General features: G+C 39.5%; 41 protein-coding genes and 1 pseudogene. 13 read left to right on the top strand and 29 right to left on the bottom strand.

The annotated features are described in order from the left end of the window. Window positions 1-134: 134 nt before the first annotated feature. A complete protein-coding gene (locus tag AC58DT_RS14885; RefSeq protein ID WP_497217602.1) occupies window positions 135-1,103 on the bottom strand; it encodes a tetratricopeptide repeat protein in 969 nt (322 codons plus the stop codon). A 173-nt stretch (window positions 1,104-1,276) separates the two neighbouring features. Next, entirely contained in the window at window positions 1,277-2,413 is a 1,137-nt protein-coding gene (locus AC58DT_RS14880; RefSeq protein WP_497217601.1) for a tyrosine-type recombinase/integrase, read from the bottom strand. Window positions 2,414-2,512: 99 nt separating this feature from the next. Here AC58DT_RS14880 and AC58DT_RS14875 point away from each other — a divergent pair, with 99 nt between their 5' ends. After that, window positions 2,513-2,899, top strand: coding sequence for a hypothetical protein (locus AC58DT_RS14875; protein ID WP_497217600.1), 387 nt, complete (start codon window positions 2,513-2,515; stop codon window positions 2,897-2,899). 206 nt (window positions 2,900-3,105) lie between these two features. Here the strand turns inward: AC58DT_RS14875 and AC58DT_RS14870 are convergent, their stop codons facing one another. From AC58DT_RS14870 to nhaA, 12 genes and pseudogenes are all read right to left on the bottom strand, one after another. Continuing rightward, window positions 3,106-3,756 (bottom strand): hypothetical protein, encoded by a 651-nt coding sequence (locus tag AC58DT_RS14870; RefSeq protein ID WP_497217599.1) that lies wholly within the window; start codon window positions 3,754-3,756, stop codon window positions 3,106-3,108. Window positions 3,757-3,951: 195 nt separating this feature from the next. Continuing rightward, a complete protein-coding gene (locus AC58DT_RS14865; RefSeq protein ID WP_045081076.1) occupies window positions 3,952-4,320 on the bottom strand; it encodes a hypothetical protein in 369 nt (122 codons plus the stop codon). Between the two features lie 27 nt (window positions 4,321-4,347). Next, complete coding sequence (gene arsB, locus AC58DT_RS14860) at window positions 4,348-5,409, bottom strand: ACR3 family arsenite efflux transporter (RefSeq protein WP_497217598.1); 1,062 nt, start codon at window positions 5,407-5,409, stop codon at window positions 4,348-4,350. A 3-nt stretch (window positions 5,410-5,412) separates the two neighbouring features. Further along, window positions 5,413-6,030: an arsenate-mycothiol transferase ArsC gene (locus tag AC58DT_RS14855; RefSeq protein WP_497217597.1), complete on the bottom strand. Its 618-nt coding sequence runs from the start codon at window positions 6,028-6,030 to the stop codon at window positions 5,413-5,415. 10 nt (window positions 6,031-6,040) lie between these two features. Next, window positions 6,041-6,529: a GNAT family N-acetyltransferase gene (locus AC58DT_RS14850; RefSeq protein ID WP_497217596.1), complete on the bottom strand. Its 489-nt coding sequence runs from the start codon at window positions 6,527-6,529 to the stop codon at window positions 6,041-6,043. A 1-nt stretch (window position 6,530) separates the two neighbouring features. Then, the gene (locus tag AC58DT_RS14845) at window positions 6,531-7,418 is read right to left on the bottom strand and encodes an arsenite methyltransferase (protein WP_497217595.1); all 888 of its coding nucleotides are present in this window, start codon (window positions 7,416-7,418) and stop codon (window positions 6,531-6,533) included. Between the two features lie 33 nt (window positions 7,419-7,451). Then, on the bottom strand, window positions 7,452-7,781 hold the full coding sequence (locus AC58DT_RS14840) for an ArsR/SmtB family transcription factor (RefSeq protein WP_497217594.1): 330 nt from the start codon (window positions 7,779-7,781) through the stop codon (window positions 7,452-7,454). Between the two features lie 82 nt (window positions 7,782-7,863). Continuing rightward, window positions 7,864-9,098 (bottom strand): annotated as a pseudogene (locus AC58DT_RS14835) (APC family permease). Between the two features lie 98 nt (window positions 9,099-9,196). Next, window positions 9,197-9,760 (bottom strand): hypothetical protein, encoded by a 564-nt coding sequence (locus AC58DT_RS14830; protein WP_497217593.1) that lies wholly within the window; start codon window positions 9,758-9,760, stop codon window positions 9,197-9,199. A gap of 4 nt (window positions 9,761-9,764) precedes the next feature. Further along, entirely contained in the window at window positions 9,765-10,223 is a 459-nt protein-coding gene (locus AC58DT_RS14825) for a GNAT family N-acetyltransferase (protein WP_497217592.1), read from the bottom strand. Window positions 10,224-10,328: 105 nt separating this feature from the next. Beyond that, the gene (locus AC58DT_RS14820) at window positions 10,329-12,071 is read right to left on the bottom strand and encodes an FG-GAP-like repeat-containing protein (protein ID WP_497217591.1); all 1,743 of its coding nucleotides are present in this window, start codon (window positions 12,069-12,071) and stop codon (window positions 10,329-10,331) included. A 380-nt stretch (window positions 12,072-12,451) separates the two neighbouring features. Next, complete coding sequence (nhaA, locus tag AC58DT_RS14815) at window positions 12,452-13,768, bottom strand: Na+/H+ antiporter NhaA (protein ID WP_497217590.1); 1,317 nt, start codon at window positions 13,766-13,768, stop codon at window positions 12,452-12,454. Between the two features lie 146 nt (window positions 13,769-13,914). Between nhaA and ffh the strand changes: the two genes are divergently transcribed. Together ffh and AC58DT_RS14805 are read left to right on the top strand one after the other, a co-directional pair. Next, window positions 13,915-15,243 carry a signal recognition particle protein gene (ffh, locus tag AC58DT_RS14810; RefSeq protein WP_497217589.1) on the top strand — a complete coding sequence of 443 codons (1,329 nt, stop codon included), beginning with the start codon at window positions 13,915-13,917 and terminating at the stop codon, window positions 15,241-15,243. Window positions 15,244-15,322: 79 nt separating this feature from the next. Next, window positions 15,323-16,201, top strand: a complete 879-nt coding sequence (locus tag AC58DT_RS14805) for a bifunctional 5,10-methylenetetrahydrofolate dehydrogenase/5,10-methenyltetrahydrofolate cyclohydrolase (RefSeq protein ID WP_497217588.1) — start codon at window positions 15,323-15,325, stop codon at window positions 16,199-16,201. Here the strand turns inward: AC58DT_RS14805 and AC58DT_RS14800 are convergent. The 8 genes from AC58DT_RS14800 to AC58DT_RS14765 form a co-directional block, all read right to left on the bottom strand. Continuing rightward, the gene (locus AC58DT_RS14800; RefSeq protein WP_497217587.1) at window positions 16,198-16,638 is read right to left on the bottom strand and encodes a YkvA family protein; all 441 of its coding nucleotides are present in this window, start codon (window positions 16,636-16,638) and stop codon (window positions 16,198-16,200) included. The genes AC58DT_RS14805 and AC58DT_RS14800 overlap by 4 nt on opposite strands. A 62-nt stretch (window positions 16,639-16,700) precedes the next feature. Next, entirely contained in the window at window positions 16,701-17,186 is a 486-nt protein-coding gene (locus tag AC58DT_RS14795) for a thiol-disulfide oxidoreductase DCC family protein (RefSeq protein ID WP_497217586.1), read from the bottom strand. 12 nt (window positions 17,187-17,198) lie between these two features. Next, window positions 17,199-18,239, bottom strand: coding sequence for an AI-2E family transporter (locus tag AC58DT_RS14790; RefSeq protein WP_497217585.1), 1,041 nt, complete (start codon window positions 18,237-18,239; stop codon window positions 17,199-17,201). Next, window positions 18,236-18,664: a VOC family protein gene (locus AC58DT_RS14785; RefSeq protein WP_497217584.1), complete on the bottom strand. Its 429-nt coding sequence runs from the start codon at window positions 18,662-18,664 to the stop codon at window positions 18,236-18,238. Before AC58DT_RS14785 ends, AC58DT_RS14790 begins: the two co-directional genes overlap by 4 nt. Next, window positions 18,664-18,903: a DUF7218 family protein gene (locus AC58DT_RS14780; RefSeq protein ID WP_497217583.1), complete on the bottom strand. Its 240-nt coding sequence runs from the start codon at window positions 18,901-18,903 to the stop codon at window positions 18,664-18,666. The genes AC58DT_RS14785 and AC58DT_RS14780 overlap by 1 nt, the downstream gene beginning before the upstream one ends. 58 nt (window positions 18,904-18,961) lie before the next feature. After that, window positions 18,962-19,147 (bottom strand): hypothetical protein, encoded by a 186-nt coding sequence (locus AC58DT_RS14775; protein WP_497217582.1) that lies wholly within the window; start codon window positions 19,145-19,147, stop codon window positions 18,962-18,964. Between the two features lie 91 nt (window positions 19,148-19,238). Continuing rightward, window positions 19,239-19,805 carry a hypothetical protein gene (locus AC58DT_RS14770; protein WP_497217581.1) on the bottom strand — a complete coding sequence of 189 codons (567 nt, stop codon included), beginning with the start codon at window positions 19,803-19,805 and terminating at the stop codon, window positions 19,239-19,241. 43 nt (window positions 19,806-19,848) lie between these two features. After that, on the bottom strand, window positions 19,849-21,378 hold the full coding sequence (locus AC58DT_RS14765; protein ID WP_497217580.1) for a helicase HerA-like domain-containing protein: 1,530 nt from the start codon (window positions 21,376-21,378) through the stop codon (window positions 19,849-19,851). Window positions 21,379-21,523: 145 nt separating this feature from the next. On the opposite strand from AC58DT_RS14765, the gene AC58DT_RS14760 reads away from it, so the two are divergent. After that, on the top strand, window positions 21,524-22,153 hold the full coding sequence (locus AC58DT_RS14760) for a 7-carboxy-7-deazaguanine synthase QueE (protein WP_497217579.1): 630 nt from the start codon (window positions 21,524-21,526) through the stop codon (window positions 22,151-22,153). 5 nt (window positions 22,154-22,158) lie between these two features. Here the strand turns inward: AC58DT_RS14760 and AC58DT_RS14755 are convergent, their stop codons facing one another. Beyond that, window positions 22,159-22,701 (bottom strand): DUF2911 domain-containing protein, encoded by a 543-nt coding sequence (locus tag AC58DT_RS14755; protein ID WP_497217578.1) that lies wholly within the window; start codon window positions 22,699-22,701, stop codon window positions 22,159-22,161. Window positions 22,702-22,990: 289 nt separating this feature from the next. On the opposite strand from AC58DT_RS14755, the gene gyrB reads away from it, so the two are divergent. Both gyrB and mdh read left to right on the top strand, forming a co-directional pair. Continuing rightward, a complete protein-coding gene (gene gyrB / locus AC58DT_RS14750; protein WP_497217577.1) occupies window positions 22,991-24,931 on the top strand; it encodes a DNA topoisomerase (ATP-hydrolyzing) subunit B in 1,941 nt (646 codons plus the stop codon). Window positions 24,932-25,129: 198 nt separating this feature from the next. Then, complete coding sequence (mdh, locus tag AC58DT_RS14745; RefSeq protein WP_497217576.1) at window positions 25,130-26,056, top strand: malate dehydrogenase; 927 nt, start codon at window positions 25,130-25,132, stop codon at window positions 26,054-26,056. Window positions 26,057-26,201: 145 nt separating this feature from the next. On the opposite strand, the gene AC58DT_RS14740 is transcribed toward mdh, so the two are convergent. Beyond that, window positions 26,202-28,754, bottom strand: a complete 2,553-nt coding sequence (locus tag AC58DT_RS14740) for an adenosylcobalamin-dependent ribonucleoside-diphosphate reductase (protein WP_497217575.1) — start codon at window positions 28,752-28,754, stop codon at window positions 26,202-26,204. Between the two features lie 292 nt (window positions 28,755-29,046). Here AC58DT_RS14740 and AC58DT_RS14735 point away from each other — a divergent pair, with 292 nt between their 5' ends. From AC58DT_RS14735 to secDF, 5 genes are all read left to right on the top strand, one after another. Further along, window positions 29,047-29,424 carry a hypothetical protein gene (locus AC58DT_RS14735; RefSeq protein ID WP_497217574.1) on the top strand — a complete coding sequence of 126 codons (378 nt, stop codon included), beginning with the start codon at window positions 29,047-29,049 and terminating at the stop codon, window positions 29,422-29,424. Between the two features lie 81 nt (window positions 29,425-29,505). Beyond that, window positions 29,506-31,545 carry a TonB-dependent receptor plug domain-containing protein gene (locus tag AC58DT_RS14730; RefSeq protein WP_497217573.1) on the top strand — a complete coding sequence of 680 codons (2,040 nt, stop codon included), beginning with the start codon at window positions 29,506-29,508 and terminating at the stop codon, window positions 31,543-31,545. 14 nt (window positions 31,546-31,559) lie between these two features. After that, window positions 31,560-32,414 (top strand): hypothetical protein, encoded by an 855-nt coding sequence (locus AC58DT_RS14725; RefSeq protein WP_497217572.1) that lies wholly within the window; start codon window positions 31,560-31,562, stop codon window positions 32,412-32,414. A gap of 128 nt (window positions 32,415-32,542) precedes the next feature. After that, window positions 32,543-33,094 (top strand): hypothetical protein, encoded by a 552-nt coding sequence (locus AC58DT_RS14720; protein WP_497217571.1) that lies wholly within the window; start codon window positions 32,543-32,545, stop codon window positions 33,092-33,094. Between the two features lie 179 nt (window positions 33,095-33,273). Beyond that, entirely contained in the window at window positions 33,274-36,312 is a 3,039-nt protein-coding gene (gene secDF, locus AC58DT_RS14715; RefSeq protein ID WP_497217570.1) for a protein translocase subunit SecDF, read from the top strand. A 110-nt stretch (window positions 36,313-36,422) separates the two neighbouring features. On the opposite strand, the gene AC58DT_RS14710 is transcribed toward secDF, so the two are convergent. From AC58DT_RS14710 to folE, 5 genes are all read right to left on the bottom strand, one after another. Beyond that, window positions 36,423-36,920: a DUF192 domain-containing protein gene (locus tag AC58DT_RS14710; RefSeq protein ID WP_497217569.1), complete on the bottom strand. Its 498-nt coding sequence runs from the start codon at window positions 36,918-36,920 to the stop codon at window positions 36,423-36,425. A 58-nt stretch (window positions 36,921-36,978) separates the two neighbouring features. Next, a complete protein-coding gene (gene lgt / locus AC58DT_RS14705) occupies window positions 36,979-37,914 on the bottom strand; it encodes a prolipoprotein diacylglyceryl transferase (RefSeq protein ID WP_497217568.1) in 936 nt (311 codons plus the stop codon). 63 nt (window positions 37,915-37,977) lie between these two features. Next, on the bottom strand, window positions 37,978-38,211 hold the full coding sequence (gene yidD, locus AC58DT_RS14700; protein WP_497217567.1) for a membrane protein insertion efficiency factor YidD: 234 nt from the start codon (window positions 38,209-38,211) through the stop codon (window positions 37,978-37,980). A 9-nt stretch (window positions 38,212-38,220) separates the two neighbouring features. Further along, complete coding sequence (gene cysS, locus AC58DT_RS14695; protein ID WP_497217566.1) at window positions 38,221-39,696, bottom strand: cysteine--tRNA ligase; 1,476 nt, start codon at window positions 39,694-39,696, stop codon at window positions 38,221-38,223. A gap of 44 nt (window positions 39,697-39,740) precedes the next feature. Beyond that, window positions 39,741-40,418, bottom strand: a complete 678-nt coding sequence (gene folE / locus AC58DT_RS14690; protein WP_062623080.1) for a GTP cyclohydrolase I FolE — start codon at window positions 40,416-40,418, stop codon at window positions 39,741-39,743. A 141-nt stretch (window positions 40,419-40,559) separates the two neighbouring features. Here folE and AC58DT_RS14685 point away from each other — a divergent pair, with 141 nt between their 5' ends. Both AC58DT_RS14685 and AC58DT_RS14680 read left to right on the top strand, forming a co-directional pair. After that, window positions 40,560-40,889, top strand: a complete 330-nt coding sequence (locus tag AC58DT_RS14685) for a hypothetical protein (protein WP_497217565.1) — start codon at window positions 40,560-40,562, stop codon at window positions 40,887-40,889. 34 nt (window positions 40,890-40,923) lie between these two features. Beyond that, window positions 40,924-42,599 (top strand): FIDD domain-containing protein (locus tag AC58DT_RS14680; protein WP_497217564.1); only part of this gene is annotated, 1,676 nt, incomplete at its 3' end.

Genomic DNA, 42,599 nt, shown 5'->3' with positions numbered 1-42,599 from the left:
TTTTTAAAAGCACCAAATTTGGTTCATTCTCAAGCTTGACCAAAAAAGCAAGGCCGCTTAAAACGGCTTAAACGGGGTCAGCTTTTACGGAATTAAGGGGTTGTGCAACGGTTACCATTGTTGTGTGCAGTTTTTTATTCGTTTAACTTTTTATAAAATTCCGATTCTTTTATTATTTTTTCTAATTCTGATTTAGTTTTTTCATTATCAGTTTCAAAACTTAAACTCCAACTTGGTATTTCAATTTCTGAATCAAAATATTTAATGTAATAATTAGTCCATTCGTTATCTCCGTTTTTTTCAACTTTAGAATAGATGTTTTTAGTTGAATTCTCAAAATCTGTTCTTAATTTTTCTTGAGAATAATTCTCTTTTAGAAAGTTTGTTGTTAACTCAACTAAACTTGAATTACTTGTCAATCCGTTATTGAATATATGTGGTAATAAATAGCTTAAAACTTTTTCTTTATCTCCAAGACCTATATAGATTTTCGCATATTGCTTTGCATTATAAATTTCGTCTGCAGCAAAAGCATTCCCACAAAAATGCTGTAAAGGATATTTTTCATTAAGCTTTTTATATTCTAAAGCAGTATTATATTCTCCTTTATTGAGATATATTTCAGTTAGCCTTTTGCTTGCGTCATTTTTAAAGTTTGCATATGGGTTAGACATTATCCCACTTCTGCCACTATTTTCTTTGTCGTTAGCATTGCCGTTTAAAATCATTTCAAGATATTTAATTTCATCTTCTTCATAGTCCAACAAAGAACTTATATGAGCAAGATTGTAAAGAGATTTATGATAAAGTTCAGAACTTGGATAGTCTTGTATTATTTGTCCAAATTGGTCAAGAGCTAATTCAAGAATTTCTTCTTTTTCGTTTTTCAAAATCTCATACTTGACTTTTTCATTTTGTTTTAAAGTATCAAGTCTTTGTAATTCCCAATCAATACTTAATTCATCGACCATTTCAAAAATAGTAACACCTTTATTAAATATAACTATGTCTAATTTTTCATTTTTGTTAGAAGTCTTGTTCTTCAATGATGAACAAGATGTTAAAATTAAAATAGTTAATATGTAGAAATAATATTTTTTCATTTTATGAGCTTGCTTATTTTCAAATCTATAAAGATGTTTTGAGTTTAAAAAATTGTAATGAGTAAAGCATACTTTTCAATTAGTTAACTTGGTTTTCTGACGAACTCTTAAATTGCACACAACATGTGTATATACGACATGCCTATTGCTGCTATACCGCACATGTGCGCATGTCATGTGTTCTGTGATTTATCAAATGTAACCGATTCATACAAAGTATCCAAAGGACTCTTCAAAGTTTTGTTGTTAATGCCTATAACCCTAGTATAAACCTCAGTCGTTTTTGTGCTGGCGTGGCCTAGGGCACTTTGTATGTAGCGTATGTTTACACCCCGCTCCATAAGGTGGGTGGCAAAACTGTGTCTAAGAGTGTGCGGCGTACTCCACGGATTTGTATTCGTGGCTTTTACCGCACTCCTAAAAATACACTGTATGCTCTTGGAAGAATACTGTCCACCATCCTGCCCTTCAAACAACCAGTAAGCGGGTTTAAATTGTTTGTAGTACTCCCGCAAAAGCGCCAAGAGCACAGGGCTCAATACCGTATGCCGGTCGCGCTTGCCTTTGCTGTCCTTTATAAAAATATAGCCATCATCACTTCGAATATCCTTTACCCGAAGCCTAAGGACCTCGCCCACACGCAGGCCAGCACCATAAATTATATGCAGTATCGCCTTGTGCTTCAAGTTTGTGGGGTGGTTTATTATTTGCATAACCTCCTCAATGCTCAGCACATTTGGCAGATCCTTGCTTTTTTTTGGGCGGGTAATGTTGTAGTACTCCCGGGGCATTTCCAGCGTATGTTCGTAATAGCATTTTATGGCATTGATAACAAGATTCTGTTTTTGCTCGCTAATGCGGTGTTTGCTTATCAAATAAAACACATAGCCTTCAATCTGTTCTTTTGAAATGCTGCGCAGCTCCGCAGTTTCAAAATACCTGAAAAAGTGCAAAAGATTGTGTTGATAATTGCGAATGGTTGCCGGACTAAAACCTTTTAAGACCATTTTTTGTTGGTTGCGGTCCAGTTCCTTCTGAATTTTTTCCGAAGGGTCAAAACTGGGCATCCCAGAAGGGGCTTCCGTAGCTTGCATCTTAAGTTTAGTGCCGAAAAGCCTTTTAAGATGTTTTACGTTCTCTGCTGTATTAACAATACTCCAAAGCTTTTGGTTATAATGGTAAAAAGTGCCGTTCAGCTTTTTGAAAGCCTCCCGTTCCGCCTTCATTTCATACGGAATTTTAAGTTTGATGCGTCCGGCATTGGCACGAGGAGTGTACATTACTATTGCGGGATTTTTTGAGGTTTCCATGATCAAAAAGAGTTGCGTTACTGTCAAAATTAAGGAAAATAGAACCCACCTAAGGCAGCAAAAGGTATAATAATAGTGTTTAACCGTTAGGAACGAATAATGTATATTTGTAACGATAGCGGTAGCTTCATGGACAGAAAGTGTAAAGTATGCGAAAAACCACTAAAAGGTCGAACTGATAAAATCTTCTGTTCTACCTATTGCAAAAACCAGTATCACAAACACCTTCGCTATGCATCCAAACAGGCAGCCATAGAAATAAACGGATATTTAAAACGAAACTATTCCGTCTTATCAGAATTGCTCGGAAATAATAAATCACAAGTTAAAGTATATAGAAACGTGCTTGAAAAGAAAAAATTTCGGTTCAAGTATCATACCCATTTCCATATTAACTCACACAACAAAATGTTCCACTATATCTACGACTTGGCCTGGATGGAATTTTCTGATGATGAAATATTGATAGTCCGCAAAAAACAATAGGCAATGGCATTGCATTCCTTTCCCTTGCATAACTTCATAAAAAAACTCGCAGTGTCAGAATGCATTCCTCAGGCCTAAAACCGTCAAACAGGCCAGAAATAGGAATATCAAAACGCTAATGGTAAATACAACTTTAATCGGGTATCTCTAAGCTCTAAACAAAAAGTAAACCGGCAGCTATCTAAATCCAATTAGTGCAGATACTCTCAAAGCATCCCCAAAACCTCAATCCCAACCGCATCCTTGCCAAAATTCGCATATTCCTCTTCCCCCAGGACCTCCATAAACCGTAAACCCAAAACAGGTATATACTGTAGTCCTTCTTCTTTTGTGGGTCCCCCCTCAAGTGTTTGCACTAATCTTTCAGACCGATCCTCCTTGGATCTCCTAAGGATAGGAGCCTCATAAGTAACAAAGGTATTGGTAGCTGCATCGTAAACAAGCAGGCAATAAAATAGCTCAAAGTGGGTGGCGCCTTTGGGGAATTTGGCAGCGGCAGGATTAAATCTTGCCCACTCCAATGAAAAATCCAAGGCGTCGATCCTCGGATTTCCAAAATGCTGCCGTATGCCTGCCTTCGGCGTAAATACGAATTCCCGTAGTAACTGCTGTCCCTTTAGCGTTTTTAACCCTTGCCCTACATTTCTGGACCCCGCGACGGAATCTTTATCAAGCGCCTTGATTTTCAGGAATAATTGCATCAGGCGTTGGTGCAGGCTGCCGTCATTTAAATGGCAAAGAATAGGATGTAGCGAAATCTTGAATTCCTTGACAAATACGCTACACAATGTTAATTCTTCGCTGTTCTTGTAAATCCGGGGATTTTTTTTATTATTTTCGTAGTTAAATCCTCCCATAATTACCACTTGTTGGTTTCTAATATAAATTTAGAAACATTTTCTCTCAAAAACAAGTGTTTCAAGCCGACACCATGCCGACTGCAAGCCGACCGTAAGCCGACTTATGCCGACTCCATGCCGACTATACTTCATATATACCCCATAGATACTTCCTGTTTGCCTCCAGTTTGCCCCTCCCAGGACCCACATCCTTTATACGGCGCGCCGCTGTTTTACTATTTGTACTCCGAGGGCAATAGCGTACATAGCGGCTGCAAAAAACCAGACATAGGTAATTTTTCCCTTCCCCATCACATAATAATCAAAAGCCGTACTTGCAGCCACCAGTATATTGAGGCCGAGTATAGTGTAGTTCAGTCTTAAGTATTTTTTTGGGGAAAGTTTGCCCAGTACCATAAATAGGTTAAAAACCGCTGTTACAAATTGAAGCATTGCCAGCCCGGTCTTGCCATCCTCCACTAGGCCCAGTCCGCCAATAAAAAAGATAAAGGCATTCAGCAAAAAGCTGAACCTGAATATTTTGGCTTTTAGTTTTGGATTCATTAAGCCAAAATAAAACATTTTTTTCACTCAAATTCAAAACTTAAATCAGGAATGTGGTTTAAGTGCTTCTTTTGTGAAATATTTCTTCCGTAGCCAAAAAGAAACCCGTACCAATAAAATTAAAGCTGGAACTTCTACCAATGGGCCAATTACCCCCGTAAAAGCTTGCCCGGAATTTAACCCGAAAACGGCAATGGCCACGGCAATGGCCAATTCAAAATTGTTGCCGGCCGCCGTAAAGGCAACTGCTGCAGTTTTGTCGTAGGTTGTCCCCATCGCTTTTGTAACGAAAAATCCAATTAGGAACATCAATGCAAAATAAATAAGCAATGGCACGGCGATAATCAAAACATCCATGGGTATTTGCACAATCAATTCACCTTTTAGGGAAAACATGACTACGATGGTAAACAAAAGCGCAATCAGGGTTATGGGAGAAATTGCGGGAATAAATTTCTGATTGTACCACACTTCGCCTTTAAGTTTCACTAAAATAAGCCTGCTCAATATTCCCATTACAAAGGGAATCCCCAGATAAATGGCAACACTCTCGGCTATGGTTGCTATGGAAATATCAACAATGGCGCCCTCAAACCCGAAATAGGGCGGAAGCACCGTAATAAAAAGCCAAGCGTAAAAACTATAGGCAAAAACCTGAAAAATACTATTCAGCGCAACCAAACCGGCACCGTATTCACTGCTACCTTCGGCCAGGTCGTTCCAAACCAAAACCATGGCGATGCAACGCGCCAGACCAATCAAAATAAGCCCGACCATATATTCCGGATAGTCGCTTAAAAAGATAATTGCCAGAATAAACATCAACACAGGGCCAATAATCCAATTGAGTACAAGCGAAATGGAAAGGATTTTTGTATTACGGAAAACCTTTGGCAATAGTGCATAATTCACCTTTGCCAAGGGCGGATACATCATTAATATCAAACCAATGGCTATGGGAATGTTTGTACTGCCACTATTAAAGGAATTTAGAAACTCTGGAAAATTGGGCGCAAAATAACCGATGCCAACACCCAGCGCCATCGCAATAAAAATCCAAAGCGTGAGATAACTGTCGAGAAAACTTAGTTTTTTAGTTGAAGCCATTTTTTATGAATTGATTTGTGAAAAAACAAATTTCATCTCAATCGCAATCTGTTCGCTCCGCGCCGTATATACTTCTTGTTGTTGAGGTGTACCGTCCGAAATTTTTGGGTCTTCGTACATTATTGAAATCCGTTTTTCCGAACCAGCCACAAAAGGACAGCCTTCATCTGCCTGGGAACAGGTCATAATTGCGGCAAAACTTGCTGCGGGGTTAGCCTGGTCATCATATTTTTTTGAAAAAGCAATCATCGGCGTCTTTTCCAAAGCATATTTTATGCTATAAACAGGGTTTTTGCTATCTCCTTCTTTCGAAATTTCAAAGCCCGTGTTTTCCAAAGTCTCTACAACCATTGGGTAAACGGCAGTAGCTTCCGTCCCGCCGGAATAGCACGTTATATTTTTGATTCGGAAGTATTCCGCCATGGTCTGCGCCCAAATCTGCGCCAAATGGCTTCTGCGGGAGTTGTGTGTGCAGATGAAGTTTAGTTGGATTGGCTTTTCTTCCTTCTTTTTTGAATTTATATAATCAATAAGAGGTTGCAGAACAGTTTTTCTTTCTTCGGAAAGATTTGTTGCCTCCAACGCTTCAATATATTCCCGGATTGGCTTTAATAGTTTCATTATTTAATTTTTATATACCCACTACTTTACTACGGCGTTCCAAAAGCACGTTGTCTTTCCAAACACCATGGAGTTGTCCCACTTTTTCTTTGTAACCTACTTCGCGGAAGCCGCATTTTATATGCAATTCACGGCTGGCTACATTGTCACGAAATATTCCCGATTGCAATGTCCAGATATTGTTAGCTTCACTAATTTCTATTAAATTCTTCAGAAGAAATGCTCCAGCACCCTTTCCTCTTGCCGCTTCCGCAACATATACGCTCACTTCGGCAACGCCACCGTAAACGCAGCGACTGGAAACAGGGGAGAGGGCGGCCCAACCCAAATAGTTGTTATCTTCAACGGCGATTATTCTTCCAAAGGGAAGATGCCCAGCGTCCCACTTTTCCCAACTGGGGATGGTGGTTTCAAAAGTTGCAGTGCCCGTTTGCAGGCCTTCGCCATAAATTCGGGCGACTTCGGGATAGTTTTCTTCTGAAATTTCAATCAGATTCATACTAGCAACAATTACCGTCCGGGGAGCAGCAGGGCTCATCATTTATTTCAGCCAATTGTCTTTTCGGTTTTTCAGGCTTCGTTCCCGGTTTTTCAGCATAGACTGTAACACTGAAAATACCCGTTCCTGCATTGTTGAAGGTTTTCACTTCTTCCTCGGAAAGATATTTTTCAAGAATATCGTTCGGGATTACGATTGGCTTCTCTTTTTGAATTTGGATATTCTGAAACCCCGCATCTTCTATAAACTGCAAATATTCGGTTTTTTGGATTGCTCCCGCCACGCAGCCGGCATACATTTCGGCGTCTTCCTTAAGGGCATCTGGAAGGTTTCCAACCAAGACAATATCAGATATACTAAAATGCCCGCCCGGTTTCAACGTTCTGAAAATTTCGCCGATTACCTTTTGTTTGTTCGGCACCAAGTTTAAAACACAATTGCTCACTATTACGTCCGCAACGTTGTTACTAACTGGCATCGCATCTATATCTCCTTCACGGAATTCCACATTATTAAAACCCAATTTCTCCGCGTTTGCACGGGCCTTTTCTATCATTATCGGCGTAAAATCGATCCCGATAACTTTGCCTTCGCTTCCTGTTTCGTGTCGGGCTACAAAGCAATCATTACCCGCGCCCGAACCCAAATCGATAACTGTATCGCCTTTTTTGATTTTTGCAAATTGCGTTGGAAGCCCACAGCCCAAACCTAAATCTGCATCTTCCACATAGCCGCCCGTTTCGGAATAGTCATCCATCATAATGTTGTAAACCTTGTTGGATGGAGTGGTCGCGCCACAGCAAGAGGAAGCATTTTCTACTTTGCCCTGTTCGGCTATTTTGGCATAACGTTCTTTTACTATTTCCTTTAATTCTTGTTCGTTTTTCATTTTTTAAAAGTTTTGATTTTATTTTAAATTTTTTTAGCAACAATTTTCTTTTGAAATGTCCTGGTCTAAAAACTGCATCATAATTGTCTTCATTTTTGTCCAGTTATCTTTGTCAATGCAATAGCAAATACTTGTTCCTTCAATACTTCCTTTAATCAAACCAAGGTTTTTGAGTTCTTTTAAATGTTGGCTAATAGTTGGTTGTGCCAAACCTATTTCTTCTACCAAATCACCGCAAATGCAAGCGTTTATTTTAAACAAATGCTGAAGAATTGCTACTCTGGCAGGATGTCCAAAAGCTTTGGCGAATGTTGCCACTTGGTTCTGCTGTTCTGTGAATATTTCAGTTTTTGTAATTCCCATCGTTTTGTATCAATTATTATATTGCAATATTACGATTAAAGAATTAAAGTACAATAGAATTTTTAAAAAAAGTGGTTATTTTTTATTGCTCGGTTTTTGAAACTTTCTTTTTATAAGCCCATTCCGCTATAAAACAAAGACAGATAATTCCCAAGGAAATGGATACTCCCAACAAATTTGAAGTGGATTGCTGGACAATTAAAACAACAAAAGCTGCTATTGAAAGAATAGCGCCTATTAAACCAATAGTCTTACTTGATTTTATTTTTTCAGATTTTTTATAGCTTACATAGTTTACAACTGCAAAAATTAACAAGAATCCTGCGCTTCCAGAGGTTGAAATGCTTTCTAAGTTTAAAAAATTTGCAGTAATCAAAGTAAGTATTACTGTAATTAGCAGCCCGATGGGTTTGTTCCAGAATTGGTCTGTAAAGGAATGGGGCAGTTCATCATCTTCGGCGAGTTCATAGCTTACTCGGCTTCCACCGTAAAGTGTAGCGTTTATGGCAGAAAATGTTGAAATAAGCGCGGCAACCGTCATAATGGTGAATCCAATCTGCCCAATCATCGGTTTGGCGGCGGCTGCCAAAACATAGTCTTTAGCGGTTGCTATTTTATCAAAACTTAAAGAGCCCACAGTAACCATCGCAATAATTATATAAAGCAAAACACAAAACCCACGGAGATAAAATAGGCTCGGGAAACATTTTTCTTCGGATTTTCCAAATCTGGAACGGCATTGGCAATAAGCTCAAAACCTTCATAAGCTACAAAAATTACCATTCCGCCCGTAAGTAATAAAAACGGACTTTCCCAGTTTGTGGGATTAAGCTGTGAAAGATTAGCATTTCCGAATAAGCCATAAATTCCAATTCCTGCGAAGGCCAATAAGATAAATAGTTTTACAAAAACCGCAAGGCTTTCAATTTTGCCCACAACTTTTAGACTGTAGTAATTTATAAGCGTTGCCAGCAAAATTACGCCACTCACAAAAATGTGGGTATCAATTGCTTTTGAGCCAGTTATGGAAATCAAATTAGGCGCATAACTACCAAAAGCGCTGGCGTAAAGCGAGAGCATAATTATATAGCTTATCCACAAAACGTTATTGATGCCGCCACTAAAAATACCTTTACCAAAACCTTCATTCACAAACCGTACTGTTCCACCACGATCGGGAAACGATAGTGATAATTTTGAATAGCTATAAGCTGTAAACAAAGCAATAATCCCAGCACAAAAAAAAGCTATTGGTGTTCCACCTTTTGCGAGTGAAACAGCCAAACCCAAAACAGCAAAAATTCCACCGCCAACCATACCGCCAATGCCAATGGCTATGGCGTCTTTTAATTGGATGCTGTCCTTGTTTTTTTTCATTAAAATTTACGTGCTGTTCCTAATCTATTTTTAATGTTTTATAAATCAAATAACTTTTCAAAAATATTAAAATGATGCTTTTCCGTTCTAAGTGAAATGGTTAAAATATCATTTTTAAGCTCAATGGAATAAACTTCACCAGATTTAAAAAGTGGTTTCAATTTTTGATATAATTTTTCTTGGAGCGAAGTATTTTTTTTACATCCTTGGACCACATATCCTTCTTCATTACGAAATGATACTAAACTTGAACTGAGCAACCGTTTTATCAGCCCAATACTATTTTTTCTTTTTATAAAAAACTCTGAATTTTGCGAGGCCACCCAAGAGGTTGACCACTCTGCGAGGGTAAGCAGATTTTGCTTTTTGGATGAAAGGATTAGGTTTCCTGTTGAAGTATATGTGGCTTTTTTATACTTTAAGTGCCAAGGTTTTGGAATCATTATTTTCCCTTGAATATAATAGGACCAGGCATTGTAATTTCCTTTTACTTTACCGTTCTGCTTTGCAATATAATTTTCAAATTCTATACAGAACTTTTCATTTATTTTATAAAAAGGTGATGTGATTTCAGCGGCTGCGGCATTAGATTTTATTTTCATTAATTTATTTTTTGTTTAGCAATTTCTCGAAACATATACTGTTTTCCACTCCAGCATATTGACCGTAATTGTCTATAAACCTATAACCGCATTTTTTATAAAGTGAAATGGCCTCGGGTTGTTTAATACCAGTTTCCAATATACATTTTGTGTTTCCCAATTCCCTTGCCCAAATTTCCAGTTCTTTTAAAACTTCCACGGCTATTCCCTTTCCGCGTTGTTCCAAAGGAACATACATTCGTTTCACTTCCATTACGTTTGGCTCAAATTGCTTAATAGCACCGCAACCAACTGCCGTGTTGGTTCCATCATAAGCTACCACAGCATATTTTATGGAATCTAATTTGTTGAATTGATCGTAAAACGGATGATCATCGCCATCGCGAATCGCAAGATCTGCATCGAGCTGTTTCACCAATTCAATAAAGTCTTTGTTTGTGGAATCTGTGCGTAAAAGTTTCATCAATTTTGGTTTTTGGCGAAGTGAAGATACCAAAAACGTGCTGAATTTCCATAGTGGAAATCCAACACGCTCACTAACAAACCAACACTTAGGAACAGTAGGTTTCTATTTAATAATTATTTTTTGTGAGGTGACTTGGTCGTTATTGGTGATTTTCAAAATATAGGTTCCCGCATTTAAATGACTAATATCCATTTCCATAGATATTGCATTATTGTTTGTGCCTTCTTTTACTTTTCTTGCATTTAAATCAAAGATTTCCACTTTTGAATTTAATTCATCCTTTGGAAAATTTACGATCAAAATATCCTCTGCAGGCACAGGATAAATAACATAACCGTATTTAATTTGAGTTGTTGTGCCCAACTGAATTCCATTGCCTTCAACAACCAAATAAGTATTATTTCCATCAATATCCGTAAAAGTTTCAACCGCTCCCGAAGGCCACTGAATTTCAATTTCCGATGCATTTGAAGCATCTCCCAACCCAAAATGATTGGTATAACTGTTCTGGCTACAATAACCGCTTGCGGCTTCAATCTGGCGTGTTTGCCAAACTTCATTACCGTTTATGGTAGCCCTAATTCTAACTTTCGCCCCAACAGCCGACCCATTTGAAGGTTCGCCAACACAGTGAATTTTTATCCAATTATTCCCGCTTCCCGTATTTTTGAACAGCGAATTGCTTTGGTTTTCATTTAAAGTATTCGCCAAAATCACATCCAACCAACCATCGTTGTTATAATCGCCAAAAGCACAACCAAAAGTATTTCCTTGGTGGTTTGCCAAAGCGCTGCTGGTGTCTTTGGAAAAAGTGCCAGTCCCATCATTTATAAATAGCGAATTCGTTTCCTGCCCAGCAAAATAGGCATTGCAAACCAGCAGATCTAAATCGCCATCATTATCAACATCTGCAAAGGCAGAACCGAACGAGCTTCCAGTTTCCGCAGCAATTGCTGAACTAGTTTGCTCTATAAATGTTCCATTTTCATTAATAAATAATTGATTGTTTTGTCCACCCCAATTGGCTACAAAAAGATCGAAATCGCCATCGTTGTCCACATCTGCCCAAGAACTCCCTGCAGAGTTTTTTCCGTTTTGGGTAATGGAAAGATTGGTGATTTGGGTGAAATTATTAGGGCCGTCATTTCTGAAAAGTGAATTGTTGGTATTGTCTTCATTCGCAACAAACAAATCACTGTCGCCATCGCCGTCATAATCAATCCAATTTATAGAGCGCGAAGCAAGCGTTTCACTGGTAATGGACAACCCAGTTACCGCTTCAAAAGAGCCATCGCCCTGATTTTCGAAATACAGATTTCGGGTGGAAACAATGCTATTCGTGATGTATGCGTCCAAAAACTGATCGTTGTTGAGGTCAATCCAATTCACCATTTCGGAATAGGTCAGCGGAATTCCGATAGCGTTTGTGGGTTCATATTCAAAAGTGCCATCGCCATTGTTTCGGTAGAAATAATTCTTTTTTCCAACGCCATTTCTACCGTAGGTTACAACCACCGCATCCAAATCACCATCATTGTCAACATCGGCAAAACTTGCCCCGTCCGAACGGTCGTTGTCTGAAACTATATCATCAGCGGTTACGGTAGTGAAAGTGTTGTCGCCGTTGTTAATGTAAAGCATATTGTTTTGCCCAGCAGTAGGCCCGTTGGTAAAAAATATATCATCCCAGCCATCGCCATTCACATCAATAAAATTGGCACTTCGCGAAGCGGAAGGGGTTGTTGTAATATCCTCGAAGGTGGTTTCTTCAAAAGATTGCGAATAATTTCTTTGAATAAAAAAAGTGGAGATAAAAAAACTGAGAAATAGTAATGATTTTGCCATTGTGTTAAGTTTTTAAAATTATTCTTTGCAGCTTAAATTGTTTTCAAGTGGAAAATTAATTTTAAAAGCCAATGAATTTGTGGAAATTGTTTTGAGTGCAAAAATTTTGTTCTGAATGACCCGATTTCTGATTTGAATTGATTTTTCAGAACTTATTTATTGCGAATCCATAAAGTGATTTTTAGAATTGAAGTCCAACTATGGTATTACGGACGTCATAAAATTCATAATAAATATTCAATAGAAGAAAGTTTCAAAAGAAAGTCAATTGAAACGAAAGCATTTTAGAAACGCATTTTCGGGCAATGTGGGTTAAATACTTAAAATCATTAGCGATGTATGGCCAAGCGCCAAAAGAAGTCGAAGTTTTTTGAAGTTAATTATTTGGAATGGTCAAACTTCCCTTTTACAGTTTTAAAGCGGAGAATTCCATAGCCAATAATAGCCGAAATGAAGGAACCTATTAAAATCCCAATTTTTGCGGAATCTATATATTCTGGACTGCTGCTAAAGGCCAGGCCAGCTATGAATATAGCCATTGTAAAACCTATTCCAGCTAGAAAAGAAACACCAATTATCTGTTTATTGGTAATATCTGCAGGCACTTCAATAATTTTAAGTTTTCGGGCCAAAAAGATAACCACAGAAATTCCGATACTCTTGCCTATTATCAAACAGACCATAATATTTACAATTAAAACTGTTTCAAGTCCTTCGCCGCCACTTATGGCTACTCCGGCGTTGGCAAGCGCGAAAATTGGTATTACCAAATAGGCAACCCAGTTGTGAAGTTTGTGCTCTAAATGCTGCAAGGGCGAACGGTATTTGTCAGACCAACCTTCCAAATCCTCTATCAGGTGGAGTTGTTCTACAGAAAGAACCGGTTTTTGTAAAATGGTACTATCTTTTATTTTTTTTACCACTGTGTCCAATTGGTCAGTAAATTCATGGGTGCTTATTTTTTGTCGCACTGGAATAGCAAATGCCATTAAAATTCCAGCCAGAGTAGGATGGAGCCCTGCTTTCAAAAACAATAACCAGATTACAAAACCCACAACTATTGTAAAAAATTCAAAATAAAACCCTTTGTAGCTTAAAAAATATACAACAGCCAATATGCCCAATGCATAAGCGAGCAATATTAAATTTAAACTGCTGCTATAAAATACGGCAATCACTAAAACCGCCGCCAAATCATCAACAATTGCGAAGGCAGTAAGAAATATTTTCAAACTTAATGGCACCCGATTGCCCAATACTTTTAAAATTGCCAATGCAAAAGCAATGTCAGTAGCCATCGGTATTCCCCAGCCCTTTAACGTATCGGGATTTTGATTTAGAATAATATATAAAATTACTGGAAGCGCAATGCCACCAATTGCGCCAAAAAGTGGAAACATAACTTTTTTGGTGGAATTGAGTTCACCAATTAAAAACTCTCTCTTTATTTCCAAGCCTATCAAAAAAAAGAAAATAGCCATCAGTCCATCGTTAACCCAAAGTATCAAAGGTTTTTTAAGTTCAAAACCGTCTGTAACAATTCCTATTTCATAATTCCAAAATGACAGATAGCTTTCGGAAAAAGCTGAATTTGCCCAGATCAAAGCAATAATTGTGGTTGCCAACAGCAAAATTCCACTGGAACTTTGAAGGTTGACAAACTTTTGAAAGGGAGAGAGTAGTTTTCGTTTTATCATATACATTTTTCGAATTGGCAATATACAAAACTCATAATAATTTTATTCTGCTTACCTATTTTGAAATCATAAGAAACACCGCCTTCCGCAACTGCATACTGCCAACTTTTTTTTACCTTTGCAACTCTTTAAAAGAAAGCAAGAATATGTTTGATAATTTAAGCGATAAGCTGGACAAAGCGCTGCACGTACTGAAAGGTCACGGCAGCATCACCGAAGTAAACGTAGCCGAAACTTTAAAAGAAGTCCGCCGTGCCCTTTTGGACGCTGACGTTAACTTTAAAACCGCCAAGGAATTTACCAATACCGTAAAGGAAAAGGCACTCGGCCAAAACGTACTTACTACGCTTCAGCCGGGCCAATTGATGGTAAAGTTGGTAAAAGACGAGCTTACCCAATTGATGGGTGGCGAAACCGCTGGGGTGAATTTGAGTGGCACGCCAACGGTTATTTTAATGTCTGGTTTGCAGGGTAGTGGTAAAACTACTTTCTCCGGAAAACTTGCCAATTATCTTAAAACTAAAAAAACAAAAAAACCACTTTTGGTAGCCTGTGATATTTACCGTCCCGCGGCAATTAACCAATTGCACGTGGTGGGCGACCAGATAGGAGTGGAGGTTTACAGCGAACCTGAAAATAAAAATCCGGTACAGATTGCCCAAAACGCCATTGCACATGCGAAGCAAAATGGTTTCAACGTAGTGATTGTTGATACCGCGGGTCGTCTGGCCATAGATGAGGCGATGATGACGGAGATTGCAAATGTGCACAAAGCAATCAACCCACATGAAACTCTTTTTGTAGTAGATGCAATGACGGGGCAGGATGCTGTAAACACGGCTAAAGCATTTAACGAAAGGTTGAATTTTGATGGGGTCGTGCTTACCAAACTCGATGGTGATACCCGTGGTGGTGCCGCTATTTCCATTAAAAGTGTTGTTGATAAGCCAATTAAGTTTATCGGTACAGGTGAAAAAATGGACGCCATTGATGTGTTTCACCCAGCCCGTATGGCCGATCGTATTTTGGGGATGGGAGATGTTGTTTCACTTGTGGAAAGAGCCCAGGAACAATTTGATGAAGAGGAAGCCAGAAAACTTCAGAAAAAAATTGCGAAGAACCAATTCGGTTTTGACGATTTTCTTAACCAAATACAGCAGGTGAAGAAAATGGGAAGTATGAAGGATTTGGTAGGAATGATTCCAGGCGCTGGAAAAGCCTTGAAAGATGTAGATATAGACGATGACGCTTTTAAAGGAATAGAAGCCATAATCCATTCCATGACTCCAAAAGAAAGAACAGAACCAGCAATTATAAACGGAAGCCGTAAAAAACGAATTGCTGCCGGTAGTGGAACAAGCGTTCAGCAGGTAAACCAATTGCTAAAACAGTTCGACCAAATGAGCAAGATGATGAAAATGATGCAAGGCGGCGGCGGACGCAAGATGATGCAGGCTATGGGGAAGATGAGGTAAATGAAATATGTTAATTGTTAATTGGAAGCGATACCATTAACCATTAACCATTAACCATTAACCATTAACATTTCAACAAATGACAATACTAGACGGAAAGAAAGTAAGCAACGACATAAAAAACGAAATAGCCGCTGAAGTTGAAAAAATGAAGGCCAATGGTGAAAAAGTGCCTCATCTTGCCGCAATTATTGTGGGCGATGACGGTGCGAGCCTTACTTACGTGGGCAGTAAAGTGAAAGCTTGCGAACGGGTAGGTTTTGAATCTACTTTGGTAAAAATGCCGCATACTACCAGCGAACTGGAATTGCTAAAAAAAATCAAGGAATTGAACGAAGACGACAATATTGACGGTTTTATTGTTCAGCTTCCATTACCTCCGCAAATTGATACTCAAAAAGTTCTTCTTACCGTGGATCCTTCAAAAGATGTGGATGGTTTCCATCCTGAAAACTTCGGAAAAATGGCTTTGGATATGAGCACATTTATTCCTGCAACACCTTTTGGAATTCTTGAATTATTGCAACGATATGATGTTGATACTAAAGGAAAACACACCGTAGTTATTGGAAGAAGCCACATAGTTGGTCGCCCAATGAGTATTTTAATGAGCCGCAAAGGGTGGCCCGGAAACAGTACCGTTACACTTACGCACAGTAACACAAAAAACATTGCACAAATTACCACGCAAGCGGATATAATTATTTCAGCATTGGGAGTTCCCAACTTCTTAAAAGCCGAAATGGTAAAGGACGATGTGGTAATTATCGATGTGGGTATAACAAGGGTAGAAGACACAGACCACCCCAAAGGCTATGTGATTACAGGTGATGTTGACTTTGAGAATGTGAGTAAAAAAGCTTCGTTTATAACACCTGTACCAGGTGGTGTTGGCCCAATGACAATTGCGATGCTTCTTAAAAACACACTTTTGGCAAGAGAACAACGAAAGGGTTAAGCTTTTTCGCCTTCCGCCAAACGCCAATCCAAATATTTGTGAAGATCAGTTTCAATCCAACCCATGCCGATTGATAGTACAGCCAAATCATCTATGTAGCCAACTCCCGGAATAAAATCTGGCACCAAATCAAAAGGGTTGAAAACGTATAAAAGAGCTACCGCTATGGAGGCAATTGTAAACCACGGCACATTTGGATAAGTGCCTTTTTTAACGTCTTTCAGCATTGCGAACATAATTTTTCCGAGCTCGGCATATTTTCGTAAAGGACTGGCATTGCTCAGTTTTTTGGAAATGGCTTCCTCATTTTTCATTACTAATTCAACATCTTCGTCTTTTATTTTAGTGACTTTTTCCTCAACGTATTCTTCGTTAATTTTAGAATCCATCATAGCAATGTTAGAAGGTTTTTTATCTTTCTTTTTTCTGAAAAGCATAGTTTATTCGTTTTTGTAATTTAAAAATAAGCAATCGAATCATGAATACTTTTAAAATTTTGTTATAAAAATTTGTTGAGCAAATAAATAAGTATCAGAATAGAAAGAAGTATTAGAAACCAGTAAGGTTTAAGATTTTTGGGGTTTTTTCCGAAGAGAATTTTAGTAAGCGTAAACATAAAGCTTCGGTGCTTGGCTATGTAATTATATATGTGGTCACTGAGGTAATTGAACCATCGATTTTCTGAATACCATCGATGCCATTTTACATTTGGTTTTTTGAAATATAGAAAACTTCGGTAGGCAGAATTGGGGCCACTATAAACTTGGCCATCCTTTTCAATAAGCCGCGATGCTTTTTTAAATTCTTTTAAAGGAATATCAGGGTATTTATCCGAAACTTCTTGAAATGTTTTATAATGAATACGATTTTCGGTTTTAGATTTCCACCGAGTTATCCAGTAGTTGCAAAAACCACATTCCCCGTCCCAAACCATAGTAGGTTTTTCACTGGGAGGGAAATCCGTTTTTTGGATTTTAGCAAACATTTATTTTTGGGTTTACAAACGTTCCTCTTGGGTGACTGAATCCTCTTTTCCATATTCTTTCCTATAAATACGGACTATTACCATAAAGAGACTGATGAGTAAGGGACCAAATATTAAACCAATAAACCCGAATAACGGAACGCCCACGATAACCCCTATCAAAGTAACCAATGGGTGCACATTGTCCAGTTTTTTAAGCACATAAAGGCGAATAATATTATCTGTTGAACCCACAACTACAAAACCGTAAATAAGTATTCCCCAGGCCTGAAAACTGTGTCCTGTAGAAAGTGTGAGTACGAACACGGGAAGAATACCCACAAGGGTTCCAACAAAAGGGATCATACTCCCAATGGTGACAATTACGAACCAAAAGAATGGGTCTTCAATTCCAAAGATTAAAAAACCAATTAGCGCAACAATTCCTTGGGCAACTGCCACTAATGGAATGCCCAGTGCATTTGACCGAACCATGGCTTGAACTTCGATACCGATCTCCTTTAAATTCCCTCGATGCATTGGGATATATTCTTTTAGTGACTCTCTTAAATCGGTTCGGTTTGTAAACATGTAATAAAGCATAAAGTACATTAGTCCAATAGCAATAAATGCATTGAAAGTGCCCCCGGCTAAATTCTGAAGGTTGTCTGAAAGCCAGCCAGTAATAGCTGAAGGGTCTATTTGTGATGTAAGATCGTAGCCAACTGTATCTTCAATTTTTGCAAGCTGTTCTTTAAGGGCTTTTATAACTGCTGCAGAATTCTGGACGGCATCCCCAATTTTGTTGGTAAGCATTAAAATAATTCCGGCAATGGGGATAAGAATTCCAACGAAGGAAAGGAGCATCAAAAATGCAGCGGCAAGCGAAGGGTTCCATTTTTTTTGGTTCACCAATTTCGCCATCCATTTACGCATTAAAACATAAATAGTCACAGCTCCTAAAACCCCAGTTAAATAGGGGAGAAGCTCCCGAAAAATGAGGCTGCCCATCAATAAAATGAGCAAGATGACGAATATTTGTCGGATTATTTGTGGAGGAATGTGTTTGGTCATTTGGCGAATAGTTGTGTCATATCAGCAAAAGCTTTAAATTCCAGCGCGTTTCCGGCAGGATCTTTAAAAAACATTGTTGCTTGTTCTCCCACTTGTCCTTTAAAACGGATGTATGGTTCAATGATGAAGGTAAGGTTTTTTTGGATTAGTTTCTCAGAAAAATCCTTAAAGGTCTGCATATCCAGTACAACTCCAAAGTGTGGAATTGGCACATTCTTGCCATCTACTGGGTTGCTGCTTTCTTTTTCTTCAGAATTGATTTCTTTTAAATGAATAACAAGCTGGTGCCCGAAAAAGTCAAAATCTACCCAATGGTCGCTGCTGCGTCCTTCGGCAAGTTCTAGTATGTCTCTGTAGAATTTTCTGGAAGCTTCCAGATTGTCCACAGGAATTGCAAGGTGGAAGGGTGGTATGGTATTGCCCATTAATTATTTCTTAAGGCATGAATGAGCTCCTTCTTATTCATTTTTGAACGGCCATCAATGCCCACATTTTTTGCTTGTTCATAAAGCTCATTCTTGGCCCATTCTTCATAAGGTTCTGAATTTCCACCTTTTTTGCCGGCATTTTTGGTGTTAGCAATACGAGCGGCTTTTTCTTTGCTATAACCCTTATCGCGAAGGGCTTCGTATTGATCTTCGTTTTTAATTCTAGGATTTGGCATAATAATTAGTTTTAAATGAAAAACCCTCTGTAAAACAAAGGGCTTTTGCAGTTACTATTTAATTTTGATCAGTATCTTTTCTGTTTTTGAGTAAACCGATGCCCGCGAAAAAGAATACTATTCCCAAGATTCCTATGGCCCAAGGGCTCATTCCTATTTCCATGCTTCCGAATACTCCAAGTATTCCCATTACCAATCCTATTCCGCCGGCAATCGTTAATATAAAACCTAAAATCTTAATCATAATTAATTGAATTTGATGGTTAATTGGATTAAAATTAAAGGAAAAGCTTCATTCCATAATGAACCTTAACAAAATCTTTACAGGATGAAATTTATTCGGAAGGAGCGTCCCAACCTATCATAAAATATTTAATAGGAGCATTGTCGGGAATCTGGCTGGCTTCAACCTCAAGATCCATATTATATCGCAGTTCCTCGGGCAGACTCTTTTTATCGATTGTTAAATATACATCAGTTTCCTTAAGAAAAACGACTACCGCGTTAATGGTAGTTTCAATATTGTCAATAGTGTAATTTGCTTTTACGTCTTTAAAAGTACTTGCGGTAGTTAACCCTTTTTCGGTTTTATAGCGGGCGTCAAAAACCTGAATATTTGTTATTGTTGAGCTAGGGTCGTTTTCACTATCGGGCGACAGCAATAGAAGTTTTTTACCGCCTTTTTCATAAATTTCAACTTCTCCCTGTGTTTCCAAAGCGTTGGGTGATGAATTTATTTTTACAATGGAATCTTCCGCAAAAATGGAATCAATTTGCTTCATTTTTATTTCCTTATTTAAGTTTCCGATGGAACCATTCTTAATCAAAAAAGGATCGCTGTCCTTTCCGCATTGAACAAAAGCAAGTGAAACTATTCCAATTATTAAAAGTGTCTTTTTCATTTATGTTTTTTAGTTATTTGAATTTATAAGTTTTTTTACTGAGTTACTTCATCAATTTCCCCAAAATACCCAAAACACTGCGTATTACAGTTGGGCTGGAAAGTGTTTTTATCCAAGGGTTTGAACTGCTTCTTCGACGGGAGGAACTTCTGCTCGAGGTGGTTTTTCTCGCAGCTTCCTTTTCCTTTTGGGCTTTTTCTTTTGCTTCTTCCTTGTTGGCGATTTCAATTTTTTCCGTCAACATTTCATAAGCGCTTTCGCGGTCTATCACCTCGTTGTATTTTGGGATTAACTTTGAATTTTTTAATAATTCCTTCAGTTCACCATCTGTCAAAACATCCATGCGGCTCATTGGCGCTCGCAGCATAGTGCGGGCCAGTGGAGTGGGGATTCCCTTTTCATTTAAGGCGCTTACCAGTGCTTCGCCAATTCCCAAAGCTGTCAAAACTTCGTCTGTTTTATAATAGTCAGAAAGTGGATAATTTTCTGCGGTCAATTTGATGGCCTTTCTGTCTTTTGCTGTAAAAGCGCGAAGTGCATGCTGAATTTTTAAACCCAATTGGCTCAAAACAGCATCGGGCACATCGGTTGGGTTTTGGGTCACGAAATAAAGACCAACCCCTTTGGAACGTATCAATTTTACGATGCTTTCAATTTGGTCGAGCAATGCGCTGCTGGCTTCGTTAAAAATTAAATGCGCCTCGTCTATAAAAATCACCAACTCGGGCCTGCCGCTATCGCCCTGCTCGGGGAAAGTTGCGTAAATTTCAGCCAAAAGGCTCAACATAAAAGTTGAAAATAGCTTCGGGCGATCCTGAATATCGGTCAATCGGATAATGTTTATATATCCCCTTCCGTTTTCATCAATGCGAAGCAAATCGTCAGTATCAAAGGATTTTTCGCCAAAAAACAAATCGGCTCCCTGCTGTTCCAATTCTACAACTTTCCGAAGAATAGCCCCCGTGGAGGAGGAAGAAATGCGCCCGTATTCCTCGGCAAATTCGTCTTTGCCTTCATCGGTAGTATATTGCAATATTTTTTTAAAATCCTTTAAATCAAGCAACGGCATTTTGTTGTCGTCACAATATTTAAAAATTACGGAAACGATGCCTGCTTGCACATCACTCAAATCGAGAATTCGCGAAAGCAATACAGGGCCAAACTCGCTCACCGTAGCGCGAAGGCGAACGCCTTCTTGGTCTGAAAGTGTGAGTATTTCAGCGGGAAATTTCTTTGCTTCATACGGAAAACCGATAGCAGCGTGGCGTTCCTCAATTTTGGCATTATTGGTTCCTAGTTGTGCAATTCCGCTGAGGTCTCCTTTAATATCCATCAAAAGCACAGGAACACCTTTTTCCGAAAGATTTTCGGCAATAATTTGAAGGGTTTTTGTTTTACCTGTACCTGTTGCGCCCGCAATCAATCCGTGACGATTCAAGGTTTTTAATGGAACTTTCACATAAGCATCTTTAACGGTTTCGCCATCAAGCATCGCTGCACCAAGATTTATAAACTCTCCCTTGGTTGTGTAACCGTTATTGATATAATCAAAAAAAGCCTGTTTGTCTGCCATGACACTAAATTTTGCTCAAAAGTAATAAATTATAGTCCATCAAGGTTTTTAAACCAGCAAATTCCCACAAGGCTAAACATTTTTATTTGGAATTTGCTTCCGAAATACTATAGTATTCAACTTCAATTCGAGTAATTTTGCACCGATGAAAAAAGAAGTACAGCAATTAGTGGATAAAGGAGTAATGCTTCCCTTGATGGAAGAGTTTTACACGATACAAGGCGAAGGATTTCATAAAGGAACCGCGGCATACTTTATACGCGTTGGCGGTTGCGATGTAGGTTGCCATTGGTGCGATGTGAAGGAAAGCTGGAATGCAGAACTGCACCCGCCAACGGCCATTGAAGCAATTGTTGAAAATGCCGCAAAATATTCAAAAACCATTGTAATTACTGGAGGCGAGCCCCTTACTTGGAATATGGGACCCTTGACCGAAATGTTGAAAGAAAAGGGAATGCAAACCCATATTGAAACTTCCGGTGCATACAGATTAACTGGAACTTGGGATTGGATTTGCCTTTCGCCAAAAAAAATGAAACTTCCCACTGAGGAAGTTTATAAAGCTGCAAATGAATTGAAAGTAATTGTTTTCAACAAAGATGATTTCCGTTTTGCGGAAGAACAAGCTGCCAAAGTAGGCCCAGATTGTATTCTTTATTTGCAGCCGGAATGGAGCAAGCGTGAAAAGATGAGTCCGCTAATAGTGGATTACGTGATGCAAAACCCTAAATGGAAGGTTTCGCTACAAACGCATAAATACTTAAATATCCCTTAAATAACTTAAGCTTTTTTTAAAGGAATTTCAACATATTCGTTGTCCCATCCTATCATAAGGGTAGTTCCATTGCTGTCCGGTCTAAAAATCATTGAGAGTGATTCTATAGGTGCCGCAGCGTCTTTGACAGGGACGACCATTCTAGCAACATCTTTTTCTTTTTTATAGCTGTAAGCGCCCCAAACATTGGTATCACTATTTATAATAACAGTCCAATTATCTTCATCTGGGATTGTATACAAAGTATAGGTTCCTGGGTTTAAAATAGTCTTTCCGAATTTTAAGGGGGTGTAAATCGTAAGTTCGGTTGCTTCATTGGCGCCAGTTCTCCACACTTCGCCATACGGTACCAAATCACCAAAAATGTCGCGTCCCTTTTTTTGGGGTCGACTATAGATTACACGTGCCAAGGGCGGACTGTTCTTGTCAGGTCTGGCCATTACCAAATCCATAGGTGAAGCATCCATCTGCGGAAAGCTTTGCGCCTGGCCGGTCTGGAAGGTAAACGATGCGGTTAGAAGGCAAGCAAATAGAAATATTTTATTCATATGAAATATTTTAGATTTTATAAAATGTTCAAAATTAGACGTAATTTTTAATAAAAAGTTTCATCAAAACTCAATAAAACACAATCATAAAACGCTAATTTCGCCAAATTTAGTGCGCAACTATTGCGCCAAATTCCAGATAAGTTTTCTGTAGCTTTAAAAGTTGTCTTTTTTCACAGTAATTTGTTAATAACTTACTGCTTATAAATTACGCAAACCCTTAATTTTATTGGGGATTTGGTTATATTTGTTCGTTACGAAAAAAACTGAAAATCATTCAAATTATTATATGAGCGAAGAACAGAAAAAAGGCAGCTACGGTGCCGACCAAATTCAAGCGTTAGAGGGAATGGAACATGTGCGCATGCGTCCATCAATGTATATTGGTGATGTTGGAGTGCGTGGCTTGCACCACTTGGTTTATGAAGTGGTAGACAACTCTATTGACGAGGCCATGGGCGGTTATTGCGACACTATTGAAGTGGCTATTAATGAGGATAATTCGATATCCGTAAAAGATAACGGCCGTGGAATTCCCGTAGATCTTCATAAAAAAGAAGGCGTTTCTGCGCTACAGGTTGTTATGACCAAAATTGGAGCTGGTGGAAAGTTCGACAAAGATTCTTATAAAGTATCCGGGGGTCTTCACGGAGTTGGTGTTTCGGTAGTAAACGCACTTTCCGAGCACTTAACTGCCACTGTACATCGTGATGGTAAAATCTGGCAGCAAGAATACGAGCGCGGAAAAGCTATGTATCCCGTAAAGTCTATTGGAGAGACCGATTATCGTGGAACTATCGTTACGTTTAAACCAGACCCGCAAATTTTCCAACAATCTTTGGAATATAGCTATGATACATTGGCCAGCAGAATGCGCGAGTTGTCTTTTTTGAATAAAGGAATTACTATTTACTTTACAGATAAAAGGCAAAAAGATGAAAATGGTGAATTTCCCACTGAAAAATTCCACAGTGAAGAAGGTTTGAAGGAGTTCATCCGCTTTTTGGATGGAAACCGAGAGCCTATCATTGCCGATGTAATCTCCATGGAAGGTGAAAAGAATGACATTCCAGTGGAAGTTGCAATGGTTTACAATACTTCATTTAATGAAAACTTACATTCATACGTAAACAACATTAACACACACGAAGGCGGAACACATCTGTCCGGCTTTCGTGCTGGATTGACGCGTACTTTAAAAAAATACGCAGATGCGTCCGGAATGCTGGATAAACTGAAGTTCGAAATTGCCGGTGACGATTTCCGCGAAGGATTGACCGCTATTATTTCAGTAAAAGTTGCAGAGCCACAATTTGAAGGGCAGACTAAAACGAAACTTGGTAACCGTGAAGTTACGGCGGCGGTAAGCCAAGCGGTTTCCGAAATGCTTGAAAATTATTTGGAAGAGCACCCAAATGATGCAAAAACCATAGTGCAGAAAGTAATCCTTGCCGCCCAGGCACGTCACGCAGCACGAAAAGCCCGTGAAATGGTACAGCGCAAAACCGTGATGAGCGGGGGTGGCTTGCCAGGAAAACTTTCCGACTGCTCTGAACAAGATCCGGAAAAATGTGAAGTATTCCTCGTAGAGGGAGATTCTGCGGGCGGAACTGCAAAACAGGGCCGCGACCGTAATTTTCAGGCAATTCTTCCGCTTCGCGGAAAAATTCTGAATGTTGAAAAAGCCATGCACCACAAAGTTTTTGAAAACGAAGAGATTCGAAATATTTATACCGCGCTGGGTGTAACCATCGGTACTGAAGAGGATAGCAAAGCCCTGAACCTCGAGAAACTGCGCTATCACAAAGTAGTGATTATGTGTGATGCGGATGTGGACGGTAGCCATATTGCAACTTTGATTTTGACTTTCTTTTTCCGCTACATGCGAGAATTGGTTGAAGCTGGTTGTGTTTATATAGCAACCCCTCCACTTTATTTAATAAAGAAAGGAGCCAAAAAGGAATACGCTTGGAGTGATAAGGAACGCGACAGATTGAACCAAGAGTTCGGCGGTAGCGCTTCCATCCAACGATACAAAGGTTTGGGAGAAATGAACGCCGAGCAGCTTTGGGATACTACAATGAACCCTGAGTTTAGAACGCTTCGACAAGTTACCATAGACAACGGTACCGAGGCAGATAGAATTTTCTCAATGCTGATGGGCGATGAAGTTCCACCTCGAAGGGAATTTATAGAGAAGAATGCGGTTTATGCAAATATTGATGCTTAGTAAAATATGAATAATTCTAAAAAGCCCGTTTCTGAAAAATTAGGAATGGGCTTTTTAGTTTTTAACCCTTTATTATCATTATTTTAAGCAGATATTGGTACTTTTGTGCTGCCTTTCAGAAAGGTTCTGAAAGATTGAAAAGTCACTCCGATTTTCTTCGGGAAAATATATTACAAACAATAACCATAAACAATTAATATGAAAGTAACAGTTGTAGGGGCAGGTGCTGTGGGCGCAAGTTGCGCAGAGTACATTGCCATCAAGAATTTTGCAAGCGAAGTAGTTTTGTTGGACATCAAAGAAGGATTTGCCGAAGGAAAGGCAATGGACCTGATGCAAACAGCTTCTTTAAACGGTTTCGACACTAAAATTACAGGTGTAACAAACGATTATTCCAAAACCGCAGGTAGCGATATTTGCGTAATCACCAGCGGGATTCCACGTAAACCGGGGATGACGCGTGAGGAATTGATAGGTATAAATGCCGGAATTGTAAAAGATGTGTCTTCAAACCTCGTAAAGCATTCTCCTAAAACTATTATAATCGTAGTTAGCAACCCGATGGACACGATGGCTTATTTAGTCCATAAAACATCTGGTTTGGATAAAAATAAAATCATCGGAATGGGTGGTGCTTTGGATAGCGCACGTTTCAAATATCGTTTGGCGGAAGCCTTGGGGGCTCCAATCAGCGATGTGGACGGAATGGTAATCGGTGGTCACAGTGATACCGGGATGGTTCCGTTGACACGTTTGGCAACTAGAAACAGTGTTCCTGTTTCCGCTTTTATTTCTGAAGACAGGTTGAACCAAGTAATGGAAGACACCAAAGTGGGCGGCGCAACGCTTACTAAATTGTTGGGAACTTCAGCTTGGTATGCTCCAGGTGCTGCGGTTTCAAGTTTGGTACACGCAATTGCCTGCGACCAAAAGAAAATGTTCCCTTGCTCGGTAATGCTTGATGGCGAATACGGAATGAAGGATATTTGCATTGGTGCTCCAGTAATTTTGGGCAGAAACGGTATCGAAAAAATAGTAGAACTTGAATTGAACGATGCCGAAAAAGCGCATATGAAAGAAAGTGCCGAAGGCGTTCGTAAAACTAATGATTTACTGGAACTTTAATTCCAAAATAGGATTAATAAAATTAAACCTCACAAGTCTTCGAGACCTGTGAGGTTTTTTCATATAAAAACCCCAAAGGTTTTCAAAACCTTTGGGATTTAGTCTTACATCTTGCGTCTTATAGCGAAGCGGTCTTACGTCTTTTTTACCCACATTTCGAAGACCCACAATCCTTGCAAGTCAAACAACCTTCCTGGTAAATAAGTGATGTGCTGTTACAGTTTTCACATTTCTGTTTTTTGGCTTCTGTTCCATCGGCCACATAGCGTTTCAACGCACGGGCAACGCCATTTTTCCATGTGTTGATGCTTTCACTGTCAAGTTGTAAGCTGTTAATCAAATCTACCACTTTTTCAATTGGCATGCCATGGCGAAGGGTGCTGGAAATCAATTTTGCATAGTTCCAAAACTCAGGGTTGAACTTATGCGAAAGCCCTTCAATAGTGGTTTTATAACCTCTTTTATTTTTATACTGAAAATCGTAACGCGAAGTTCCGTCCTCGTTTCGGTTTTTGATTATTACCCCTTCATTTACCCAACGTGGAATTAAAATCCCATCCTCATCATCGGCAAAACCTGTGAAAATTTCATACGGTTTTTCATCAATCAATCCGATAAAAGCAATCCATTTATCTTTGCTGTTTTGAAAACGAACTACATCTGCTTCAAGGGTTTCGGGACGTTTGGTTGGGAAAGCGGTCAAGGTTTCGTTGTCTTCTTCCTTCTTTTCTTCATTTGAAATCAAAACCCCCGAACGTGACCCATCGCGATAAACGGTAACGCCTTTGCAGCCAGCCTGCCACGCTTCGAGATATAATTTTCCAACCAATTCTTCGGTAGCGTCGTTCGGTAAATTGATGGTTACGGAAATGGAATGGTCCACCCATTTCTGCACCGCGCCCTGCATCCGCACTTTGCTCATCCAGTCCACATCGTTGGAAGTTGCTTTGTAATAAGGCGATTTCTTTACAATTTTGTTCAATTCTTCCTGGCTGTAATTTTTATCGGTTGCAATGCCGTTTGCTTCCATCCACTGCTTAAAACGGTGGTGGAAAACCACGTATTCCTCCCAACTGTCGCCTACTTCATCCACAAAATCAACACGTACGTTTTTATCGTTCGGGTTTACTTTTCTTCTTCGTTTGTAAACAGGAAGAAAAACAGGCTCAATGCCCGAAGTGGTCTGTGTCATCAAACTGGTAGTTCCCGTTGGGGCGATTGTCAACAATGCAATATTTCTTCGGCCGTATTCGAGCATATCGTAATACAGCTTTTCATCCGCATCTTTTAGGCGAAGAATAAACGGGTTGTTTTTTTCTCTTTCGCTATCAAATATTTTGAAAGCACCTCTTTCCTTTGCGGTATAAACCGATGCGCGATAAGCTTCCAAAGCCACGGTTTTGTGGATTTCAACCGAGAAATCGATTCCTTCCTTGCTGCCGTACTTTATGCCCAAAGCGGCCAGCATATCGCCTTCGGCGGTAATGCCAATCCCGGTCCTGCGGCCTTCCTCTGCTTTTGTTTGAATGTTTTTCCAAAGATTTCTCTCAACAGCTTTCACCTCATCGCTCTGCGGATCGGCATCTATTTTTGCAATGATGGCATCTACTTTTTCAAGTTCCAGGTCGATAATATCGTCCATAATTCTTTGGGCGATGCCGATGTGTTTTTTGAAAAGTTCAAAATTGAAAGAAGCATTTTTAGTGAAAGGTTTTTCCACATACGAAAATAGGTTTATTGCAAGCAAACGACAGGAATCGTAAGGGCAAAGCGGAATTTCGCCACACGGATTTGTGGATACGGTTTTGTAGCCCAAATCGGCATAGCAATCCGGTACACTTTCCTTAATAATTGTATCCCAAAAAAGAATGCCCGGCTCGGCAGATTTCCAAGCGTTGTGCACGATTTTTTTCCAAAGCTTTCCAGCCTCGATCTCCTTTGTGTTTTTGGGGTTTTCGCTAAAAATTGGATATTTCTGCGTATAGTTTTTTCCATCTTTTACGGCTTGCATAAAAGCATCATCCATTCGCACGGAAACGTTGGCGCCGGTAACTTTTCCCTGCTCCATTTTCGCATCAATAAAATCTTCGGAATCTGGGTGGTTTATCGATACCGAAAGCATCAACGCGCCACGGCGACCGTCCTGGGCCACCTCGCGGGTTGAGTTTGAATAGCGCTCCATAAACGGAACAATCCCAGTTGAGGTCAACGCTGAATTCTTCACCGGAGACCCTTTCGGGCGGATGTGCGAAAGATCGTGGCCCACACCGCCGCGACGCTTCATCAATTGTACCTGTTCTTGGTCGATTTTCATAATGCCTCCATAAGAATCGGAATCGCCGTTGTTTCCTATTACGAAACAATTTGATAGTGAAGCAATCTGGTACGGATTGCCTATTCCCGCCATAGGACTGCCTTGGGGCACGATGTACTTGAAATCTTTGATAGCCTCAAAAACTTCTTCCTCGGTCATTGGGTTGGCATAGCGCTGCTCGATACGCGCAATTTCCTTTGCGATTCGGCGGTGCATATCATTAGGCGTTTTTTCATAAATATTGCCTTCAGAATCTTTTAGGGCGTACTTGTTTACCCAAACGCGGGCAGCAAGATCATCGCCTTTAAAATATTCAACCGAAGCTTCAAAAGCTTCATCCTGTGTGTAGGTTTGGGGAGTGGGGATGGCGGTTTTTACTTGCATATTTTTGAAAAGATTTTTGGTTAATTAAATTCGGATTTTTAAAGTATGTAAATATAGCAAAATAGCAATCCCATTATAATTTTAATTTTTAAAGTTGTCAAGAATGGATTGTTAATATATTAATAATCAGATTTATAAAAATTTATCAACAGTAAAAAGTTGACAAAATTTGAATATTAAAATGATTTTTCGGAAATTTTTCACTATTGCAGACAGCTTAGTCTTAAATATATTTAAAGGAATGTGATAAAAGTCATTTTTTGACAGTCCGTATGGGTGCTATCTTTGTGCTGTGAAAAACATAATTCTCATACTCGTTTCGCTAATCATGTTCACAAGACCTTTGTGGCCCGTGGTGGAATATGTAGCAAATTATGAATACATAGTGAACGTGCTTTGTGAGAACAAAGACAAGCCCGAAATGCAATGTAACGGGAAATGCCATCTCACCAAAGAATTGGCAAAGGAAGCAGGGGCAGAGGATGACAATCCGTTCAATAATAAAACATCCAAGACTGAGATTCCGCAGTTTATTATTTCTGAAAATATCGCGGAATATAGTTTTGCCTCGGCCGACGAATTAATTTCAGTTGAAAATATCGGCTACAAGCCAAATTTGAATTCTTCCCTTTATATCTCAAAAATTCTACATCCGCCGCAGTTGGGATAATTTTCAGCAACGATTCTTTCTGAAATTTTTCTCGAAATAATTCAGGTAGATCCTTCTTTTAATTATCAAAACCTATTCAAAATGAAAGTATTTATACCTGTGTTCCCCATAAAGGGAATGCTTATGGGCTGGCTTTGGTTTGCGCTTATTTGCGGCTGTTTTACCACACAAGTCTATGCCCAGGAAACTCCGGCGGACAGTCTGAAATTAATTCAACTCAATGAGGTGGTGGTTATTTCCGCAGGCAGACAATTGGACCATCAAAAACAGCGCAAACCCCTGTCCACACTGGACGAGTTTTTGGAGTCTTCCCGCAGTATCAAAATGGTAAAGCGTGGCGCCTACGCCTGGGAGCCAACAATGAACGATATGGCCTCCGAACGTTTGGCAATAACCATAGACGGCATGCAGATATTTGGTGCGTGTACCGATAAAATGGATCCGATAACCTCCTATGTTGATGTTTCCAATCTTTCGGAGGCGGAAATAGGTTCGGGCCAGCAGGGCGCTGCATTTGGGAATACTATAGGCGGCGGTATCAATTTGAAATTGGACAAAAGCAATTTTAAATCAACCGGATGGACGGGTTCTTTGGAAAGTGCTTTTGAAACAAACAATGCCATGCGCGTTTTTGGGGGCGAGCTCAGTTATTCCGAAGAAAAATTCTATTTCAATGTGGATGGAATTTACCGCAAGGCTGACAATTACAAGGCCGGTGGCGATGAGGAAGTGAAATTTTCACAGTTTGAAAAGTATAACTTCTCAATAAATTCGGGCTATAAACTTGCCGAGGACAAAACAATTGCTGCTACCTTAATATATGATGAAGCAAACGATGTGGGCTATCCCGCCCTGACGATGGACGTTTCCTTGGCGCGTGCCGTGATTGCTTCGGTGAGTTTTAATCAGGATACGTTGTTTGGCAATTTCAGCAATTGGGAAACCAAGTTGTATTTCAATACCATAAAGCACGTAATGGACGATACCCAACGCCCCGACGTGCCGATACATATGGATATGCCTGGCTGGAGCGAGACCGCTGGGTTTTACACACAGGCAAAACTCAACAAAGAAAAACATCACTTCTTTTTTAAGTGGGATGGATTTTACAACAAAAGCTACGCTGAAATGACCATGTATCCAACCAACAGCAACGAGCCGTTGATGTTTATGCTTACGTGGCCCGATGTGCGTACCAAAAATGTTGGTTTTTATGCCGAAGATCATATTCCGTTGAAAAATGCTTCTTTAAAACTTTCCACACGTTTGGCGTACCATTCCAATACGGTTGCCGATGACTTTGGGCTGAACAGTCTAAAAATTTTCTATCCCGAAATGGACAGGACCAATACCCTTTTCCTGAAAAGTTTTTCTGCCCAATATCACAAAATGCTGAGTGACTTTCATTTTATTGGCGGCCTTTCCTATGGCGAACGCGCGCCCTCGGTTTCGGAAGGGTATGGGTTCTATCTTTTCAACAGTTTTGATAATCACGATTATATTGGCGACCCGGGTTTGAACACTGAAGGTTCTGTTGATGCGAATCTTTCGGTAACCTATAAAAAACCAATTTTTGAGATTACCGCAGGAGCAAATTACTTCCATGTTTTCAATTATATAATCGGAATGGTTGATTCATCGCTCAGCACGATGACCATCGGTGCCGAGGGCGTGAAAATTTATACCAATCTTGATTATGCGCAGCTTTTTAATGCTTCGCTCTCGGGAAGGTATAGTATTTCGAACGCATTTAAATTAACCGGAAGGGTTTCATACCATCGAGGCGTGGATGATAAAGGTGAAAATTTGCCGCTCATCAGCCCACTTTCTTACCGAAGTGCCATCGATTTTTATAAAAACCAATTTTCCGCCTCGCTCTCAATTGATGGCGCTGGAGTGCAAACAAATTACAATCCAACTTATGGAGAAACCAAAAGTGCGGCTTATGCGACGCTTTCGGCAAGTTTTGGAAAACGCTTCTTCATAAATGACAATGACCTTTTCCTAAAAGCTGGGATTGAAAACATTTTTGATACTAATTACTCTACTTATACCGACTGGAACAACATTCCACGTATGGGAAGAAACTTTTACTTAACAATTTCTTATTCAATTAATTAATAAAATAAACAATTATGAAAACACTAAAATATATATTCGCAATTCTTTTTCTTTCAGCCACATTCGTAAGTTGTTCGGATGATGATGAAAACACGCCGGCAGAGATTAACCCTGTGGAAGGTTTAAACATGATTTACGAAATTCCGGCTACAGACCATACTGTGCAGATCTATTCGGAAAAACAAAATCTTGAAGTAGGTTACAACGAAATTTCCATTAGAATTAAAGACATGGCAAGTGATAAGTACGTTGCCAATGCCGCTCCAAGTTGGATGCCAATGATGCATATGGAAACGATGGAGCATTCCGCGCCACATAGTATGTTGACCAATACTGAAGAAAGCACAGTTTACAAAGGGCACGTTGTTTTCCAGATGGCCAGTAACGACACAGAATATTGGGAAATGATTCTTAATTATTCCCTAAATGGACAGCAAAAAGAAGAGACACTCCGTGTGTCTGTGTCACAACCAGCTGATGGATTGACTAAAACCCAGGTGTTTATGGGCACCGATGATACACGTTACGTTTTGGCATATGTTAACCCAAAAGAACCTAAGGTTGCCGTAAACGATCTGCAGGCCGTTCTTTATAAAATGGAGTCTATGATGAGTTTCCCAATGGTTGAAAACTATAAAATAACCGTGGATCCAAGAATGCCTGGAATGGGCAACCACAGCTCTCCAAATAATGAAGACCTGACCTATACTACAGCAACAAAAATGTATGACGGTAAGCTGTCACTGACCATGACTGGCTATTGGAAAATCAATTTGAAATTGATGAACAGCAGCGGTGAAACATTAAAAGGTGAAGACGTTACGGAGGCCAATCCAGAGAGCAGCCTTTATTTTGAGTTGGAATTTTAATTCTATTGTTTGTTTTATATTGTTTAAAGACTGTAGCGATACAGTCTTTATTTTTTTATATTTGGCGCGTGAACTGGAGATGGTACATACCTATATTATTATTAGCCCTTGCTTTTTTTGGAGTAAGCTTGGAGCAATCAACCCTGCCCAATCAGGAAATTGTTGTAGAATTTAATACAAATTCCGTAAGCGAAGTTGATGCCAAACAAGCTATTTCCAATATAACGAACCAATTAAGGTCTATAGGTGTTGATGACTTTCAAATATCTGAAATTCGAGACGGCAAACTAAGGGTAACCTACTACAGCGCGAAAGATATCGCGATTATCAAAAACTTGTTTGAGGGCCAAATTGACTTTCAGTTGGGCGAAACGGCTTTTGGAAGTAAAAATTCCTCAGAAATACCTTCCAAAGAATTCCCCAACACCTACAAAGTAAATGTTGTTAAAATCCAAAAAGATTCAAGGCTAGACTTGGGGCTTAAGGGTTTGCCCGTTGAAGTAAAATCTGCAACAGACCAATATTTAAACCCTATTGTGTCTTTGGGTGTACCCGAAGCCAATTTTACTTTTAAAAAATGTTTTGAAAACGTTGCTTTTAAAAACTATCGCAATGTTTCACTTTTAATAGACACTACTTCACACAAAATTCCAGAGGTAAGGGCGGGCCCTTTATCTTAAAACAAATCTTCACGATATTTTTTTTAAGGTGAAAAGTTTACACTTTGAAAAAATGGCTTTGGTCACTTTATTCCCAAAGCCACAAAACTAATTTTAAAATAACCCCTATAATTGTCAGATATTACAGCAAATCATATATTTGCCCGATTTTAAAAAAAATCTGACCAAAAAATATAAACATGCAAAACAAAGGACTGATTACCGTATTCGCTATCCTTTTTGGATTGGTGAGTATTTACCAGCTTTCATTTACGTTTGTTGCGAACAAAGTAGAAGACAGCGCCAAGGAATTTGCTAACAGCAAATTTTCTGAAAATGAACCACACGAGCGTGACGATGCTGAAGCACGTTACCTAGATTCTGTTGCTAACAATCCAGTATTTTTAGGAATAGACTACAAAACCGCCAAAGAGAAGGAACTTAACAAAGGACTTGACCTTAAAGGGGGAATTAACGTAATTCTTGAAGTTTCTGTAAAAGATATCCTTAAAGGACTTGCGAACAACACGAAAGACCCTGCATTTAACCAAGCTTTGGAGAATGCCAAGGAACTACAGAAGAATAGTCAGGATACTTATTTAGAGTCTTTCTTCAAGGCTTTTGAAGCGCTTCCGGGCGAGAATGAACTTGCTTCGCCAGATATTTTCTTCAACAAGAATTTGGAGGACGTGATCAATGTGGGGATGACCAACGATCAAGTAAAGCCAATCATTTCTAAGAAAATTGACGAATCCATTACTTCCGCTTTTGAAGTATTGAGAAAGCGTATTGATAAATTTGGAGTAACCCAGCCGAACATTCAGCGTTTGGGACAATCTGCAAGAATACTTGTAGAGCTTCCTGGGGCTAAAGATGTTGATAGGGTTAAAAAATTGCTTCAAAGTACTGCCCAATTAGAGTTCTGGGATGTATATAAATTTGAGGAAATAGCAGGTTTCCTTCAAGCTGCCGATACCAAAGCAGGTGAAATAGCAATGGCAAAGAACGCCTCAGAAACCGAAAAGATTACCGATACTACAAGCACTGTTGCCGATACCTCAAAAACTGAAGAAGATGATGTAAGCAAGCTTTTAGGTGGGCAAGATGTAAATGATTCTTTGGTAGATGATAATAAGGCAAACCCGATACTTTCAAAAATGGTTTCTTTGGGTAACCAAGGCAGCCCTGTAATTGCTACTTTCAGATTAAAGGATACTGCTGCTATCAACGGTTATTTCCGTAACCCACAAATAAAATCATTGTTACCAAATGAATTACGTTTTGCAAAATTTGTTTGGGGCTTGCCAGAAGTGGAACCACAGTCAAATGAAGAGGTGACCGCACTTTATGCTTTAAAGAGCAACCGCGACAATGTTCCGCCCCTTGGAGGAAGTGTGGTTGTAGATGCAAGACAGGAATACGACAATCTAAGTCGCGTGGTAGTTTCTATGCAAATGAACGGCCAGGGTGCCAAGGTTTGGGAACAAATGACCGGCAATGCCTATGAAAACCAAAGCCAGATTGCTATTGTACTGGACAATATTGTGTATTCAGCACCAGGTGTAACCTCTGGACCAATTGCTGGTGGACGTAGCCAGATTTCTGGAGACTTTACTGTAAACCAAGGTCAGGATTTAGCAAACGTATTGCGAGCCGGTAAGCTTCCTGCTTCGGCTGAGATTATTCAGGGTGAAGTAGTAGGTCCTACTTTGGGTCATGAAGCAATTAACAGTGGTGTTATGTCATTCGTAATTGCACTTTTTATTGTATTGCTATGGATGATTGGTTACTACGGAAAAGCTGGACTTTTTGCTGACGTAGCATTATTGGTGAACATTCTTTTCATCTTTGGAATTTTAGCAGGGCTAGGTGCCGTGCTTACGCTTCCTGGTATTGCAGGTATTGTATTGACTATTGGTATGTCAGTAGATGCGAACGTACTTATCTTTGAAAGAATAAAGGAGGAGCTTGCAAAAGGCAAAGCACAAAAGGATGCCATTAAAGATGGTTTCAATAATGCATTGTCTTCTATTCTCGATGCCAACATTACAACCGGTCTTACAGGTTTGATTCTCTTGGTGTTCGGAACGGGGCCTATTCAAGGTTTTGCAACTACCTTATTGATTGGTATTGCTACTGCATTGTTTACGGCAATCTTCATCACAAGATTGTTTATTGATAGCTATACCAAGAATGGTAAGCCGTTGCCGTGCTCTACTTCAATAACTAAAAACCTTTTCACAAACGTTCACGTTTCGTTCCTTAAAAAACGAAAAATGGCTTACGTAATTTCTGCCATCATGCTTTTGATAAGTGTTTCATCACTTTTCATAAATGGTCTTAACCAAGGTGTTGACTTTGTGGGTGGACGTACCTATACTGTGCGTTTTGACAAGGATGTGAATGCGCAGGAAATACAGGACAACCTTATTGCAACCTTTGGAAGTGCCGAGGCAAAAACCTATGGTGGCGATAACCAGTTGAAGATTACAACCAAATATAAAGTTGACGAAACCGGAACTGAGGTAGATGAAGAAATAGAACGCATGGTTTTTGAAACAGTTAAAAAGGATATGCCTGCAGATATGACTTATGAAGACTTTGTGGGAGACCGCGAAGGGAAAACCATAGGTAGAATGGAATATTATAAAGTGAGTCCAACCATTGCAGACGATATTAAGAAAGACTCTTTCTGGGCTGTATTCGGTTCGTTAGTTGTGGTTTTTCTATACATCCTGCTACGTTTTAGAAGATGGCAATTCAGTCTCGGTGCTGTTGTGGCGGTATTCCACGACGTACTTATCGTGCTGGGTGTGTTCTCGTTAACCTACAAGTTTATGCCTTTCAGCATGGAGATAGACCAAGCTTTTATCGCGGCGATACTAACCGTAATTGGTTACTCGCTAAACGATACAGTAATTGTATTTGACCGTATTCGTGAATACTTTGGCGAGCACCCAAGCTGGAAGATGAACCGCATTATAGATGTGGCGTTGAGCAGCACCTTAAGTAGAACGCTTAATACCTCTTTTACAACCCTTATCGTATTGTTGAGTATGTTCTTCCTTGGTGCGGAGTCCATCCGTGGCCTGTTGTTTGCAATCATCGTTGGTATTGTGGTGGGTACATACTCGTCATTGTTCATCGCTACCCCGGTAATGTATGATTCGATAAAACGCAAAAAAGTAGAAGACTTGATCGATAAAAAAGAAGAAGCAGATCCTGCTTTGGAAGCATAGTCTTCCATTCTTTAGAAGTAAAAAAAGACCTTTCCATTTTCGGAAGGGTCTTTTTTTTATTTAAAAAAGTAGCTTTTGCACAAAGCCCTCTTGTTTGTGTTAAGTGTTGTTTAATTGGTAGTTGAAAAGCGAATGCGATCGCCTGTCGCAAGTTGCCATGCTTCCGCAAGGCCTGCATTTACTTCCAATACATATTGAGATGCTGCTTCTGAAGGCAATGAGGTTTCATCAAAGGGTTTGGCATTCTTTTGTATGCTTACTATTTCCTTTTCAGCATTCAGATAAATAATATCTAGCGGTATTTTGGTATTTTTCATATAAAAGGAGCGGCGCTGCATATCGTTGAACACAAAGAGCATGCCTTGATCCTTGCCGAGTGAGTTACGGTACATAAGCCCCGTTTGGGTTTGGTATTCGTCATCGGCTACCTCAATATCTAACGAAGCGATAATGGAATCGTTTTCCGCCTTTAGAAGTTGGAGCTCGCCTTCTTTTTTGAAGGTGATTTCTTTGGTCAGATTTTTTTCTTCGGAAGAAGTATTGTCTTTACAATTATAAAATGAAAGGATGGAAGCAGCAATTACTGCGGGAAAAAGTACTTTTTTCATTTAAAGAAATATTTAATACATCACAAATTCACAAATACGTTATTTTCTGAACTTGTGTTTAATTTAATTCGACAATTGGTTTTTTTGAAGCTTTCCACATAATATAAATGCCAGCAATTATAAAAGGAACGCTCAGCCATTGTCCCGTTGAAAGCAATCCTAACACAGACTCAAAACCACCCTGGCTTTCCTTTACAAATTCCACAATAAAGCGAACCATAAACAGCAATATTAAAAAAACGCCGAAAATGTACCCTATTTGCTTTCTGCGCTCGGTTTTCCAATACAGATACCAGCACACCAAAAACACAATTACGTAACCCGCCGCCTCATAAAGCTGCGCTGGATGTCGAAAAGGGACGGAATTCAACAGTTCGGTAAATTGAGGATTATGCACAATAGCGTCATAAGCCTTGGCCGGATTTTGGATGCCGGTCGCCTGTGCGGCCTCCCGCTTATCGATGCCCTCGTGCACAAAACGGACGCCCAGTGGAAAATCGCCAGAAGGCTTCCCGATGATTTCAGAATTCATAAAATTGCCGATACGTACAAAAATACCGCCCGCGGCAACGGCAATTACTATGCGATCCATAATCCACAAAAACGGTTTTTTGATAACATTTTTTGTGTAATAATACATAGCAATTAAAATAGCGATAGCGGCACCGTGACTAGCCAAGCCTTGAAAGCCTGTAAACTCAAACTCCGGAACCGTGCTTATAGGCAGAAATACCGAAAGCGGGTCTTCCACAAAAAGTTCTGGCTGATAGAAAATAACATGGCCCAAACGCGCACCCACTAGTACGGCCACGACCATATAAATAAACAGACTGTCCAGTTTTTCCTGCGACAGTTTTTCGCGTTCGTAAATCTTTTTGGTAAGTATCCAACCCAGCGTAAATGCCACAACGAACATTAAACTGTAATAGCGGATCATAAAAAAACCAAGATCGATTCCTTCCGAAGGATTCCAGGTAAAACTTAAATAGTGCATAGTGGGAGTTTTATTAAGCTGCGTAAAGATACTAAAAGCGAAAAAGTATAAAGTACCATAGTTTTATTTCTTTTTTGGTGGAACGGGATCGTAACCAGAACCGCCCCACGGATTGCAGCTTGCAATACGCTTTGCGGCAAGCCAACCACCTTTTAACAAACCGTGTTGTTGCAACGCTTCTACAGCGTAATGCGAACAGGTAGGGGAGTAGCGGCAGGTATTGGGCGTAAAGGGTGAAATAAAATTTTGATATCCTTTTATCAATAAAACTAAAGGATATGTAAGTATTTTTTTCAAGCTTAAATATTAATTAAGTGAAAAGGTTGTCCCGTCTTTTCCGTCTTTCAGTTGAATTCCCTTTGCTGAAAGTTCGTCGCGAATTTTATCGCTCATCGCAAAATCTTTATTGGCACGGGCTTGGTTTCTTAATTGGATAAGTATTTCTACGGCAGCCGAAAGTTTTTCACCATCCTGTGAATTTTCTGAAACGCTATCTTCCAACCCTAAAACATCGAAAAGAAAATCGTCCATCGTTTGTTTCAGCAATTTTAAATCTTCTGTGGAAATAGTTTCTTTTTCCTCTTTGAGGGAATTTATAAATTTTACTGCTTCAAAAAGATGTGCTATTAATATTGGGCTGTTGAAATCGTCGTTCATTGCGTCGTAGCACGCTTTTCGCCAGTTTTCAATTTCTATACTACTTTTTTCCGAGGAAGTTATTTCATTCAACATTCTATACGCATCCAATAAACGGTTAAAGCCTTTTTCCGAAGCTTCCAAAGCATCGCTGCTAAAATCTAAAATGCTTCGGTAATGCGCCTGATACATAAAAAATTTAGTAACGGTTGGCGAGAACGGCTTGCTTAAAATATCGTTTTTACCAGTAAACATTTCGTCTGGAAGAATATAATTTCCAGTAGATTTCGACATTTTTTTACCGTTTAGCGTAAGCATATTGGCGTGCATCCAGTAATTAACCGGTGTAAGATGGTTACAGGCTTCGGCTTGTGCAATTTCGCATTCGTGGTGCGGAAATTTTAAATCCATTCCGCCGCCGTGGATATCAAACTGGTTGCCTAAATATTTTGTACTCATGGCAGTACACTCCAAATGCCAGCCGGGGAATCCGTCGCTCCAAGGTGAGGGCCAGCGCATAATGTGTTGAGGTTCGGCTTTTTTCCAAAGAGCAAAATCCTGCGGGTTTTTCTTATCGCTTTGGGCAGCCAGTTCGCGAGTGTTGGCAATCATATCTTCTAATTGTCTTCCGCTTAATTTTCCGTAATTATTTGTTTCGTTGAATTTTATAACATCAAAATAAACCGAGCCGTTTTTTTCGTATGCAAAACCTGCATCAATAATTTTTTCAACTATAGCAATTTGTTCGTAGATATGCCCAGTTGCGGTGGGTTCAATACTTGGTGGCAAAGCATTAAATTTCGCCATAATGGTATGAAAATCTACCGTATATTTTTGAACCACTTCCATAGGTTCCAATTGCTCGATTCGCGCTTTTTTAAGGATTGGATCATCGCCGCTCTCGCCATCGTTTTCTAAATGTCCTGCATCGGTAATATTCCGAACATAGCGCACTTTGTAGCCCAAATGTTTTAGATACCTAAAAACCAAATCAAACGAAAGAAAAGTTCGGCAGTTTCCTAAATGCACATTGCTATAAACGGTAGGACCGCAAACGTACATTCCTACTGCATCGTTATGTATTGGAGTGAATTTTTCTTTCTTTTTTGAAAGAGAATTGTATATAAAAAGTTCGTGCTGTTTCAATTTTTCGGGTTTCAGGTTACAGATTTTTCCTTTGGAATTGGCTTTTAAAACTCTGTGTCAAGTTTTATGTAATCCAAAAACTCCCTACGTGTTTCAACGTTTTTAAAAGCACCGCCAAATTCGCTAGTCACGGTACTGCTGTCAATATCCCGAATACCACGAGAATTGACGCAGAGGTGCTTGGCGTCAATAACACAGGCTACGTCTTCAGTGCCCAGAACCTGCTGTAATTCTTTCACTATTTGCATTGTAAGTCGTTCCTGGACTTGCGGCCTCTTAGCATAATAATCTACAATCCGGTTCATTTTTGAAAGTCCCACTACAGTGCCATTAGATATGTAGGCAATATGTGCTTTGCCAACGATTGGTAACAAATGGTGTTCGCAAGTGGAGTAGAGGGTAATGTTTTTTTCTACTAACATTTCTTGGTACTTGTATTTATTTTCAAAAGTAGAGGCTTTGGGTCTTCTGTCTGGATGAAGCCCGCCAAAAATTTCTTGTACAAACATTTTTGCCACGCGGGTAGGTGTTCCTTTTAAACTATCATCACTAAGATCGAGGCCTAATGTATGCATGATGTTTTGTACATCTTTTTTGATACTTGCAATTTTTTCAATATCACTTAGCTCAAAAGCATCGGTACGCATAGGGGTTTCGGTGGAACTGCCTATGTGGTCGTTTCCCATTGCTTCAATCTCTTTTAGTTGTTTTTCTAAATCCATCTAATAAATTATGTAATAAGCCTGCAAAGATACGCAATAGCATTTTGGTAGTGAAAAGTCGAAGTTCTTATTTTTAAGGCTTTAAACCAGCTATTTTCATAAAATTTTCTTAATTTTCGCAAAAAATTTATTCAAAGTACCATGAAAAAGCTCCTCACTTTAATTGCCTTACTACTTGTTTCCTTTGTTTATGCGCAGGAAAACAATAATATAGATTATAGCTCAACAATTTCAATGGAACCTTCTGAGGTTTCTTCTAGCGCACTTTTAAATTTTAAATTTTCAGATGCGAGTACGATTAAATATATAATAAGTCGTAATGATATTGATCTATCCACAAAAGAAATAAGCAAAAATGAAGGTCTTCAAATGGTTAAAGCTGATTTTTCTTTTTTGGAAAACGGAACCTATGAAATACGATTTTTGATCGACGAAGTGGAAGTGAAAAAAATTGCCTTCCGTAAAATATAGTTAGAAACCTACAATTTGAATTAACATCCCCTCAATGAAAAAGAAATTACTATTACTTGTACTCTCCTTAATTACATTGACCACTGCACAAGCGCAGGTTTGTGATATTTTGATCCCTATTTGTGACAGTCAAGATGGTCTGCAGAACAATGCTGTAGACCCTTCCCCAATAACTATTAATACGGGTTGCCAAACACTGCAAGGTACGCGTACTATCTGGTTTCGGTTAGCTATTATTCAAGCTACTAATTTTACCTTTCAAATTGAACCGACAGGGAATATAGATTACGATTTTGCGGTATGGGTAAATGCCGATTGTAATAATCTTGGCATTGCAGATAGAGCAAGTTATGATGCCCCGGCCGCGGGCGAATATGATACAGGATTAAACCTTACTGCAACCGATTTTTGTGAAACTGCAGTAGGTGATGGACAGGTTCAATTCTTGAGCTTGGTCCCTGGCGATGAAGTTATAATTGTTGTAGATAGGTTTAGTTCTACGGCAGATATTTTTAATTTAACTTTTGGAGACCCAGATGCTTTTGATTGTTCCATTGTACAAACTGTTGCCTGCGATGGAGATACTGAAATATTGGATGCTACTAATCCAAATGCACTAGGGTATCAATGGTTTTTTGAAAATCCTATAGGATCTGGAACTTTTTCTCCATTTGTACCAGCTGAAACCTCTCCAACCTTAGCTGTTACAACCACTGGCAATTACAAAGCCGAAATTTACTTGCCTTTAGGTGTTACTGACTCAGAATTTTTTGATGTAATTTTTTACCCTCAGCCCGTAATTGCAAGTCCTCCTCAAGACCTTTATATATGCGATGATGGTACAAGTCCGGGTATTTTCGATTTGACCGAAAATGATGATGACGTTCGGGGTACGCAGGATCCTTTATTTAATATTACCTATCACCATAGTCAATTAGAGGCTATGGACGGAACAAATCCTATTGTTCCTGCCAATGCTTACCCAATAGTTGGTTCCTCTGAAACCATTTGGGTTAGAATAGAAGAGCCAAATGCCACTTGTTATGCTATTGATTCTTTTGAAATTACTTTCGCGTCAGCTACGGCAACTGCTCCTCCAAGCCCTCATAGATTATGTGATATAGGTGGAAATGGTCAAGAACCCATAAATCTTAACACCACTTTTGACACTATAATTCTAAACGGACAAAATCCCTCGGAATATACTGTAACTTATCACGATAATCCCGCTGATGCTATTGCTGGTATTAATGCATTGCCACAACCTTATATAGTTACTGGTTCAATTTTTATTTTTGCCCGAGTACAGAACAATATTAGTTCTGGATGTTTTGCTACCACACAGTTTAATTTAATATTGGGACCCCAGCCGGTTGCTAACCCAGCGGTCGATCTTTACCAGTGCGACTACGGCACGACCGCGGGAGTCTTCAACCTGACGGACAACGACGCGAACATTTTGGGGGCGCAGGACCCTGCATTGTTCACGATAAAGTACTACCAGAGCTACCAGGACAGTTTTGACGATACGAACGAGATCTTGGGCGGCGTACATATTATTGTCCCCCCCTCGCCCCAGACCATTTATGCGCGGATCGAGGACAACAGCGGGAGCTGTTTCGACCTTACGGACTTCCGCATCTACTTCAGCCGCGCGATCGCTGGGATCGTTCCCGTGAACGCGAGCTACTGCGATTTTGACGGGGACGG

Source organism: Aequorivita sp. CRS11, from assembly GCF_059693805.1.
Note: the sequence above shows the minus strand (reverse complement) of the source record. Positions and strands in the feature narration are given on the sequence as shown.

What these genes read in the sequence shown, in the direction of transcription:
- AC58DT_RS14885 (WP_497217602.1), bottom strand. Translation starts at nt 1,103, where the DNA reads ATGAAAAAATATTATTTCTACATATTAACTATTTTAATTTTAACATCT.
- AC58DT_RS14880 (WP_497217601.1), bottom strand. Translation starts at nt 2,413, where the DNA reads ATGGAAACCTCAAAAAATCCCGCAATAGTAATGTACACTCCTCGTGCC.
- AC58DT_RS14875 (WP_497217600.1), top strand. Translation starts at nt 2,513, where the DNA reads ATGTATATTTGTAACGATAGCGGTAGCTTCATGGACAGAAAGTGTAAA.
- AC58DT_RS14870 (WP_497217599.1), bottom strand. Translation starts at nt 3,756, where the DNA reads ATGGGAGGATTTAACTACGAAAATAATAAAAAAAATCCCCGGATTTAC.
- AC58DT_RS14865 (WP_045081076.1), bottom strand. Translation starts at nt 4,320, where the DNA reads ATGTTTTATTTTGGCTTAATGAATCCAAAACTAAAAGCCAAAATATTC.
- arsB (WP_497217598.1), bottom strand. Translation starts at nt 5,409, where the DNA reads ATGGCTTCAACTAAAAAACTAAGTTTTCTCGACAGTTATCTCACGCTT.
- AC58DT_RS14855 (WP_497217597.1), bottom strand. Translation starts at nt 6,030, where the DNA reads ATGAAACTATTAAAGCCAATCCGGGAATATATTGAAGCGTTGGAGGCA.
- AC58DT_RS14850 (WP_497217596.1), bottom strand. Translation starts at nt 6,529, where the DNA reads ATGAATCTGATTGAAATTTCAGAAGAAAACTATCCCGAAGTCGCCCGA.
- AC58DT_RS14845 (WP_497217595.1), bottom strand. Translation starts at nt 7,418, where the DNA reads ATGAAAAACGAACAAGAATTAAAGGAAATAGTAAAAGAACGTTATGCC.
- AC58DT_RS14840 (WP_497217594.1), bottom strand. Translation starts at nt 7,781, where the DNA reads ATGGGAATTACAAAAACTGAAATATTCACAGAACAGCAGAACCAAGTG.
- AC58DT_RS14830 (WP_497217593.1), bottom strand. Translation starts at nt 9,760, where the DNA reads ATGAAAATAAAATCTAATGCCGCAGCCGCTGAAATCACATCACCTTTT.
- AC58DT_RS14825 (WP_497217592.1), bottom strand. Translation starts at nt 10,223, where the DNA reads ATGAAACTTTTACGCACAGATTCCACAAACAAAGACTTTATTGAATTG.
- AC58DT_RS14820 (WP_497217591.1), bottom strand. Translation starts at nt 12,071, where the DNA reads ATGGCAAAATCATTACTATTTCTCAGTTTTTTTATCTCCACTTTTTTT.
- nhaA (WP_497217590.1), bottom strand. Translation starts at nt 13,768, where the DNA reads ATGATAAAACGAAAACTACTCTCTCCCTTTCAAAAGTTTGTCAACCTT.
- ffh (WP_497217589.1), top strand. Translation starts at nt 13,915, where the DNA reads ATGTTTGATAATTTAAGCGATAAGCTGGACAAAGCGCTGCACGTACTG.
- AC58DT_RS14805 (WP_497217588.1), top strand. Translation starts at nt 15,323, where the DNA reads ATGACAATACTAGACGGAAAGAAAGTAAGCAACGACATAAAAAACGAA.
- AC58DT_RS14800 (WP_497217587.1), bottom strand. Translation starts at nt 16,638, where the DNA reads ATGCTTTTCAGAAAAAAGAAAGATAAAAAACCTTCTAACATTGCTATG.
- AC58DT_RS14795 (WP_497217586.1), bottom strand. Translation starts at nt 17,186, where the DNA reads ATGTTTGCTAAAATCCAAAAAACGGATTTCCCTCCCAGTGAAAAACCT.
- AC58DT_RS14790 (WP_497217585.1), bottom strand. Translation starts at nt 18,239, where the DNA reads ATGACCAAACACATTCCTCCACAAATAATCCGACAAATATTCGTCATC.
- AC58DT_RS14785 (WP_497217584.1), bottom strand. Translation starts at nt 18,664, where the DNA reads ATGGGCAATACCATACCACCCTTCCACCTTGCAATTCCTGTGGACAAT.
- AC58DT_RS14780 (WP_497217583.1), bottom strand. Translation starts at nt 18,903, where the DNA reads ATGCCAAATCCTAGAATTAAAAACGAAGATCAATACGAAGCCCTTCGC.
- AC58DT_RS14775 (WP_497217582.1), bottom strand. Translation starts at nt 19,147, where the DNA reads ATGATTAAGATTTTAGGTTTTATATTAACGATTGCCGGCGGAATAGGA.
- AC58DT_RS14770 (WP_497217581.1), bottom strand. Translation starts at nt 19,805, where the DNA reads ATGAAAAAGACACTTTTAATAATTGGAATAGTTTCACTTGCTTTTGTT.
- AC58DT_RS14765 (WP_497217580.1), bottom strand. Translation starts at nt 21,378, where the DNA reads ATGGCAGACAAACAGGCTTTTTTTGATTATATCAATAACGGTTACACA.
- AC58DT_RS14760 (WP_497217579.1), top strand. Translation starts at nt 21,524, where the DNA reads ATGAAAAAAGAAGTACAGCAATTAGTGGATAAAGGAGTAATGCTTCCC.
- AC58DT_RS14755 (WP_497217578.1), bottom strand. Translation starts at nt 22,701, where the DNA reads ATGAATAAAATATTTCTATTTGCTTGCCTTCTAACCGCATCGTTTACC.
- gyrB (WP_497217577.1), top strand. Translation starts at nt 22,991, where the DNA reads ATGAGCGAAGAACAGAAAAAAGGCAGCTACGGTGCCGACCAAATTCAA.
- mdh (WP_497217576.1), top strand. Translation starts at nt 25,130, where the DNA reads ATGAAAGTAACAGTTGTAGGGGCAGGTGCTGTGGGCGCAAGTTGCGCA.
- AC58DT_RS14740 (WP_497217575.1), bottom strand. Translation starts at nt 28,754, where the DNA reads ATGCAAGTAAAAACCGCCATCCCCACTCCCCAAACCTACACACAGGAT.
- AC58DT_RS14730 (WP_497217573.1), top strand. Translation starts at nt 29,506, where the DNA reads ATGAAAGTATTTATACCTGTGTTCCCCATAAAGGGAATGCTTATGGGC.
- AC58DT_RS14725 (WP_497217572.1), top strand. Translation starts at nt 31,560, where the DNA reads ATGAAAACACTAAAATATATATTCGCAATTCTTTTTCTTTCAGCCACA.
- secDF (WP_497217570.1), top strand. Translation starts at nt 33,274, where the DNA reads ATGCAAAACAAAGGACTGATTACCGTATTCGCTATCCTTTTTGGATTG.
- AC58DT_RS14710 (WP_497217569.1), bottom strand. Translation starts at nt 36,920, where the DNA reads ATGAAAAAAGTACTTTTTCCCGCAGTAATTGCTGCTTCCATCCTTTCA.
- lgt (WP_497217568.1), bottom strand. Translation starts at nt 37,914, where the DNA reads ATGCACTATTTAAGTTTTACCTGGAATCCTTCGGAAGGAATCGATCTT.
- folE (WP_062623080.1), bottom strand. Translation starts at nt 40,418, where the DNA reads ATGGATTTAGAAAAACAACTAAAAGAGATTGAAGCAATGGGAAACGAC.
- AC58DT_RS14685 (WP_497217565.1), top strand. Translation starts at nt 40,560, where the DNA reads ATGAAAAAGCTCCTCACTTTAATTGCCTTACTACTTGTTTCCTTTGTT.